General features: G+C 71.2%; 54 protein-coding genes and 3 pseudogenes (1 of these 57 cut by a window edge). 37 read left to right on the forward strand and 20 right to left on the reverse strand.

Going from position 1 to position 55,654, the window contains the following annotated elements:
- Positions 1-166 precede the first annotated feature (166 nt).
- Positions 167-844, forward strand: coding sequence for a methyltransferase domain-containing protein (locus tag AB0E07_RS34915; protein WP_362261081.1), 678 nt, complete (start codon positions 167-169; stop codon positions 842-844).
- A 307-nt stretch (positions 845-1,151) separates the two neighbouring features.
- Positions 1,152-3,869 (forward strand): SpoIIE family protein phosphatase, encoded by a 2,718-nt coding sequence (locus AB0E07_RS34920; RefSeq protein ID WP_362261083.1) that lies wholly within the window; start codon positions 1,152-1,154, stop codon positions 3,867-3,869.
- 42 nt (positions 3,870-3,911) lie between these two features.
- On the opposite strand, the gene AB0E07_RS34925 is transcribed toward AB0E07_RS34920, so the two are convergent.
- Together AB0E07_RS34925 and AB0E07_RS34930 are read right to left on the reverse strand one after the other, a co-directional pair.
- A complete protein-coding gene (locus AB0E07_RS34925; protein WP_362261085.1) occupies positions 3,912-4,733 on the reverse strand; it encodes a DUF1963 domain-containing protein in 822 nt (273 codons plus the stop codon).
- A gap of 24 nt (positions 4,734-4,757) precedes the next feature.
- On the reverse strand, positions 4,758-5,417 hold the full coding sequence (locus tag AB0E07_RS34930) for an MSMEG_1061 family FMN-dependent PPOX-type flavoprotein (protein ID WP_362261087.1): 660 nt from the start codon (positions 5,415-5,417) through the stop codon (positions 4,758-4,760).
- Positions 5,418-5,893: 476 nt separating this feature from the next.
- Between AB0E07_RS34930 and AB0E07_RS34935 the strand changes: the two genes are divergently transcribed.
- From AB0E07_RS34935 to hypE, 13 genes are all read left to right on the forward strand, one after another.
- Positions 5,894-6,976, forward strand: a complete 1,083-nt coding sequence (locus AB0E07_RS34935; protein ID WP_362261089.1) for a hydrogenase expression protein HypE — start codon at positions 5,894-5,896, stop codon at positions 6,974-6,976.
- Between the two features lie 81 nt (positions 6,977-7,057).
- Positions 7,058-8,842: a nickel-dependent hydrogenase large subunit gene (locus AB0E07_RS34940; protein ID WP_362261091.1), complete on the forward strand. Its 1,785-nt coding sequence runs from the start codon at positions 7,058-7,060 to the stop codon at positions 8,840-8,842.
- Positions 8,839-9,393: a hypothetical protein gene (locus AB0E07_RS34945; RefSeq protein WP_362261093.1), complete on the forward strand. Its 555-nt coding sequence runs from the start codon at positions 8,839-8,841 to the stop codon at positions 9,391-9,393. The genes AB0E07_RS34940 and AB0E07_RS34945 overlap by 4 nt, the downstream gene beginning before the upstream one ends.
- On the forward strand, positions 9,390-10,061 hold the full coding sequence (locus AB0E07_RS34950) for a DUF5947 family protein (protein WP_362261095.1): 672 nt from the start codon (positions 9,390-9,392) through the stop codon (positions 10,059-10,061). Before AB0E07_RS34945 ends, AB0E07_RS34950 begins: the two co-directional genes overlap by 4 nt.
- Positions 10,058-10,696: a DUF6084 family protein gene (locus tag AB0E07_RS34955; RefSeq protein ID WP_362261097.1), complete on the forward strand. Its 639-nt coding sequence runs from the start codon at positions 10,058-10,060 to the stop codon at positions 10,694-10,696. Before AB0E07_RS34950 ends, AB0E07_RS34955 begins: the two co-directional genes overlap by 4 nt.
- A complete protein-coding gene (locus tag AB0E07_RS34960) occupies positions 10,693-12,090 on the forward strand; it encodes a hypothetical protein (RefSeq protein WP_362261099.1) in 1,398 nt (465 codons plus the stop codon). Before AB0E07_RS34955 ends, AB0E07_RS34960 begins: the two co-directional genes overlap by 4 nt.
- Positions 12,087-12,593 (forward strand): hydrogenase maturation protease, encoded by a 507-nt coding sequence (locus AB0E07_RS34965; protein WP_362261101.1) that lies wholly within the window; start codon positions 12,087-12,089, stop codon positions 12,591-12,593. Before AB0E07_RS34960 ends, AB0E07_RS34965 begins: the two co-directional genes overlap by 4 nt.
- A gap of 282 nt (positions 12,594-12,875) precedes the next feature.
- A complete protein-coding gene (hypA, locus tag AB0E07_RS34970) occupies positions 12,876-13,280 on the forward strand; it encodes a hydrogenase maturation nickel metallochaperone HypA (RefSeq protein WP_362261103.1) in 405 nt (134 codons plus the stop codon).
- Positions 13,281-13,282: 2 nt separating this feature from the next.
- On the forward strand, positions 13,283-13,978 hold the full coding sequence (hypB, locus tag AB0E07_RS34975) for a hydrogenase nickel incorporation protein HypB (RefSeq protein WP_362261105.1): 696 nt from the start codon (positions 13,283-13,285) through the stop codon (positions 13,976-13,978).
- On the forward strand, positions 13,975-16,383 hold the full coding sequence (gene hypF, locus AB0E07_RS34980) for a carbamoyltransferase HypF (RefSeq protein ID WP_362261107.1): 2,409 nt from the start codon (positions 13,975-13,977) through the stop codon (positions 16,381-16,383). The genes hypB and hypF overlap by 4 nt, the downstream gene beginning before the upstream one ends.
- 10 nt (positions 16,384-16,393) lie before the next feature.
- The gene (locus AB0E07_RS34985; RefSeq protein WP_362261110.1) at positions 16,394-16,714 is read left to right on the forward strand and encodes a HypC/HybG/HupF family hydrogenase formation chaperone; all 321 of its coding nucleotides are present in this window, start codon (positions 16,394-16,396) and stop codon (positions 16,712-16,714) included.
- Entirely contained in the window at positions 16,711-17,865 is a 1,155-nt protein-coding gene (hypD, locus tag AB0E07_RS34990) for a hydrogenase formation protein HypD (protein WP_362261112.1), read from the forward strand. The genes AB0E07_RS34985 and hypD overlap by 4 nt, the downstream gene beginning before the upstream one ends.
- Positions 17,866-17,902: 37 nt before the next feature.
- Positions 17,903-18,943, forward strand: a complete 1,041-nt coding sequence (gene hypE / locus AB0E07_RS34995; protein ID WP_362261187.1) for a hydrogenase expression/formation protein HypE — start codon at positions 17,903-17,905, stop codon at positions 18,941-18,943.
- Between the two features lie 6 nt (positions 18,944-18,949).
- On the opposite strand, the gene AB0E07_RS35000 is transcribed toward hypE, so the two are convergent.
- Both AB0E07_RS35000 and AB0E07_RS35005 read right to left on the reverse strand, forming a co-directional pair.
- Positions 18,950-19,183 carry a hypothetical protein gene (locus tag AB0E07_RS35000; RefSeq protein ID WP_362261114.1) on the reverse strand — a complete coding sequence of 78 codons (234 nt, stop codon included), beginning with the start codon at positions 19,181-19,183 and terminating at the stop codon, positions 18,950-18,952.
- On the reverse strand, positions 19,167-19,418 hold the full coding sequence (locus AB0E07_RS35005; RefSeq protein WP_362261116.1) for a DUF6400 family protein: 252 nt from the start codon (positions 19,416-19,418) through the stop codon (positions 19,167-19,169). The genes AB0E07_RS35000 and AB0E07_RS35005 overlap by 17 nt, the downstream gene beginning before the upstream one ends.
- A 232-nt stretch (positions 19,419-19,650) precedes the next feature.
- On the opposite strand from AB0E07_RS35005, the gene AB0E07_RS35010 reads away from it, so the two are divergent.
- Together AB0E07_RS35010 and AB0E07_RS35015 are read left to right on the forward strand one after the other, a co-directional pair.
- Entirely contained in the window at positions 19,651-21,378 is a 1,728-nt protein-coding gene (locus tag AB0E07_RS35010) for a phospholipid carrier-dependent glycosyltransferase (RefSeq protein WP_362261118.1), read from the forward strand.
- A 134-nt stretch (positions 21,379-21,512) separates the two neighbouring features.
- Positions 21,513-21,938 (forward strand): VOC family protein, encoded by a 426-nt coding sequence (locus tag AB0E07_RS35015; protein WP_362261189.1) that lies wholly within the window; start codon positions 21,513-21,515, stop codon positions 21,936-21,938.
- 32 nt (positions 21,939-21,970) lie between these two features.
- On the opposite strand, the gene AB0E07_RS35020 is transcribed toward AB0E07_RS35015, so the two are convergent.
- The gene (locus tag AB0E07_RS35020; protein WP_362261121.1) at positions 21,971-22,729 is read right to left on the reverse strand and encodes a DeoR/GlpR family DNA-binding transcription regulator; all 759 of its coding nucleotides are present in this window, start codon (positions 22,727-22,729) and stop codon (positions 21,971-21,973) included.
- Positions 22,730-22,777: 48 nt separating this feature from the next.
- Here AB0E07_RS35020 and AB0E07_RS35025 point away from each other — a divergent pair, with 48 nt between their 5' ends.
- From AB0E07_RS35025 to AB0E07_RS35035, 3 genes are all read left to right on the forward strand, one after another.
- A complete protein-coding gene (locus tag AB0E07_RS35025) occupies positions 22,778-23,161 on the forward strand; it encodes a DUF4406 domain-containing protein (RefSeq protein ID WP_362261123.1) in 384 nt (127 codons plus the stop codon).
- Positions 23,158-23,877 carry an NUDIX domain-containing protein gene (locus AB0E07_RS35030; RefSeq protein WP_362261125.1) on the forward strand — a complete coding sequence of 240 codons (720 nt, stop codon included), beginning with the start codon at positions 23,158-23,160 and terminating at the stop codon, positions 23,875-23,877. Before AB0E07_RS35025 ends, AB0E07_RS35030 begins: the two co-directional genes overlap by 4 nt.
- Positions 23,878-23,940: 63 nt before the next feature.
- Entirely contained in the window at positions 23,941-25,191 is a 1,251-nt protein-coding gene (locus AB0E07_RS35035; protein ID WP_362261127.1) for a hypothetical protein, read from the forward strand.
- A gap of 51 nt (positions 25,192-25,242) precedes the next feature.
- Here the strand turns inward: AB0E07_RS35035 and AB0E07_RS35040 are convergent, their stop codons facing one another.
- Entirely contained in the window at positions 25,243-26,004 is a 762-nt protein-coding gene (locus tag AB0E07_RS35040) for a DeoR/GlpR family DNA-binding transcription regulator (protein ID WP_362261129.1), read from the reverse strand.
- 89 nt (positions 26,005-26,093) lie between these two features.
- Between AB0E07_RS35040 and AB0E07_RS35045 the strand changes: the two genes are divergently transcribed.
- From AB0E07_RS35045 to AB0E07_RS35060, 4 genes are all read left to right on the forward strand, one after another.
- On the forward strand, positions 26,094-27,281 hold the full coding sequence (locus tag AB0E07_RS35045; protein ID WP_362261131.1) for an MFS transporter: 1,188 nt from the start codon (positions 26,094-26,096) through the stop codon (positions 27,279-27,281).
- Between the two features lie 148 nt (positions 27,282-27,429).
- Entirely contained in the window at positions 27,430-27,807 is a 378-nt protein-coding gene (locus tag AB0E07_RS35050) for a metalloregulator ArsR/SmtB family transcription factor (protein WP_362261133.1), read from the forward strand.
- Complete coding sequence (locus AB0E07_RS35055) at positions 27,804-28,295, forward strand: SRPBCC family protein (RefSeq protein ID WP_362261135.1); 492 nt, start codon at positions 27,804-27,806, stop codon at positions 28,293-28,295. Before AB0E07_RS35050 ends, AB0E07_RS35055 begins: the two co-directional genes overlap by 4 nt.
- A 95-nt stretch (positions 28,296-28,390) precedes the next feature.
- Complete coding sequence (locus AB0E07_RS35060) at positions 28,391-29,038, forward strand: histidine phosphatase family protein (RefSeq protein ID WP_362261137.1); 648 nt, start codon at positions 28,391-28,393, stop codon at positions 29,036-29,038.
- 129 nt (positions 29,039-29,167) lie between these two features.
- On the opposite strand, the pseudogene AB0E07_RS35065 reads toward AB0E07_RS35060, so the two are convergent.
- Positions 29,168-29,580: pseudogene (locus AB0E07_RS35065) on the reverse strand (acetoacetate decarboxylase family protein); the annotation flags it as partial.
- 170 nt (positions 29,581-29,750) lie between these two features.
- Between AB0E07_RS35065 and AB0E07_RS35070 the strand changes: the two are divergent.
- Positions 29,751-32,054 carry an MMPL family transporter gene (locus AB0E07_RS35070; RefSeq protein ID WP_362261139.1) on the forward strand — a complete coding sequence of 768 codons (2,304 nt, stop codon included), beginning with the start codon at positions 29,751-29,753 and terminating at the stop codon, positions 32,052-32,054.
- A gap of 99 nt (positions 32,055-32,153) precedes the next feature.
- Here the strand turns inward: AB0E07_RS35070 and AB0E07_RS35075 are convergent, their stop codons facing one another.
- Together AB0E07_RS35075 and AB0E07_RS35080 are read right to left on the reverse strand one after the other, a co-directional pair.
- Positions 32,154-33,041 carry a bile acid:sodium symporter family protein gene (locus tag AB0E07_RS35075; protein ID WP_362261141.1) on the reverse strand — a complete coding sequence of 296 codons (888 nt, stop codon included), beginning with the start codon at positions 33,039-33,041 and terminating at the stop codon, positions 32,154-32,156.
- A gap of 297 nt (positions 33,042-33,338) precedes the next feature.
- The gene (locus AB0E07_RS35080; protein ID WP_362261143.1) at positions 33,339-33,875 is read right to left on the reverse strand and encodes a zinc-binding dehydrogenase; all 537 of its coding nucleotides are present in this window, start codon (positions 33,873-33,875) and stop codon (positions 33,339-33,341) included.
- A 242-nt stretch (positions 33,876-34,117) separates the two neighbouring features.
- Here AB0E07_RS35080 and AB0E07_RS35085 point away from each other — a divergent pair, with 242 nt between their 5' ends.
- The gene (locus AB0E07_RS35085; protein ID WP_362261145.1) at positions 34,118-35,092 is read left to right on the forward strand and encodes an alpha/beta hydrolase; all 975 of its coding nucleotides are present in this window, start codon (positions 34,118-34,120) and stop codon (positions 35,090-35,092) included.
- Between the two features lie 103 nt (positions 35,093-35,195).
- Here the strand turns inward: AB0E07_RS35085 and AB0E07_RS35090 are convergent, their stop codons facing one another.
- Positions 35,196-35,765, reverse strand: a complete 570-nt coding sequence (locus AB0E07_RS35090) for a TetR/AcrR family transcriptional regulator (protein WP_362261147.1) — start codon at positions 35,763-35,765, stop codon at positions 35,196-35,198.
- Positions 35,766-35,813: 48 nt separating this feature from the next.
- Positions 35,814-35,939, reverse strand: a pseudogene (locus AB0E07_RS35095) (type 1 glutamine amidotransferase domain-containing protein); the annotation flags it as partial.
- A gap of 60 nt (positions 35,940-35,999) precedes the next feature.
- On the opposite strand from AB0E07_RS35095, the pseudogene AB0E07_RS35100 reads away from it, so the two are divergent.
- Together AB0E07_RS35100 and AB0E07_RS35105 are read left to right on the forward strand one after the other, a co-directional pair.
- Positions 36,000-36,068 (forward strand): annotated as a pseudogene (locus AB0E07_RS35100) (aquaporin family protein); the annotation flags it as partial.
- A gap of 158 nt (positions 36,069-36,226) precedes the next feature.
- A complete protein-coding gene (locus AB0E07_RS35105) occupies positions 36,227-36,805 on the forward strand; it encodes a DUF4240 domain-containing protein (protein ID WP_362261149.1) in 579 nt (192 codons plus the stop codon).
- On the opposite strand, the gene AB0E07_RS35110 is transcribed toward AB0E07_RS35105, so the two are convergent.
- Positions 36,806-38,020 (reverse strand): metallophosphoesterase, encoded by a 1,215-nt coding sequence (locus AB0E07_RS35110; RefSeq protein WP_362261151.1) that lies wholly within the window; start codon positions 38,018-38,020, stop codon positions 36,806-36,808. It lies immediately after the preceding gene.
- A gap of 140 nt (positions 38,021-38,160) precedes the next feature.
- On the opposite strand from AB0E07_RS35110, the gene AB0E07_RS35115 reads away from it, so the two are divergent.
- Positions 38,161-39,093, forward strand: a complete 933-nt coding sequence (locus AB0E07_RS35115) for an aminoglycoside phosphotransferase family protein (RefSeq protein ID WP_362261153.1) — start codon at positions 38,161-38,163, stop codon at positions 39,091-39,093.
- Positions 39,094-39,106: 13 nt separating this feature from the next.
- Here the strand turns inward: AB0E07_RS35115 and AB0E07_RS35120 are convergent, their stop codons facing one another.
- From AB0E07_RS35120 to AB0E07_RS35130, 3 genes are all read right to left on the reverse strand, one after another.
- The gene (locus tag AB0E07_RS35120) at positions 39,107-39,286 is read right to left on the reverse strand and encodes a DUF6480 family protein (RefSeq protein ID WP_362261155.1); all 180 of its coding nucleotides are present in this window, start codon (positions 39,284-39,286) and stop codon (positions 39,107-39,109) included.
- 261 nt (positions 39,287-39,547) lie between these two features.
- A complete protein-coding gene (locus tag AB0E07_RS35125) occupies positions 39,548-40,486 on the reverse strand; it encodes an alpha/beta hydrolase (RefSeq protein WP_362261157.1) in 939 nt (312 codons plus the stop codon).
- Positions 40,487-40,562: 76 nt separating this feature from the next.
- On the reverse strand, positions 40,563-41,204 hold the full coding sequence (locus tag AB0E07_RS35130) for a TetR/AcrR family transcriptional regulator (protein ID WP_362261159.1): 642 nt from the start codon (positions 41,202-41,204) through the stop codon (positions 40,563-40,565).
- A 382-nt stretch (positions 41,205-41,586) separates the two neighbouring features.
- On the opposite strand from AB0E07_RS35130, the gene AB0E07_RS35135 reads away from it, so the two are divergent.
- The 6 genes from AB0E07_RS35135 to AB0E07_RS35160 all read left to right on the forward strand — a co-directional run bounded on the left by AB0E07_RS35135 (position 41,587) and on the right by AB0E07_RS35160 (position 50,109).
- Positions 41,587-42,903, forward strand: coding sequence for an extracellular solute-binding protein (locus AB0E07_RS35135; RefSeq protein WP_362261161.1), 1,317 nt, complete (start codon positions 41,587-41,589; stop codon positions 42,901-42,903).
- 155 nt (positions 42,904-43,058) lie between these two features.
- On the forward strand, positions 43,059-43,886 hold the full coding sequence (locus AB0E07_RS35140; protein ID WP_362261191.1) for a sugar ABC transporter permease: 828 nt from the start codon (positions 43,059-43,061) through the stop codon (positions 43,884-43,886).
- Entirely contained in the window at positions 43,883-44,782 is a 900-nt protein-coding gene (locus AB0E07_RS35145; protein ID WP_362261163.1) for a carbohydrate ABC transporter permease, read from the forward strand. The genes AB0E07_RS35140 and AB0E07_RS35145 overlap by 4 nt, the downstream gene beginning before the upstream one ends.
- The gene (locus AB0E07_RS35150; protein ID WP_362261165.1) at positions 44,779-46,863 is read left to right on the forward strand and encodes a beta-galactosidase; all 2,085 of its coding nucleotides are present in this window, start codon (positions 44,779-44,781) and stop codon (positions 46,861-46,863) included. Before AB0E07_RS35145 ends, AB0E07_RS35150 begins: the two co-directional genes overlap by 4 nt.
- On the forward strand, positions 46,860-49,022 hold the full coding sequence (locus AB0E07_RS35155) for an alpha-galactosidase (protein WP_362261167.1): 2,163 nt from the start codon (positions 46,860-46,862) through the stop codon (positions 49,020-49,022). Before AB0E07_RS35150 ends, AB0E07_RS35155 begins: the two co-directional genes overlap by 4 nt.
- A 94-nt stretch (positions 49,023-49,116) precedes the next feature.
- Complete coding sequence (locus AB0E07_RS35160; RefSeq protein ID WP_362261169.1) at positions 49,117-50,109, forward strand: LacI family DNA-binding transcriptional regulator; 993 nt, start codon at positions 49,117-49,119, stop codon at positions 50,107-50,109.
- A 161-nt stretch (positions 50,110-50,270) separates the two neighbouring features.
- Here AB0E07_RS35160 and gcvH read toward each other — a convergent pair whose 3' ends face one another.
- Entirely contained in the window at positions 50,271-50,654 is a 384-nt protein-coding gene (gene gcvH / locus AB0E07_RS35165) for a glycine cleavage system protein GcvH (RefSeq protein WP_362261171.1), read from the reverse strand.
- A gap of 174 nt (positions 50,655-50,828) precedes the next feature.
- Complete coding sequence (locus tag AB0E07_RS35170) at positions 50,829-51,281, reverse strand: Lrp/AsnC family transcriptional regulator (protein WP_362261173.1); 453 nt, start codon at positions 51,279-51,281, stop codon at positions 50,829-50,831.
- A 107-nt stretch (positions 51,282-51,388) separates the two neighbouring features.
- Between AB0E07_RS35170 and AB0E07_RS35175 the strand changes: the two genes are divergently transcribed.
- Positions 51,389-52,348 carry an SMP-30/gluconolactonase/LRE family protein gene (locus tag AB0E07_RS35175; RefSeq protein WP_362261175.1) on the forward strand — a complete coding sequence of 320 codons (960 nt, stop codon included), beginning with the start codon at positions 51,389-51,391 and terminating at the stop codon, positions 52,346-52,348.
- 38 nt (positions 52,349-52,386) lie between these two features.
- Here AB0E07_RS35175 and AB0E07_RS35180 read toward each other — a convergent pair whose 3' ends face one another.
- Both AB0E07_RS35180 and AB0E07_RS35185 read right to left on the reverse strand, forming a co-directional pair.
- Complete coding sequence (locus AB0E07_RS35180; protein WP_362261177.1) at positions 52,387-52,824, reverse strand: hypothetical protein; 438 nt, start codon at positions 52,822-52,824, stop codon at positions 52,387-52,389.
- A 260-nt stretch (positions 52,825-53,084) separates the two neighbouring features.
- On the reverse strand, positions 53,085-54,041 hold the full coding sequence (locus tag AB0E07_RS35185; protein WP_362261179.1) for a helix-turn-helix domain-containing protein: 957 nt from the start codon (positions 54,039-54,041) through the stop codon (positions 53,085-53,087).
- Positions 54,042-54,111: 70 nt separating this feature from the next.
- Here AB0E07_RS35185 and AB0E07_RS35190 point away from each other — a divergent pair, with 70 nt between their 5' ends.
- On the forward strand, positions 54,112-55,062 hold the full coding sequence (locus tag AB0E07_RS35190; protein WP_362261181.1) for an NADP-dependent oxidoreductase: 951 nt from the start codon (positions 54,112-54,114) through the stop codon (positions 55,060-55,062).
- A gap of 46 nt (positions 55,063-55,108) precedes the next feature.
- Here the strand turns inward: AB0E07_RS35190 and AB0E07_RS35195 are convergent, their stop codons facing one another.
- On the reverse strand, positions 55,109-55,654 hold the 3' portion of the coding sequence (locus AB0E07_RS35195; protein WP_362261183.1) for a DUF1345 domain-containing protein. The gene runs 90 nt beyond the window's last position; only the last 546 of its 636 coding nucleotides appear in the window; its start codon lies beyond the right edge, outside the window; the stop codon is at positions 55,109-55,111.

Below are 55,654 nucleotides of genomic sequence, written 5' to 3' on the forward strand. Positions count from 1 at the left end.
CTGACCGCCCCGCGACGGCTGACCGCCCCGCGACGGCTGACCGCCCCGCGACGGCTGGCCGCCCGGCGGCGCAGCCTGGGCGCGCCCCTGGTACGTACCGGCCTTCGTTTTGCCGGATCGGCAACGGAATTGGCCCACCCGAGCGCCCATCGGCGACGGTGGACCCGTGACCGAGAAGACTGCGGCAGGATCCGCCTCCGAAACCCCCTCACCCGTGGACGGCTACGTCGGCGATCCCGCGGTGCGCGCCGAGTGGGACAGCCGATACACCGAGCGTCAGCAGCTGTGGAGCGGCCGCCCCAACGGCGCACTGGTCGCCGAGACGGCGGGGCTCACGCCGGGGCGGGTCCTCGACGTCGGCTGCGGCGAGGGCGCGGACGCCGTCTGGCTCGCCCGGCAAGGCTGGGACGTGACCGCGCTGGAGGTCTCGGGCGTGGCGCTGGAGCGGGCGGCCGGGCACGCGCGGGACGCCGGTGTCGCCGTCCGCTGGGTTCACGCGGCGCTCACCGAGGCCGCGCTGCCGCGGGCCTCCTTCGACCTGGTCTCCGCGCAGTACCCGGCCCTCCTGCGCACCCCCGACGCCGCGGCCGAGCGGGCGCTGCTGGCGGCCGTCGCACCGGGTGGCGTGCTGCTGCTCGTCCACCACGCCGGTATGGACACCCACGGGGCGCACGACGGTGGCTTCGACCCCGCCGACTACGTCTGGCCCTCGATGGTCGCCGAGCTGCTCGACGGCGACTGGGTGACCGAGGTGGACGAACAGCGTCCACGGGTGATGCCCGAGGGCGGGGCCGGCGCGCACCACACGGACGACGTGGTGTTGCGGGCACGCCGACTGCGCTGAGGCCCCCGGATTGCCGGCGGTCCCGATTGCGCTGAGGGCCCCGGATCACCGGCGGTCCCGGCCGCCGCCGCTGTGAGGCCGATCGCCGAGGCGACCGGCTGGACTGCGATGCCCGTGCCGGGCCGTAGCGAGGAGGTCCGCGGAACCGGGGTAAAAAGGGCCTATGACGCGATTCCGCCCAAGGTCCGACTCCTCGGCCGGGTTCCGGCACGACGGGGCCGATCCGGAGCGCACGGGTGGTCGGGAAGAGGCGGGCGGCACAGGAGGGGTCCGACGCGGCTGGCGGGAGGTGCGCCCCCTCCTGAGCATGCGCAGCGTGGTCGGACAGATGTTCCTCTTCCAGGTGGCCACCGTGCTGCTGGTGGCCGCCCTGGCCGTCGTCCTGCTGGTCGCGACGGTCCACCACCAGACCGTCAGCGCGGCGACGGATCGCTCGGTCGGCGTCGCGGAGGCCATCGCCCGGTCCGCCGGAGTGCAGCAGGCGCTGAGGTCCTCGGACCCCACACGGACGCTGCAACCGCAGGCCGAAGCCGTGAAGGAGGCGGCCGACCTCGATTTCGTCGTCATCGTCGGCGCGGACGGCACCCGCTACACCCAGTCCGACCCCGGTCTGATCGGCACCAGGATCACCTACCCCGCGGACCTGGAGGCACTGCGCACCGGCGAGGCCGTCACGGGGCGCAACGAGACCGGTACGGCCAGCGCCGTTCGCACCTTCGTGCCGATCAAGGACAGTGACGGAACCGTGCTCGGCGGCGTCGCCGTCGGTGTCCGTATCACCAGCATCTCGGAAGAGGCCATGGGGCAGCTGCCCGCGCTGCTGGCCGTCACCATCGGCGCGGTACTGGTGAGCACGGTGGGCGCGGTACTGGTCGGCAGACGGCTCCTGCGCCAGACCCACGGCCTCGGCCCGGCCGAGATCACCCGGCTCTACCGGCATCACGACGCCGTGCTGCGAGCCGTCCGCGAGGGAGTCGTCATCGTCGACGCCGACCGGCGGCTCCTCCTGGTGAACGACGAGGCCGCCCGGCTGCTGGACCTGTCCCCGCACGCGCAGGGCAGCCGGGTGGACGAACTGGGGCTGACACCGCCCGTCCACGAGATGCTCTCCTCGGGACGCGAGGCGACGGACGAGGTGCATCTGGTCGGGGGACGAGTCATCGCGGTGAACCAACGGCCCCTCGAACGCCACGGGGGCGGGTCCGGCAGCGTGGCCACCCTGAGGGACTCGACCGAGCTGAGGACGCTGTCCGGCAGGGCGGGGCAGGCCCGCGAGCGCCTCAGGGTGCTCTACGAAGCGGGCATCGGCATCGGCACCACCCTCGACGTGACGCGTACGGCCCAGGAACTGGCCGAGGTGACCGTGCCGCGGTTCTGCGACTACGTCACCGTCGACCTCGCCCTGCCCGTACTGAGCGGCGACGAACCGACCGGCACCGAGCGGACACTGCGCCGGGTCGCGATCCGGGGCGTCGACGCCGCGCCGCTCAGACCGGTGGGGGACACCATCGCGTACGAGCCGCCCGAGGAGCGGAGGCCCGGCATGGGCGAGGGGCGGGGTGTGATCGACGCGGACCTCCGAGCCATCCGGGGGTACATCCCCGGATACGTCCCCGGCTTTGGAGCCAAGGCGTCCGGGCGTGCCCGGAGGGTGGTCGACCACGGGATCCACTCCCTGATCACGGTCCCGTTGTCGGCGCGGGGTGTGGTGCTGGGCGTCGCGGGCTTCTGGCGGTCGCGGAAGCCGGAGGCGTTCGACGAGGACGATCTCGCCCTGGCCGAGGAGATGGCAGCCCGTGCGGGCGTCGCCATCGACAACGCACGCCGCTACACCCGTGAGCACGCGATGGCCGTGGAACTCCAGCGCAGCCTGCTGCCGGCGACGCTGCCCGCACCCACCGCGGTGGAGGTCTCGCACCGCTACCTGCCCGCGGAGTCGGGCGACGTGGGGGGCGACTGGTTCGACGTCATCCCGCTCCCCGGCGCTCGGGTGGCGCTGGTGGTCGGCGACGTCGTCGGCCACGGCCTGCACGCCGCCGCCACGATGGGTCGGCTGCGCACCGCGGTGAACACCTTCTCCGCACTGGACCTCGGGCCGGGCGAGCTACTGGCCCACCTGGACGAACTCGTCACCCGCATCGACATGGACGAGGCCCATGGCGACGACGGCCGGGGCATCACCGGCGCCACCTGTCTGTACGCCGTCTACGACCCGGCGTCGGGACTGGCGACCGTGGCCCGGGCCGGCCACCCCGGACCCGCGCTGATCACTCCGGACGGGCGCGTCGGCTACCCGCGCATCCCGGTGTCGCCGCCACTGGGCCTGGGAGGAGCCGAGCCCTTCGAAGCGGCGGAGTTCCGGCTCGCCGAGGGAAGCGGCCTGGTCCTGTTCACGGACGGCCTGGTCGAGGACCGGAGCCGGGACATCGACACCGGCCTGCGCCTGCTGCGGGACGCCCTCGCCGACCATCCGGAACGGAACCCGGAGGACACCTGCCGTGCGGTCTTCGACGCCGTACTGCCCGCGAACGCCCGCGACGACGCCGCGCTCCTCGTCGCGCGCACCCGGCTCCTGGACCCGGAGCGGATCGCCCACTGGGACCTCGAACCCGACCCCGCCGCGGTCGCCCCGGTCCGTGCCGCCTGCGCCGAGAAGCTCCGCGCGTGGGGCCTGACGGACATCGGCTTCGCCACGGAGCTGATCCTCTCCGAACTGGCCACCAACGCCGTGCGCTACGGAGTCCCGCCGATCACCGTCCGCCTCCTCTACGACCGGACCTTGATCTGCGAGGTGTCCGACGGCAGCAGCACCTCACCGCATCTGCGCCGGGCGGCGGACACCGACGAGGGCGGACGCGGCCTGTTCCTCGTCGCCCGCTTCGCCCAGCGCTGGGGCACTCGCTACACCCCGCGCGGCAAGGTGATCTGGACCGAACAGGCCTTGCACGAGGCCCCGGACACGGGCACGGAGGAGGCCGGCGAGGACGAGATCCTGAACCAGTGGGGCGACGACGATTTCCTGTGACGACCTGTCAAGACACCTGCCTCTACGGGCAGTCATGTGCCTCTAGGGGCAGTCATGCCGATGAGCGAACGGACGCCCCGGGCACGTACGGCACTCGAAGACGTACACACCACCCAGGTCGCCCAGGACCAACCCGGGCCCCTCGGGCGACGCGGAGCGATCCTCCACAGGAGTCCAGGCTCGTCGCGACAGGGCGTCCGCTTCGGTGCTCGCGACGGTCAGCAGGTGCTCCATACGCCCCCCGCAGCCGACGCAGTCCGGCCACGCCGGTTCCTGGCACCAGCCGGGGTATCCGCCCCACTTGGTGCCGGGCGCGGTGGACAGATGGCTCTGGTAGTCCCAGCCCGTCTCCTGGTCCAAGTCCAGGAACCGGAACTCCAGTTCGTCCCACAGCTCGTCGTCCAGGTCCCAGTAGGGGTACTCCGTGACACGCTCCGGATGGACGACGCAGGGACGCGGGACGTAGTTCGCCCACGGCTCGGCCGGCGCAGGCGGCGTCTCCCGTACCGCCCGGACCTCGCCTGCGCGCCGCCACCGGACTTCGGGCAGGGCCCAGCGCGACCCACCGTGCTTGCGCGGGCACCACAGCACTTGGAGCAGATCGCAACCGTCGGGGAACGGGACGACGTCGGGAACGCCGTCGCGGTAGAGCTGGACGACCGGCACCATCGGCTCCCCGTCGTGCTCGGAACACACGGGCCAGTCCTCGTCGGCCGGCCACAACAGCGGCCCGCCGACCGAGCTTTCCCGAAACGTCGGCGCGCCGACCCGTGGATGCAGCCGGACGGTCTCCCGGCGCAGAGGTGCCACCTCGGGGAACAAGTCCTCCACGTCCACGGGGCGCGGCGGTGTACGGCGGGTCATGTCGGCCCCTACTCGTATCGGCCCCTACTCGTAGCGGTACTTGAGCGAGTCCGCCTCGACCTGCTCGATGTCGGCGATCGTCAGCCCCGGCATCCGGAGCTGGGCCAGTGTCACCTCGGCGGAGGTCGGCTGGGCGTCGGCCGGCAGCCACTCCTCCGGCTTCCACGCCGCGCTGCGCAGCAGCGACTTGGGACAGTGCGGGTACACCTCCTTGATTCCCACCACCAGCGCGCTGGCGGGCGGCTTGCCCACGGCGGTCAACTGTGACAGCAGCTCCGGCCGCGTGGAGACGCAGGCGCGGCCGTTGACCCTGAGCGTGGTGGTGCGCCCCGGGACGACGAAGAGCAGTCCGGCCCGTCCGGTGGCGACGATGTTCCGCAGGCTGTCCAGCCGCTTGTTGCCGGTCGCGTCCGGTATCGCCACCGTCCGTTCGTCCAGGACGGCGACGAACCCGGCGGGACCGCCGCGCGGGGAGACGTCACAGTTGCCCTCGGCGTCCACGCTGGCGACCAGGACCAGCGAGGAGCACTCGATCAACCGTCTGGTCTGTTCCGTCAGTTCGGTCATCTGCTTGCGCAGGGCCCCGTCCTTCGGGAGTTCGTAGACCTGGCGCAGCGCCTCCTCGTCGGGCACGGAGTCGAGGCGGAGCAGGTCGAAGGCACTGCCGGTGAGATGCGTCGTCATGCCCCGACCCTACGGCTTGGGCGGAACGCGTCGTTGGCCGTGCGATGCCTGAGATACGCCGGGGCAGTCGAGACGGATCGCTCCGATGCGGGCGCCTTGGAGAGCCGCACGCCGACCGCCCTCGCGGACAGAGTTTCGACGAACCGCGTCCACTGGGTCTGCCCCCCTATGGTGACGTTCCGTAGCTGTCCGACGTCGGCCCTGATATCGGCCGGTCCCTCTGGCTGTTCACCACCAGGTTCACCCGTTCGGCCCCGGCCCGTCACCTCGTGATGCTCGTCGACCCCGGACCGCAGTCGACGCAGGCCAGACCGTGAGTCGCGGCACCGGCCGATCCGGCTCCCTCGTCCCCGCGCGCGCTCCCCCGTCCCGCCCCCCGGACGGCCCACGTGCGAGCGCGGCCGGATCGGTCGACTGTTAATCAAGACCTAGGCATGAAATACGGCCTGTGCCCGACCCCTCCGCAGGAGGCGACCATGAGCGCAGTACAGCCGGCCCCGGCCGAGGACCAGGGCGCCGCACCCGGCAGCGAAGAGAAGCCGATCCACATCCTCTGGATCAACGCGGGTCTCAGCTGCGACGGCGACTCCGTGGCCCTCACCGCCGCCATGCAGCCCAGCATCGAGGAGATCGCCCTCGCGGGGCTGCCGGGGCTGCCCCGGATCGCGGTCCACTGGCCGCTGATCGACTTCGAGTGCGGCCCGGTGGGCGGCGCCGACACGTTCATCGAGTGGTTCTTCAAGGGGGAGCGGGGCGAGATCGACCCGTTCGTGCTGGTCGTCGAGGGATCGATCCCGAACGAGGCGATCAAGCAGGAGGGTTACTGGAGCGGCTTCGGTGACGACCCGGAGACCGGTCAGCCCATCACCACGAGCGAGTGGGTCGACCGGCTGGCGCCCAAGGCGCTCGCGGTCGTCGCGATCGGCACCTGCGCCACCTATGGCGGCATCCACGCCATGGCCGGAAACCCGACCGGCGCCATGGGCCTGCCCGACTACCTGGGCTGGGACTGGAAGTCGCAGGCCGGCATCCCCATCGTGTGCGTGCCGGGCTGCCCCATCCAGCCGGACAACTTCGCGGAGACGCTGACGTACTTGCTCTACCAGGCCGTCGGCTCCGCGCCCATGATTCCGCTGGACGACAAGCTCCGTCCGACCTGGCTGTTCGGCGCGACCGTCCACGAGGGCTGCGACCGCGCCGGCTACTACGAGCAGGGCCAGTTCGCCTCGACGTACGACTCGCCCAAGTGCCTCGTCAAGCTCGGGTGCTGGGGACCGGTCGTCAAGTGCAACGTCCCCAAGCGCGGCTGGATCAACGGCGTCGGCGGCTGTCCGAACGTGGGCGGCATCTGCATCGCGTGCACCATGCCCGGCTTCCCGGACAAGTTCATGCCGTTCATGGACGAACCTCCCGGCGGCAAGGTCTCCAGCACCGCCAGCGGCGTGTACGGCTCCGTCATCCGCCGGCTGCGGACCATCACGGCCAGGACCGTGGACAAGGAGCCGAAGTGGCGGCACACCGGCGAGCGCATCACCACCGGCTACCGCCCGCCCTGGTGACCGCGGCCCCACCGGACCCAGCCCCCCATCCATCTCACTGTTCGCGAAGTCGAAGAGCTCACGAAGGGCACCGCAACGACCATGGCATCTCCGACGAAGACGACGGGTGACGGCTCCGGACTGGTGGAGATGGCGTGGGACCCCATCACCCGGATCGTGGGCAGTCTCGGCATCCACACGAAAATCGACTTCAAGCAGAAGCGCGTCGCGGAGTGCTACAGTACGTCCTCCGTCTTCCGCGGCTACAGCGTCTTCATGCGGGGCAAGGACCCCCGCGACGCGCACTTCATCACCAGCCGCATCTGCGGCATCTGCGGCGACAACCACGCCACGTGCTCGGTGTACGCGCAGAACATGGCGTACGGCGTGAAGCCCCCGCACCTCGGCGAGTGGGTCATCAACCTCGGTGAGTCCGCGGAGTACATGTTCGACCACAACATCTTCCAGGAGAACCTGGTCGGGGTCGACTACTGCGAGAAGATGGTCCGCGAGACCAACCCCGGTGTCCTGGAACTCGCCGAGCGCACCGAGGCGCCGCACGCCGCCGAGCACGGCTACCGCACCATCGCCGACATCATGCGCTCCCTGAACCCCCTCGAAGGCGAGTTCTACCGCGAGGCGCTGCAAGTCAGCCGCTACACACGGGAGATGTTCTGCCTGATGGAGGGGCGCCACGTCCATCCCTCCACGCTCTACCCCGGAGGCGTCGGCACGGTCGCCTCCGTCCAGCTGTTCACGGACTACATGAGCCGCCTCATGCGCTACGTGGAGTTCATGAAGCGCGTCGTCCCGCTCCACGACGACCTCTTCGACTTCTTCTACGAGGCACTGCCCGGCTACGAGGAGGTCGGCCGCCGCCGCGTCCTGCTCGGCTGCTGGGGTGCCCTCAACGACCCCGAGCACTGCGACTTCACCTACGCCAACATGACCGACTGGGGACGGAAGATGTTCGTCACCCCGGGTGTCGTCGTCGACGGCAAGCTGGTGACCAACGACCTCACCGAGATCAACCTCGGCATCCGCATCCTGCTCGGCAGCTCGTACTACGAGGACTGGGAGGGGCAGGAGCAGTTCGTCACGCACGACCCGCTGGGCAACCCGGTCGACCCGCGCCACCCGTGGAACCAGCACACCATCCCGGCCCCGCAGAAGCGGAACTTCGACGACAAGTACAGCTGGGTGATGTCCCCGCGCTGGTTCGACGGCAAGGACCACCTGGCCCTGGACACCGGCGGCGGCCCCATCGCGCGCCTGTGGTCCACCGCCCTCTCCGGCCTGGTCGACATCGGCTACATCAAGGCCACCGGGCACAGCGTCGTCATCAACCTGCCCCGCACCATGACGAAGCCGGAGACCACCTTCGAGTGGAAGATCCCGAAGTGGAGCAACGCCCTGGAGCGCAACCGGGCGCGGACCTACTTCCAGGCGTACGCGGCCGCGGTCGCCCTGCACTGCGCCGAGAAGGGACTTGAGGAGGTCCGCGCCGGCCGCACCCAGACGTGGGAGAAGTTCGAGGTGCCGGAGGAGTCCATCGGAGTCGGCTTCACCGAGGCCGTGCGGGGTGTCCTCTCGCACCACATGGTGATCAGGGACGGCAAGATCGCCAACTACCACCCCTATCCGCCCACTCCGTGGAACGCCTCCACCCGGGACACCTTCGGAACTCCCGGCCCGTACGAGGACGCGGTGCAGAACACCCCGATCTTCGAGGAGAACTCTCCGGAGAACTTCAAGGGCATCGACATCATGCGCGCCGTGCGCAGCTTCGACCCCTGCCTGCCGTGCGGCGTGCACATGTACACGGGTGAGGGCCGGACCGTGAAGCAGATGCACGTGCCCACCGGCCTGAGCGGTCTGGCGGGATGAGCGCGGCCACCGCCGAGGAGGCGGGCCGGCGCATCGAGGAGGTCCTGGACCGGCTGGCGGAGAAGGGCGACGCCGACGCGTGCGCGGCGGCGGAGGACGTGGTGCGCGTCCTCATGGAGTTCTACGGCAGCGGCATCGCCCGCATCGTCGACCTCCTCGGCAGCCCGGCCGCCCGCGGGTCCACCGACCCGCTCGGCCCGCTGCTCGGCGACGAACTCGTCGCGAGCCTGCTCAGCCTGCACGGACTGCACCCCGAGTCCACGCCGACCAGGATCGGACGCGCCCTCGCCACTCTGCCGCAGCCGGTGGAGAACGCCGGTTTCGACCCGGCGACGGGCGTCCTGCGGCTGCGGGTCACCGCCTCCGGCGGCTGCGGCTGCTCCGGCACACAGGACTCCGTCCGGCAGGCGGCAGTGGACGCCCTCGCCTGTTTCGCGCCCGAGGTCACGGGCGTGGAGGTGGAGGGCGCCCCCCGCGAACCGGTACTGCTGCAGATCGGCACCCGTCCGTCCCTCGCGGGCGCGGACGGCCGTCCGGCGGACGCGCAGTGAACGGGCTCCCGGTCAACGCGGAGCCGCGGCCCCCTGCCGGGCCGCGGCTCACGGGCCTGCGCCGGTTCACCACCCCCCGCCCGCCCCGCGAGGAGCGCTGCGAACTGTGCGGCGCGCCGCTGGCCCCCGCGGAACGTCACCCGCATCTCGTCGACACCGACCAACGGGCCCTGGTCTGCGCCTGCGGGCCCTGTGCCCAGCTCATGGACCGCTCCGCCACCTCCCCGGGACGGTTCCGGTCGGTCCCCGGCCGCTTCCTGCAAGACCGCGGCCACCGGATCGACGACCGGGCGTGGGAGTCGCTGCGCATCCCGGTCTCGGTGGCCTTCTTCTTCCTCAACTCCGCACTCGAACGGCCCGTGGCCCTCTACCCGAGCCCCGCGGGAGCCACCGAGAGCGAACTCGACGAAGACGCCTGGCAGTCCGTCCTCGACGCCACCCGGCTCGCCGCCCACCTCGAACCCGACGTGGAAGCGCTGCTGCTGCGCCGCCACGAGGGCCGCACCGAGTGCTACCTCGTGCCGGTCGACCTCTGCTACGAACTCGTCGGCCGTATGCGACTGCACTGGCAGGGTTTCGACGGCGGCGCCGAGGCACGGACCGACCTCGACGCACTCTTCGCCCATGTCCGCGAACTGGCGCGGGAGTTGCCGGAGAACGCGCCATGACCGACTTCGCCTTCAGCTGCATCGGCGTGCGCTCCGACGCCTACGCGGCCGGCCCCACGCTCGTGTTCCGGCTGCGCATCACCGCCACCGAGGGCACCCGGGTCCACGCCATGGCCCTGCGCTGCCAGTTGCGCATCGAACCCGCCCGGCGCGGATACGACGACCACGAGGCCGCGGCCCTCGGTGACCTGTTCGGCGAGCGCTCCCGCTGGGGCACCAGCCTCAACCCGGTCCAGTTCGCTCAGGCCGCGGTCATGGTGCCCGGCTTCACCGGCGCGATCGAGACCGACCTCGTCGTGCCGTGCACGTACGACACCGACATCGCCGCCGCCCGCTACTTCCGTGCGCTGTCCGACGGCGATGTGCCACTGCTCCTGCTCTTCTCCGGCACCGCGTTCACCGGCCCCGGAGGCTTCCACGTCGAACCCGTGCCCTGGGACAAGGAGGTCTCCCACCGCATGCCCGTGAAGGTGTGGCGGGAGATGATCGACCAGCACTTCCCCGGCTGCGGATGGATCCGTCTCCCGGGCGAGGTTCTGGACGTCCTCCTCGCCTACCGATCCAGCCGTGCCCTGCCGTCCTGGGAGGCCACCGTCGCGTCCCTGCTCGAATCGGCGGGGGAGAGGACACCATGACCACCGTCGCCTTCACACCGGGAACCGAGGCGCGGTTCGCCGTCGCCCGGCACGTCGCCGACGCCGTCCTGTTCGAGGGGTACGTCCTCTACCCCTACCGTGCGTCCGCCGCGAAGAACCGGCTCCGCTGGCAGTTCGGGGTCCTGGTGCCGCCGTCCTGGAGCGCCGCCGCCGAGGAGCACGACCTCCAGCTCACCGAGTGCCTCATCGAGCCCAGGACGGGCGCCGAACTCGCCGTCGAGGTCCGCTTCCTGCGCGCCCAGCGGCGTACGGTCGAGGAACTCCGCGCCGACAAAACCTTCGCTCCGGCCCGCGAACTCCGCCTGGCCGACCGGGTTCTGGTGCCCTGGGACGAGGGCGTCGAGGAGCGCGTCACCCTCGTCGTCCCGGTCGGCGACCTGCGGGGCGACGGAACGGCGCTGCCCTTCACCCGGACCGCGGCCGAAGAGGTGGAAGAGGTCACCGACGCCGACGGACGCGTCCTGGGCCGGCTCGTACGGCGCCGCGAGGAGATCAGCGGCACGGTGCGGATCTCGACGTCCGAACTCGACGGCCCGTACCGTGTCGAGCGCCTCTCGGTCACCGTGGAGAACACCAGCACCTGGACCGCCGAGCCGGTCGCCGACCGTCACGCGGCTCTGCCCCACTCGCTCGTCGCCACGCACACCCTGCTGCGCATCGACGGCGGCGCGTTCCTGTCGATGACCGACCCGCCGGAGTGGGCCAGGGGCGCCGTCGCCGCCTGCCGCAACCTGCACACCTGGCCCGTCCTCGCGGGCGAACCCGGCCACGTCGACCTGATGCTGTCCTCGCCGATCATCCTCGACGACCACCCCGCCATCGCACCCGAGAGCCCCGGAGCCCTGTACGACGCCACCGAGATCGACGAGATCCTCGCCCTGCGCACGGCGGCCCTCACCGACGAGGAGAAGCGGGAGGCCCGGGGCACAGACGCCCGCGCCGCCGCGGTGATCGAGCTGGCGGACACCATGCCCCCCGAGATCCTCGAACGTCTGCACGGCGCCGTACGCAGCCTGCAGGGCGTCACCGGCCCGCCGGAGCCGACGAGGAACATCCTCGAACCGGAGACGCCCTGGTGGGACCCGGGCGGCGACACCGGCGTCGATCCGGGCAGCGACCACGTCCTCGTCGACGGACGCCCGGTCCGCGCCGGCAGCAGGGTCGTCCTGCGCCCCCGACTGCGCCGCACCGATGCCCAGGACCTCTTCCTCGACGGACACCGCGCCCTGGTGGAGGCGGTTCTCCACGATGTCGACGGCGGCGTGCACATCGCGGTGACCGTGGAGGACGACCCCGGCGCCGACATCCGCCGCGAACAGGGCCGGTTCCTCTACTTCCAGCCCGACGAGGTCGAACTCCTGGAGGCGCCGTGAGCGGCGCCGCGCCCAGGACGCTCGTCGCGGGGGTGGGCAACATCTTCCTCGGCGACGACGGTTTCGGCGTGGAGACCCTGCGGCGGCTGCCCCGCGAGGACCTGCCCGCTTCCGTCGAACTCGCCGACGTCGGCGTCCGCGGCGTCCACCTCGCCTACGAGCTCCTCGACGGCTGGGACACCCTCGTCCTGGTCGACGTCACCGCGCGCGGCGGAGAACCCGGGACGCTCTATCTCCTCGACGTCTCGACGGCCGAAGGCCGCGGGCCCGGGACGGAGCACGCTCCGCTCGACGGCCACCGGATGACACCCGACGCCGTCCTCGCCCTGCTGGACACCCTGTGCGCCGGAACCGGGGCCGTGCCGCCCCGGCGGATTCTCGTCGTCGGCTGCGAACCGGCCTGCCTCGAAGAGGGCATCGGGCTCAGCCCGCAGGTCGAAGCGGCCGTGCCGGAGGCGGTGCGCATGGTGACCGAACTGGTCGGCCGGCCAGCCGTCGTATGAACACCGAAACGGAGAAACCCATGCACCGCAACGTCCTCGGCGCCGCAGTCGCCGCCACCGCAGCCCTGGCCGTCGCGGCCGTCGTCGTGGGAGTCCTCCCCGACATCCGGCGCTATCTGCGCATCAGCAGAATGTGACGCCCGCTCCCTCGACCCGGCTCGGTGCGGGGGCGCCCGAACGGACGACAGCGTCGGCCCGCCCCGGCGTGCCGGGCGGAAACCCCGCCGCCGCCCGTCCTGTAATGGCGCCCGGGGAACAGCCCCGCGCCGAGGACGGAGAGCGATGCACGAGATGTCCCTCGCGGTCGCCGTGGTCGACCAGGTGGAGACTGCGGCGCGGACCCGCGGAGCCACCGGTGTCACCAGCATCGAGCTGGAGATCGGTGAACTGGCCGGCGTCGTCCCCGACGCGCTCGCCTTCTGCTTCGAACTCGCCTGCGCCGGAACGGTCGTCGAAGGCGCCGAGCTGATCACCCGGACCATCCCGGGCACCGCGCGCTGCGATGCGTGCGCCGAACTCTGGACGGTCGGCATGCCGCCGCGCCTGCTCTGCCCCAGCTGCGGTGCCGCGGCCGACCAACTCGTCTGTGGCCGCGAACTCCAGATCCGGCAGGTCCGCTGGACCGAACCGGCACGTTCCGGCCCGGCACGTGAGGGACATCGCCAACCGATCACCGAGGAGAGCTGACCATGTGCCGAGCCGTCGACCTGCAGCGTGCCGTCCTCGCCAAGAACGAGGCCGCGGCACAGATCCTGCGCACCGAACTGACCGCCCGGGGAACCACGGTGGTCAACCTGCTGTCCAGCCCGGGAAGCGGCAAGACCGCCCTGCTGGAGCGTGAACTGCGGCTCGCCGCGGACCGGGACATCACCGTGGCCGCGCTCACCGCCGACCTGGCGACCGAGAACGACGCCCTGCGCCTCGCCCGCTCCGGGGCGCCCGTCCAGCAGGTGCTCACCGACGGCCTGTGCCATCTGGAGGCCGACATGGTCGCCCGGCACCTGCACGACTGGCTGCCGGAATCCACCCGGCTGCTGTTCGTCGAGAACGTCGGCAACCTCGTCTGCCCCGCCGGCTACGACCTGGGTGAGACGCTCCGCGTCGTGCTCGCCTCGGTCACCGAGGGGGAGGACAAGCCGCTCAAGTACCCCACCGCCTTCGGTCTCGCACAGCTGGTCATCGTCACCAAGACGGACATGGCAGAGGCGGCCGAGTTCGACGAGCGGGCGTTCCGCGCCCATGTGGAGCAGGTCAACCCCGGTGTGGAGATCGTCCTCAGCTCGGTGCGTGACGGTCGTGGCGCCGGCGCACTCCTCGACCGGGCCCTCGCCGCGGCCGAGGGCAATCGTGTCCACACCCCGGTGATGGCACAGGCCGGCGCGTGACCACGGTCCGGCCCGGCCCTCCAACGGGCTCTCGACGCAGTCGCGTTGTCGTCCGCGGTGTCGTGCAGGGCGTGGGCTTCCGGCCCTTCGTCCACGCCCTCGCCACCGGGCTGCGCCTGTCCGGCCACGTCACCAACACGGCGGACGGCGTCATCGCGGAGGTCGAGGGAAACCCCGCCGACATCGCCGCCTTCTGCGCCCGCCTCGCCCCCGACGCTCCGCCGCTGGCCCGCGTGGAGTCCGTCGAGGCGGCCGAGGTGAGCGCGAGGGGCGACGACGGCTTCAGGATCGTGCCCTCCCGCCAGGGCGGTGCCGTCCGCACCCTCGTCCCTCCGGACACCGCGACCTGCGCCGACTGCCTCGCGGAACTCGCGGACCCGGCGGACCGGCGTCACCTGCACCCCTTCATCACGTGCACCCACTGCGGCCCGCGGTTCACGATCGTCACCGGCCTGCCGTACGACCGCGTCCACACCACCATGGCCGGCTTCCCGATGTGCGAGGACTGCGCACGCGAGTACGCCGACCCCGCCGACCGGCGCTTCCACGCCCAGCCCGTCGCCTGCCCCCGCTGCGGCCCCGTTCTGCGCCTGGTGACCTCACCGCACGGTACGGACACGGCTGCTCCCTCCGCCATCTCGGACGACCCGATCGCCGCCGCGCGAGGGATGCTGGCGGCCGGTGCCGTCCTCGCCGTGAAGGGCCTCGGCGGCTACCACCTGGCCTGCGACGCGACCCATCCCGACGCGGTCGCCGCACTGCGCCACCGCAAGGCACGCGGCGACAAACCGTTCGCGATGATGGCCGCCGACCTCGCCGACATCGAGCCCCTCGCGCACATGGGCCCGCTCGAACGCGAACTCCTCACCGGCGCCGTCCGCCCCGTCGTCCTGCTGCGCCGCCGTGACGCCGGCCCGTCCCCCCTCGCCGTTCCGGTGCCGGAGGTCGCCCCCGGCAGCCCCGACCTCGGCTTCATGCTTCCGTACACCCCGGTGCATCACCTCCTCCTCGGCCTCGGCACGAGTGACCGGGAAGGGCCCCGGCTGCTGGTGATGACCAGTGGCAACCTCTCGGGCGAGCCCATTGTCACGGACGACGCCGAGGCACTGACCAGGCTCGCCGGCCTGGCGGACGCCTGGCTCCTGCACGACCGGCCGATCCATGTGCCCTGCGACGACTCCGTCGTCCGCGTCTGCGACGGCCGGCAGCTCACCCTCCGCCGCTCCCGCGGCTACGCGCCCCTGCCGGTCACCCTGCCCGTCGACGTCGCCCCCGCCCTCGCGGTCGGCGGGGACCTGAAGAACACGTTCTGCCTCGGCACCGGACGTCAGGCCTGGCTCTCCGCGCACATCGGCGACATGGACGACCTCTCCACCCAGCAAGCCCTCACCTGCGCAGAAGGGCAGTTGGAGTCCGTCACCGGTGTCACACCGGGGCTGCTCGCCGCCGACCGCCACCCCGGCTACCGGTCCACCCGCTGGGCCCGCGACCGGGCCGCGGGACGCCCCGTCGTGCCGGTGCAGCACCACCACGCACATGTCGCCTCGGCCATGGCCGAGAACGGCCTCGACGGAACCTTCCCGGTGATCGGAGTCGCCTTCGACGGCACCGGATACGGCCTTGACGGCGCCGTGTGGGGAGGTGAGTTCCTGCTCGCCGACTACGCCGGCTTCGAGCGGTTCGCACACCTGGCCTACGTGCCCCTGCCGGGCGGCGACGCGGCGGTCCGCCGCCCGTACCGCATGGCCCTGGCGCATCTGCGCGCCGCCGGAGTCGCCGCCCATCCCGCACTGCCGTGCGCGACGGCCTGTGAACCCGGCGAACTGCGCGTACTGGAGCAGCAGTTGGCGCGCGGACTGAACTGCGTATCCACCTCCAGCATGGGGCGCCTGTTCGACGCCGTGTCCTCCCTCGCCGGGATCTGCCACCACGCGGGCTACGAGGCGCAGGCCGCGATCGAACTGGAGGCGGCGGCCCTGCACGCGCCCGAGGTCGCCGAGGACGACCGGTACACCTTCCGGCTCGACCCGCGGCCGGCCGGCACCCCACTGACCGCGGACCCGGCGCCCCTGCTGACGGCGATCGCCTCCGACGTGGTCGACGGAATCCCCGTGGCCGTGGTCGCTGCGCGGTTCCATCATGCAGTGGCGCGGCTGGTTCGCGCGGTCTGCGCGGCGGCCCGTGACGAGACCGGTGCGGAGACGGTCGCGCTGACCGGGGGAGTGTTCGCCAACACGGTGCTCTCCTCGGCCTGCGCCGCGGGACTGCGCGAGGACGGTTTCACCGTGCTCCGCCATCACCTGATCCCGCCGAACGACGGTGGGCTCGCCCTCGGTCAGCTCGTCGTGGCCGCCCGGGTCACGGACGGGGCGGCCCCCGGCACCCCACGACGACAGAGTCATTGAGGAGACGCGCATGTGCCTGGCGGTACCCGGAAAAGTGCTGGACGTCGAGGACCGGGACGGCACCCGGATGGCCACCGTCGACTTCGGCGGTGTGGTCAAGGAGGTGTGCCTGGAGTACCTGCCCGACCTGAAGCCCGGCGAGTACGCCATCGTCCACGTCGGCTTCGCCCTGCAACGGCTGGACGAGGAGTCGGCCAGGAAGACGCTGGAGCTGTTCGAGACCCTCGGCATGCTCCAGGAGGAGTTCGGCGACCCGTGGGAGTCGGCCGCCGAAGCGACGGGAAACGAGCGGCCGGCACCCGAGGGCCTGGCCGGAGAGGTGCGGCCGTGAAGTACATCGAAGAGTTCCAGGATCCCGCGCTGGCCCGGCGGCTGCTGGACGAGATCCGCGCGACGGTGACCCGCCCCTGGGCGCTGATGGAGGTGTGCGGGGGGCAGACCCACACCATCATCCGGCACGGCATCGACCAACTGCTGCCGGACGAGATCGAGTTGATTCACGGACCGGGCTGCCCCGTGTGCGTGACGCCACTGGAGGTGATCGACAAGGCACTGGAGATCGCCTCCCGTCCCGGCGTGATCTTCTGCTCCTTCGGCGACATGCTCAGGGTCCCCGGGACCGGCCGCGACCTGTTCCAGGTCCGCAGTCAGGGCGGTGACGTCAGGGTCGTCTACTCGCCGCTCGACGCGCTGCGGATCGCCCGGCAGAACCCCGACCGCGAAGTGGTGTTCTTCGGCATCGGCTTCGAGACCACCGCGCCGCCCAACGCCATGACGGTCCATCAGGCCCGCAAGCTCGGCATCCGCAACTTCAGCCTGCTCGTCTCCCACGTCCGGGTTCCCCCCGCCATCGAGGCGATCATGCGTTCCCCCGACTGCCGCGTCCAGGGCTTCCTCGCCGCCGGACACGTGTGCAGCGTGATGGGCACCGCGGAGTACCCCGAACTCGCCGAACGCCACCGGGTTCCGATCGTCGTCACCGGCTTCGAACCGCTCGACATCCTCGAAGGCGTACGACGTGCCGTTCTCCAACTGGAGCGCGGCGAGCACACCGTCGACAACGCCTATCCGCGCGCGGTCCTGCCCGAGGGCAACCCCGCCGCCCGGGCGATGCTGGACGACGTGTTCGAGGTCACCGACCGGGCCTGGCGCGGTATCGGTGTCATCCCGGACAGCGGCTGGCGGCTGGCGGAGAAGTACCGTGACCACGACGCCGAACACCGCTTCTCCGTCGAGGGCATCGACACCCGCGAACCCGCCGAGTGCCGCAGCGGCGAGGTGCTCCAGGGCCTGCTGAAACCGCACGAGTGCGAGGCGTTCGGCACGACCTGCACGCCGCGCACCCCGTTGGGCGCGACGATGGTCTCCAGCGAAGGAGCCTGCGCCGCCTACTACCTCTACCGACGACTCGACCTCGGTACCCCGTCGCGGAAGTCCCCGGCGGTCGACTCCCCGGCTCTGGAGGGCAGTTCCGTTGTCTGAGCTCACGCGCGACACCCCCGGGACACAGGCGCCGGACATGCTGGCCTGGACGTGCCCCACCCCGCTGCGCGACCGGCCGCGCGTCGTGATGGGCCATGGCGGAGGCGGCGCCCTCTCCGCCGAGCTCGTCGAGCAGATCTTCGCCCCTGCCTTCGGCGGCCCCGCGCTCTCGGTGACCACGGACGCCGCGACCGTCGAACTCGGCGGCGCCCGGCTGGCGTTCTCCACCGACTCCTTCGTCGTGCGCCCCCTGTTCTTCCCCGGGGGCAGCATCGGCGACCTCGCCGTCAACGGGACGGTCAACGACCTCGCCATGAGCGGGGCCCGCCCCGCCTACCTCTCCTGCGGGTTCATCCTGGAAGAGGGGGTGGAGACCGAGGTCGTGGGCCGCGTGGCGGAGGCCCTCGGCGCGGCGGCGCGCGCGGCCGGCGTTCAGGTCGCCACCGGAGACACCAAGGTGGTGGAGGCCGGTCACGGCGACGGCATCTACATCAACACCTCCGGGATCGGACTGATCCCGCCGAGTGTCGACCTGCGGCCCCAACGCGTCGTACCGGGTGACGTGGTGATCGTCAGTGGCCCGGTCGGCGTACACGGCGTGGCGATCATGAGCGTGCGAGAAGGGCTGGAGTTCGGCGTCGAGATCGAGAGCGACTGCGCGCCGCTCGGCGGCCTCGTCGAGGTCATGCTCGCGGCCGCGGAGGATGTGCACGTACTGCGTGACCCCACGCGCGGGGGCCTCGCGGCCTCGCTCAACGAGATCGCGGCCGCCTCCGGCACCGGCATCGTCCTTGAGGAGCGGGCCGTGCCCGTGCCCGAACCGGTGGCGAACGCCTGTGCGGTGCTCGGTCTGGACCCGATGTACGTGGCGAACGAGGGCAAGCTGGTTGCTTTTGTTCCGCGCGCACAGGCCGACGCCGTGCTCGCCGCGATGCGTGCCCATCCGCTGGGTGCGGGGGCGGCTGTCATCGGTGAGGTCGTCGAGGAGCACCCGGGCATGGTCGTCGCCCGTACCGGTCTCGGCGGTACCCGCGTGGTGGACATGCCGCTGGGGGAGCAGCTGCCACGCATCTGCTGAGCAGACTCAGCCCCGCCCGCCACGACGGCGGTCACGGGAGGTGTCCAGGGTCCATGCGTGGGTGCAGTTCGGGCACTGAAGATGGACCCTGGGCCCCTTGTTGGCGATCAGATAGCGCCAGTGCTCCGAGCAGTTGCGGCGCTGGGCGCAGGGCTCGCAGCCCCGGGAGTCGTCGCAGCCGGGGCACGCGACCCAGGCTCGACGGGCGCGGTCCGCGTGCGGATCAATGGGAAGCCGCACGGCCCGGCTCCCCTCCGGGCAGAACCCCCGCCGCCACCAGCATGGAGTGGATCCGCCGCTGATCCTCGTCCAGGCCGGAGTAGAGGAGCTCGTGCGCGGCCTGTTCCTCCCGCAGCACGGCCACCGGGTCCCAGTCGGGCCCGAGCGCTGCCACGACCTCGGCCCGTCGACGGGCTTCCTCAAGGGTGAGGTCGATGGTGAAGGGGACGAGGTCGCGATCGGGGTCCTGGCTCATGAGGATTCTCTCGGCAGTGCTCGGTGGTGCGGATCGAACGTGGTCCGCCACGTCTACCAGAGGGGGAATCGCGCGGGGAAGGACGGACGTCACCCTCCGCCCGGCTGTGACACGTTTCACCGGCCGGCGGCCCGCGCGTCACCTGACGGCCGAGGCGGGGCACCCTCCTGAGTCGCCCCCGGGGCGGCGGCCCGCCTCCGCCGGTCCCGGGGGCCACCGCTAGGGTCGGGCGATGACCAGCAGCAGCGTGTCGAACGGCACCCGCGTCGGCCAGGGCACACCTCCGGCGAGGACGCCCGGCGACTGGCGGCACCGGCTGCGCCTGTTCGGGTACGTGGGTCCGGACGCCTCGACCGACACCCGCGAGCGACTTGTCCCTCTGTATCCCCAACCCCCTTACCGCTTGGGTCAGTTCATGGGGCTGAGCGCGGACGCCGTGCGCCGTGCGGCGAAGGTGATGGACTGGCTGGGCCCGGTGCTGGTGGGCCTGCTCGCCGCGGCGACGCGCTTCTGGCACCTGGGCCGGCCCAGGGACCTCGTCTTCGACGAGACGTACTACGCCAAGGACGCCTGGTCGATGCTGCGGCTCGGCTACGAGGGGACCTGGCCGAACCGCAAGGTCGCCGACCTGCAGGTCCTCGCCGACCCGCAGGTGATCCCCCTCTCCGACACCGGGTCCTTCGTCGCGCACCCGCCGACGGGCAAGTGGGTGATCGCGCTGGGGGAGGCGATGTTCGGCCTCACCCCGTTCGGCTGGCGCTTCATGACCGCCCTGCTGGGCGCGCTGTCGTTGGTCATGCTGTGCCGAATAGGCCGCCGCCTGTTCCGGTCCACGGCCCTCGGCTGTCTCGCGGGCGCGCTCATGGCGGTGGACGGCCTGCACTTCGTGATGAGCCGCACCGCCCTCCTCGACCTCGTCGTCATGTTCTTCGTCCTCGCCGCCTTCGGCAGCCTCCTGATCGACCGCGACCACGCCAGGGCACGCCTCGCCGCAGCCCTGCCCGTCGACGCCGGCGGCCGTGCGCGTCCCGACGCCCGCGTCGGCGACCGTGCCGGGACGGGACCGCGGCCCTGGCGTCTCGCGGCCGGCCTCTTCCTCGGGCTCGCCGCCGCCACCAAATGGAACGGCCTGTACTACCTGGCCTTCTTCATGGTCCTGACCCTGCTGTGGGACGTCGGCTCCCGCCGGGTGGCGGGGGCACGGCACCCGTACCGGGCCGTCCTGCGCAAGGACCTCACCTGGTCGGCCCTGTCCGTCGCGCCGGTGGCCGCGCTGACCTACCTCGCCTCGTGGACCGGCTGGTTCCTCTCCGACCACGCCTACGGCCGGCACTGGGCGGACGGCCGAGGCGGCACCTGGTCGTGGATCCCGGCCCCCCTGCGCAGCCTGTGGCACTACGAACACGCCGTCTACGAGTTCAATGTCGGCCTGGACACCTTCCACAAGTACGAATCGAATCCGTGGAGTTGGCTGATCGTCGGCCGTCCCGTGCTGTTCGCCTACGACTCGCCCGCACCCGGCACGGGCGGCTGCCGCGGCACGGCCGACTGCTCACAGGCGATCCTCGCCCTCGGCACACCCCTGCTGTGGTGGTCGGCCTGCGCCGCCCTGGTGTACCTGCTCTACCGGTGGGCCCTGCGACGCGACTGGCGCGCCGGGGGCGTCCTGTGCGCGGTCGCCGCCGGCTACCTGCCGTGGTTCCTCTACCAGGACCGCACGATCTTCAACTTCTACGCCGTCGTCTTCGTGCCCTACCTGTGCCTGGCCCTCGCCCTGACCCTCGGCGCCCTGCTCGGCCCACCGCGACACGGGAAGCGCCGTCAGGCCGGCGCGGTGGCCTCGGGAGCCCTGGTCCTGCTCATCGCCTGGAACTTCGTCTACTTCTTCCCGATCTACACGGGCCAGACCATCCCGTACGCCGACTGGCACGCCCGGATGTGGTTCAACACCTGGGTCTGACGGTGGGTCTGACGGCCCCGGGAGACATCGCCACGTTCGGGTGTCGAGAACGCGGCACCGGCTCCGTCCCAGAGGTAGCAGTAGTCGGAACGGACCCCGCGATCGAGAAGGAGCACCCCGTGGCGATCCAGAGGATGGACAACGTGGCCGTCGTCGTCGACGACCTGGAGGCCGCCGTCGCCTTCTTCACCGCACTCGGCATGGAACTGGAGGGCGAGGCCGAGATCGAGGGGATCTGGGCGGACCGGACCTGCGGCCTGGACGGAGTCCGCAGCGCCATCGCGATGATGCGCACCCCGGACGGCCACAGCAAGCTGGAGCTGACGAAGTTCCACGCGCCCGAGGCGATCACCGTCGGGCCGCCCCACCCGGCGCCCAACACGCTGGGCCTGCACCGCGTGATGTTCGCCGTGGACGACATCGACGACACCATCGCCCGCCTGCGCCCCCACGGCGCCGAACTGCTGGGCGAGGTGGCGCAGTACGAGAGCTACTACCGCCTGTGCAACCTGCGGGGCCCGTCGGGCATCATCGTGGCTCTGGCCGAACAGATCGGCTGAATCGTCCGGCTCCGGGGGATCGGGGCGGCGGGTCAGTCGGCCGTCAGGAGTTCGACCCCCAGTGCCGTGAGCTGTTCGACGACGGAGTTGTGCGGGTCCGCGTCGGTGATCAGACCGCTGATCTCGGCCCAGGCCAGGACGCGGTAGCGCGACGCGGTGCCGATCTTCTCCGACGAGGCCAGGATGTACGTGTCCGCGGCGCGGGCGGCGAGGGCGCGTTTCATCGCGGCCTCCTCGGCGTCGCCGGTGGTCAGCCCCGCCTCGGGGTGCACGCCGGTCACGCCGAGGAGGCAGACGTCGGCGGAGACGTTCTGCGTGGCCTCGACGGCGGCGGCACCGCAGGCGACCGCCGAGTGCTTGAAGATGCGGCCGCCGATCAGGAAGAGCTCCGCCCGAGGGTGGTCGACCAGCGCGGACGCGATCGTCGGGCTGTGGGTGATCACCGTGCAGGCGAGGTCCTGCGGGAGCGCCCGGGCCACGGCGAGGGCGGTCGTCCCGCCGTCGAGGATCAGTGTGCCCCCGGGCCGGACCAGCCCGGCGGCGACCGAGGCGACCTTCCGCTTGCCGTCGGGGGCGAGGGCCTGCCGGGCGGTGTAGTCCGCCACCGCCGGGGAGACCGGCAGGGCACCGCCGTAGACGCGCTGGCAGAGTCCCTCGGCGGCCAGCTCGCGCAGGTCGCGTCGCACGCTGTCCTCGGAAATGCCCAGGTCGGCGGCGACGTCCTTGGCGACGATCTTGCCCTCGCGAGCGAGCAGACCGAGCAGGTGGTCGCGTCGTTCAGCAGCCAGCATCCGTACTCTCTCCCGTTCTTGCACGTTTCTGCATGTATCGTAGCGGCCGTGAACGACAAGCCCAAGCTCATCCTCATCGCCGGTCCCTATCGCTCCGGCACCAACGGCGACCCTGAGGCGATGGCCGCCCATCTCGCCCGCCTCGAAGCCGCCGCCTGGCCGGTCTTCGAAGCCGGCCACCTCCCCGCGATCGGGGAGTGGATCGCCCTGCCCGTCCTGCACTCGGCGGGCGCGGGCCCCACGGACCCGCTCGCCGACGAGGTGCTCTACCCGACCGCCGACCGCCTGCTCGCCCACTGCGACGCGGTGCTGCGGCTGCCCGGCGCATCCACCGGGGCCGACCGGGACGTGGCCACCGCCCGCCGCCGCGGCCTGCCCGTCTACTACGACGTCTCCGAGATCCCCCGCCGCACCCCGGAGACGGCCGCGTGACGGGCCGCCCCGGCATGGACGCGCCCGACCACCGCGGGCGCACCGGCCTCGACCGCGCCGGACGCGGCCTCGACCGAAACCCCGACGTCCGGGTCCGCGACGTCGAACTCACCTCCCAGGGCTGGCACGTCCTGCGCCGCACCACCTTCGACTACCGCCGCCGCGACGGAAGGTGGGAGACCCAGCAGCGCGAGACCTACGACCGCGGAGACGGCGCCGTGGTCCTGCCCTACGACACGGCGCGCGGCTGCGTCCTGCTCACCCGTCAGTTCCGCTATCCCGCCTACGTCAACGACCATCCCGACGGCATGCTCGTCGAAGCCGCCGCCGGACTGCTCGACGCGGACGACCCGGCGGCCGCCGTCCGCCGAGAGAGCGCCGAGGAGCTCGGCGTCACCCTCGGCCCGCTCACCCGTGTCCTGGATGCCTACATGAGCCCCGGCTCCGTCACCGAACGCCTCCACTTCTTCGCCGCGCCCTACACCCCGGCCGACCGCACCGGGAGCGGGGGCGGACTGGAGGAGGACGGGGAGGACATCGAGGTCCTCGAAGTGCCCTTCGCGGAGGCCCTGGCCATGACCCGCGACGGGCGGATCACGGACGGCAAGACGATCATGCTCCTGCAATGGGCGGCCCTCGACGGACCCTTCGCCGACCATCGGGTGAAAGCTCCTGGCACACCGGCGTGCAACCCTTCGAGATCGCCGATTGTCTAGCGATGGAAGGACCGTCCCCTGGACGTCACCGTCCGTTCACTCGCGCCCGCCAGAGGTCTCCCCATGCCGATCATCCAGGACCGCCGTCGTGTCCGCCGCACCGCCGCAGCCGCGCTCGGCGCCGGCGCACTGCTCGCGCTCGCCGCGGCTCCCGCCGCCTTCGGGGAGGAGGCCGCCCCCGAACTGGTCGTGGGAGGCGTCGGACCGATCGACGGGCTGAAGCCCGGGGGCGGCTTCGACGTGCCGGTCACGGTGGCGAACAAGGGGACTGTGGCGGCCGAGAAGGTATGGGTCTCCCACTCCGTCACCCGCGGACTGGACTACGCGGAGGTCCCCTCCAACTGCCGCGTCCAGCACGTTCGGTCCTACGACGAGATGCCCGAGCGCTGGTGGGCGGTGTGCGCGTTCGACCAGGCGATGGAGCCGGGTTCCGTCTACAGGCTCGACCAGCCCCTCCGTGTCACGGCACTGGACCGCGCGCTCTACGACGAGCTGGGCGTGCGTGCCTCCGAGGTCGACCCGGGGGCCGACGAGAACGGCGAGACACCGGTGCAGGGAACGGCGCCGGCGGTGAAGCTGGTCGAGGCGCAGCCCGGCAGCGAGGGGTCGGCGCGGATCGTCTTCGTGCCGGTCACGACGGTCAACACCGCGGACTACCAGGTGACGGGCGCCGCGTTGAAGGGGAACGTCGGTGACACCGTGACGATGAAGGCCACCTTCCTCAACGCCGGACCCGCCTGGGTGAAGCACCGGGAAGGGGACCGGTCCGTCAGCGTCAGGATCACGCTTCCCGAAGGCACCTCGGTCATCAAGCGCGGGCAGTTCTGCCGGGCCGAGGGCGAGGTGTACGTCTGCGGAATGCGGTCGCACTACGAGGGTGCCGGAGAGACGTACACGTTCCAGCTGAAGATCGACAAGCGGGTGGCGGGCGCCAAGGGCTCCGTGGCGCTGAGCAGCGAGTCCCGCCCGTTCGACCCGAACAAGGACAACGACAGGGCCGACATCACGCTCGAAGTGGCGGACGACGGAACCACCGGATCGACGGGTGGCTCGGGCGGCTCGACCGGAGGGACGTCCGGCTCCACGGGCGGTTCCACCGAAGGCTCGGACGGTTCCACGGGTGGCGGCGGCACGTCAGGCTCGTCCGGCGGGTCGTCGACGGGCGGCGGTACCGGATCGACGGCGGACGGCGGCGACCTGGCCACGACCGGCTCCTCGGCGCTGCCGCTCGCGGGCGTCGCCGCGGCGGCGACGGTCGTGGGCGCGGCGACCGTCGTGATCGTGCGCCGCGGCAAGGCGAGCCGCCTGGGCTGAGCGGCGCCCCGGCAGGGGTGTGGACGTTCCGGCAGGGGTGTGGACGTCCCGTCAGACCAACTTCACGGTGACACCGGCGCCTTCGAGGGCGGTGACCTCGTCCTCGGGCGCGGCGGTGTCGGTGACGAGGGTGTCGAGGAGCGTGGCCGATCCCACGTGCGCGAGGGCGGTGTGGCCGAGCTTGCCGCTGTCGGTGGCCGCGATGATCCGACGTGAGGAGGCGATGCCCGCCTTCTTCACCGCCGCGTCGTCGAGGTCGTAGGCGGTGATCCCCTCGGCCGCGCCGAGTCCGCAGCAGCCGACCACGGCGGTGTCGAAGCGCAGGGCCGCCAGGGCGGCGAGGGTGAGCGGGCCGGTCAGGGCTCCCTCGCCCGCGCGGGGGCGTCCGCCGGGCACCATGAGCGCGGTCGGGCCCGGTGCGTCACTCAGGACATGGATGGCCTGAAGCGACAGGGGCATCACGGTGAGGGGCCGTCCGCGCAGCAGGGCGGCGACCTCCAGGCAGGTGGTGCCACTGTCCAGGAGCACGGTCTCGCCGTCCCTGACGAGCGCGTCGACCTCGGCCGCGATACGGCGCTTGGCCTCCGTCGCCTCATGGGCGCGCAGCGCGAAAGGCGGTTCCTCGCCCCTGAGTTGCAGCGTGCGGGCGCCGCCGCGAACCCGCTCCAGGACCCCGTGGGAGGCGAGCACGTCGAGATCCCGCCGGACCGTCATCTCCGAGGCTCCGGTCAGTTCCGCGAGGTCACCCACCGTGACCCGCCCGGACTCCTTGACGGCCTGGGCGATCAGGCGATGGCGATCAGCGTTATTCATACCTGGATTGAAGCATCGTTCAAGCGAACATGGCGACTGTTCGAAACTCGCACTTCTGAACATTAATTGTGTTCGTTATGGTGTTCGGCATGGCACACCCCTCGCTCAGCGCCGCCCGCGTGGCGACGTTCGTCTACTTCGTCCTCAACGGCACCCTCCTCGGCGTGTGGGTCGTACAGATCCCCGCCATCGAGGAGCACGTCGGCATCAGCCACGCGACCCTGGGCGGCCTGCTGGTCCTGCTCGGCGGCGGCGCCTTCCTGGGCATGCAGGTGGCCGGGCGTCTGGTCGACCGCCTGGGGACCGGTGTCGTGGTCCCGGCGGCGGGCGTGCTGTGCAGCCTCACCCTGATCCTGCCCGGCCTCGCCCCGGAACCGTGGACGCTGGGCGCGGCCCTGCTGGTCTTCGGCTTCGGCAACGGCTGCCTGGACGTGAGCATGAACGCCCACGCGGTGCACGTCGAGAAGGCGTACGCCCGGCCCGTGATGTCCGCCTTCCACGCCACCTTCTCCGTCGGCGGCGTCATCGCCGCGCTGGTCGGAGCCGGGGCGGCCGGCGTCGGCATGTCCACGGCCGTCACGCTCGGCGCGGTCGCGGTCCTGGGGGTCGTGACGGCCCTGGTGGCCGCGCGCGGCCTGCTGCCGGGCGCGCCCGTCGACGACTCCGAGGCCCCGAACCCGGCCGGCAAGCGTGCCGTCCCCTCCCGGATCTGGGTCCTCGCCGGCCTCGCCCTGGTGGTCATGCTCTGCGAGGGCGCCGCCAACGACTGGAGCGCGCTGCACCTCAAGAGCGTCCTGGGCGCGCCGGAGTCCACCGCGGCGCTCGCCTACGGCTCCTTCGCCGCCGCCATGACCGTCGGCCGGTTGCTCGCCGACCGGGTGACGGCCCGGTTCGGCCCGATGGCCGTCCTGCGCTACGGATCGGCGATGGCGGCGGTCGGCATCACCGCGGTGGCCCTCCTGCCCTGGGTGTGGGCGGCCCTCGCCGGCTGGGCGCTGTTCGGCCTGGGCCTGTCGGGCTGTGTTCCGCAGCTGTTCAGCGCGGCCGGTCACGCCGATCCCGCGGCGGCGGGCGCCAACGTCTCCCGTGTCGCCGGCCTCGGCTACCTGGGCATGCTCGCGGGCCCCGCGGTGATCGGCTGGCTGACCCACCTGGTGCCCCTCAATGAGACGTTCCTGCTCATGACCCTGCTCTGCGCGGTCGCCGCCGGGGCCGCCGGAGTGCTGCGCACCACGGAGCAGGACAGCCCGCGCGAACCCGCGCACACCACCCCCTGACCGCCTGTGCAGCATCGGCCTGACCCCATGCTGCACAGGCGCCGCGGCCCGGCGTTGAGCCGAGGGCTCGTAGAGCGGGAGCGCGGCAGGGGTCGCGAGATCCGTGAGTGAACGGGCGGACGCGTAACCGATGGGTTACGCTTCCGGTGTGGACGATCTGAGCGGGGTGGCCGATGCCATCGCCGACCCGGTGCGCCGGGAGATCCTGACGCTGCTGCGCCATGCCCCGCTGACGGCGGGTGACATCGCGGGCCGCTTCGCGATCAGCCGCCCCGCGGTGAGCCGGCATCTGCGCGTGCTGCGGGAGTGCGGCCTGGTCGAGGACGAGCAGGTCGGCCGCCACCGGCGCTACTCGCTCGTCCCGGCCCGACTGGGGGACCTCGCCGACTGGCTCGCCCAGTTCGAAGCGGAGAGCGGCCTCTGGTCGCGGCGCCTGGCGGCGCTCGACACCGAGGTCCACCGCACCCGACGCGACCGCGCCCAGCACCGCACGGCCGCTCACCACCCGACGGAGGACACCGCATGAACCCCGAGCCCAGCGGACGACTCGTCCCCACCCCGACGGGTCACGACCTGATCCTCACCCGCACCTATCGCGCCGGAGTCGACGACGTCTGGGCGAGCGTCACCGAATCGGAACGCACCGCCCGCTGGTTCGGCCCATGGCGCGGCGAGGCGGCACCGGGCCGGACCATCGAGGTCCAGATGACCTTCGAGGAATCGGATGCCTGGATCCCGGTGCGCGTCGACGCCTGCGAGGCGCCGCACCGCCTCGCCGTGTCGACCCAGGACGAGGCCGGCGCGTGGTCGCTCGAACTGCTGCTGACCGAGGCCGACGGCCGCACCGAGCTGCGCCTCGTCCACCACCTCACCGCCACCGGGCAGCTCGGCGAGATCGGCCCCGGCTGGGAGTACTACCTGGACCTCCTCACCGTCGCGCGCACGGGCGGCCCCCGCCCCGGCTTCGAGGACTACTACCCGGCGCAGAAGGCGTACTTCGAGTCCCTCGTCTGAGCCGCACCGGCCGTGGGCCGACGGGTATCCCCTTGGCCCACACCCGCGGGATCGGGCAAGGTGGATCAACTTCCCGTACGAACAGGACCGTCGTCATGCCTCTCATCTGCCTCGTCCGTCACGGTCAGGCGTCCGCCGACGCCGAGGACTACGACGTCCTGTCCGAACTCGGGCGCGCCCAGGCCACAGCCGTCGGGGAGGAACTCGCCCGCCGCGGCCTGCGCGATCCGCAGCTGGTGTCGGGCACGCTCCTCCGCCAGCGCGACACCGCCCAACTGGTCGCCGAGGCGGCCGGATTCGGCCGGATGCCGGAGCAGGACCCGCGCTGGAACGAGTACGACCACCTCGCCCTCATCGACCGCTACGCACCGCCGCCGCACGGGTCCACCTCCGTACAGGACCTCATCGACCAGGCGCTGTCGGCCTGGATCGACGACACCGGTGCGAGCGAGAAGGAGTCCTGGACCGCCTTCACCGCCGGTGCCGACGCCGCGCTGGCCGAGCTGCGGAGCGCGCTCGGCAGAGGGCGCGACGCCGTCGTCGTGACCTCGGGCGGTGTCCTCGCCGCCCTGTGCGGTTCGTTGCTCTCGCTGCCCCGCGAAGGGGTCGTCGCCCTCAACCGGGTGACCGTGAACGCCTCCGTCAGCACGCTCGTGGTCGGCGCCTCGGGCACCACGTTGCTGACGTTCAACGAGCACGCCCACTTCGCCGGCGACCGGCGGTCCATGCTCACCTACCGCTGAACGAGTCCCTGCGGTGCGCTCCGTTCGGCGCAGGCCCGGTGGTGGTGACCCGGACGGCGTCCGGCGCGGCCGAGACCCGTGAGATGAGCCGCTGGAGCAGGGCCGGGTGATGGATGCGGGCAGGCCCGGCGAGCTGACGCGCTCGCCGCTGGCGTGGGCGCTCTGCTTCGGCGTCGCCGCCAGGAGCGAGAGGTCGACTCCGTCGGCGTCGTTGGCCACGCGGGCGCTGGTTCGGTCCCGTTCGATGTCGACGCCGAGGCCGGTGACCCACTTGGGGAAGCCGTAGCCGTCGTGGCCGCGCACCTGGGCGATCTCGGTGCTGACCGGCAGAGTCAGAGCACGTAGGAGTCCACGTGCTCGTTCTTGAGGTCGGAGACGAGGTCGAAGAAGCCGAGCCCGCCGTGCCGTGCGGGTTTCACGGCGATGCCGACGGCGGCCTCGGTGTAGAAGTCGATGTCGCACACGTCGTAGCGGAAGAACATCACGGAGATCAGCCCGAGCCCTTGTGCGACCTCCAGCGGCGCCAGTTCCTCGGGGAGCCGGGTCGGGGGTCCATGTGGCACCGAGCCGCAATGTAAGCGCTGTCAACAATCGAGTCGCCTTCTCGCCGAGGCGGGTGCTCCGCGATGCGACTTTGCCTCTCGTTGTTAATTTACAGCAGACTGTAAAAATGCCGTATGGTGCAAGCACTCGACCAGTTAGGAACACTTCGATGGCCTCACGCCTGTATGCCTGGGCGCGCTGGATGGTGCGCCACCGCCGCTCGGTGATAGCGACCTGGGTCCTCCTCCTCGCCGTCGTCGGCGGCCTCGGCGCGACCCTGCACGGCAAGACCTCCACCGAGTTCACCGTCCCGGGCGTGGAGTCCCAGCAGGCTCAGGACCTGCTGCAGGAGAGGTTCCCGCCCGCCGCCGGCGGCGTCGTCCGCGTGGTGATCGCGGCCCCCGAGGGCAGGACCGTCACGGGCCCCACGCAGCGCGAGGCGATCGACGACGTGCTGGACGACGCGGCGAAGGTGGAGGGCGTCGTCGCCGTGTCCCGTCCCTCGTCGGCGGGCGGCGCTGTCTCGGCGGACCGCGCCATCGCCTACTCCGACGTCCGGTTCTCCGTGGAGGCCTCCGAAGTGACGGAGGAGGCGAAGGAGGAACTGGCCGCGGCGGTGGAGCCCCTGCGCGACAGCGGGATGCGGGTCGAGCTGGGCGGCTCGGCCATGCTCCCGCAGACCGAAGCGGGCGGCCCGGCCGAGGTGGTCGGTGTCGTCATCGCCTTCCTGATCCTCGCCGTCGCCCTCGGTTCCGTGGTGGCGGCCGGTCTGCCGCTGCTGACCGCGCTTCTCGGCGTCGCCGTCGGTGTGCTCGGCACGATGTTCGTCTCCGGCTTCGTGGAGATGACGGGAACGGCGACCACGCTCGCGCTGATGATCGGCCTGGCGGTCGGCATCGACTACGCCCTCTTCGTCATCTCACGCCACCGCGAGCAGCTCGCCGATCCGGAGACCGACTGGGAGGAGTCGATCGCACGGGCCACGGCCACGGCCGGCAGCGCTGTCGTCTTCGCCGGTGCCACGGTCGTGATCGCCCTCGCCGCACTGGCCATCACCGGCATTCCGTTCCTCACGATCATGGGGCTCGCGGGTGCGGTGACCGTGCTCGTCGCCGTCCTGGTCGCCATCAGCCTCCTGCCGGCCGTACTCGGTGTGTTCGGCGAGCGCATGCGCCCCCGCAAGGCCCGGAGCAAGGTCCGGAGCAAGGACCGGAGCAGGGCGGCGGGGCAGGCCCAGCGCAACGCCGAGAGCGAGGCCGAGAGCGATGCCGAGCGAGCGGACCGTGCCGCCGGCACCTGGGGTCTTGCCTGGGCCCGTGCCGTCACCCGCGCACCCGTGCTCGTCCTGCTCGCCGGAGTGCTCGGTCTGCTGGCCCTCGCGCTGCCCGCCCGTGACCTCCGCCTCGGCCTGCCCAGTTACGCCTCCCAGCCCGAGACCAGTACCCAGCACCAGAGCTACGAACTGCTCACGGAGGGCTTCGGTCCCGGCTTCAACGCCACCCTCATCACCGTCGTGGACACCGAACGCATCCCACGGGACGAACGGCAGACCACCGTGGCCGAACTGCGCGGCGAGCTGGCCGCCGACCCGAACGTGGCCGCCGTGTCACCACCGGTCTCCAGCCCCTCCGGCGGCCTCGTGGTCATGTCCGTCGTGCCGAGGTCGAGCCCCGACGCCCAGGCCACCACCGACCTGGTCCACCGCATGCGCGACCACGCGCCGACGGTCTCCGACGCCGGCGGCTCCCTCTACGTGACCGGGCAGACCGCCATGGCCATCGACGTGGCCGCCAAGCTCGGCAGCGCGCTGCCCCTGTTCATCGGCGTGATCGTCGTCCTGGCGCTGTTCCTGCTGGCCATCGCCTTCCGGTCGGTGCTGGTGCCGCTCAAGGCCGCCCTGGGCTTCCTGCTCTCGGTCGGCGCGAGTCTGGGCGCCTCGGTCTGGGTCTTCCAGCAGGGCCACCTCAACGACGTGCTCGACGTCGCCGCGACCGGACCGGTCACCAGCTTCCTCCCGGTCCTGCTGACCGGTGTCCTCTTCGGACTCGCCATGGACTACGAGGTGTTCCTCGTCAGCCGGATGCGCGAGCACTACGAGCACAGCAAGGACCCGGCCGCGGCCATCGCCGAAGGCGTCTCGCGCAGCGCACGGGTCGTGGTGGCGGCCGCGCTGATCATGGTCGCGGTGTTCGGCGGGTTCGTCTTCAACCACGACCCGATCGTCAAGTCCATCGGGTTCGCTCTGGCCTTCGGCGTCTTCATCGACGCGTTCGTCGTCCGCATGATGCTCGTGCCCGCCGCCATGGCGCTGCTCGGGCGGCACGCCTGGAGCATGCCCAGGTGGCTGGACCGTGTCCTGCCGGACGTGGACATCGAGGGCGCACGCCTCCCGGCCGCGACCGCGGTACCCATGGACTCGGGAGCCGACCTGAAGACGGACACCTCCGACGACAGGACGGCCGTACGGGCCTGACGCTCGCCGTGAGGGGAACCGCCCGGGCCGCGAGGAGCGGACCCGGGCGGTTCCCGGTATCCGGTGACGTACGCGACGGGCCGGTCAGGCCGCCGCCGGTCAGGCCGTCCGGGCGGGCCGGCGGGAGGTTCGGGTACCCCGAGTCATCAACCATCCGGCGAGTGCCGCGATGGGGTACATGAGCACGCCGTAGACAGCGGCCGGCACCGCGAGGCTGACGCTGCCGAGCACGCTGATCGCCAAGGTCATGGCGACGGCGCTGTTGTGCACGCCTATCTCCATGGAGCAGGCGATCGACTGGGGCTTGTCGAGCCTCGCCAGACGGGGCACGAAGTACCCGGTCGTCAGGCTCAGTACGCAGAAGACCACCGCCACGGGGCCCACGTCCGTCAGGTAGTCGACGATGTTGTCCCGTTCCGACACCAGCGCGCCGACGATGACCGCGAGCAGGACGGCGACCGACAACTGCCGTACCGGACCGTCCATGCGCAGCGCGAAGGCCTCCGAACGCCGCCGTACGGCCATGCCGATCGCCACCGGGACGAGCACGAGGGCGAAGACCTGGAGCACCTTGCCGAACTGGAGCCCCATACCGCTCTCACCGATGTCCGGCTCGAAGTGGCCCAGCGCGAGGTTGGTGATGACGGGCAGCGTCACGATGGCCAGGACCGCGTTGACCGCGGTGAGCGTGACGTTCAACGCCACGTCGCCGCCGAAGAGATGACTGAAGAGGTTCGCCGTCGTCCCGCCCGGCGACGCGGCCAGGAGCATCATGCCGACGGCCAGCACCGGGGACAGGTCGAAGGCGAGGACGAGGCCCAGGCATACGGCGGGCAGGAGCAGGAGTTGGCAGAGCATCGCCACGACGACGGCCCTGGGATGGCGGCGCACCCGGCGGAAGTCGTCGACGGTCAGGGACAGGCCCAGCCCGAACATGATGATGGCGAGTGCCAGCGGGAGGAACACCGTGGCGAGGGGAGAGTCCATGCGCGGCTTCGTCTCCAAGGGCGAGGATGACGCGGAGGGAGGTGCGGGGCGACTCGCGCGTGACGGACGGATGTCGGCCGCATGACGGCTCTGCTTGAGCCGCTGCTGCATCGCGCACAGTAGGTGCCGCCGTGAGCACTGTCAACATTCCTGGCTGTGCAGGATCTCCGCGGTCGGGGCGCCGTGGTGCCGGCCCGGGAGGGGGCGGGCGTCCCCGGGCAGCGCGAAAGCCCCGCCGGCGCCGCTCGGTGCGGTGGCGGGGCTCTGGGCTGTGGAGTTGGCCCCTCGGGCCGTAACTCAGTCGTTCACCAGCAGGATCTTGCCGGTGTGGCCGCCCGCCTCCATGAGGCGGTGCCCTTCGGCGGCCTCCGCCATGGGAAGCGTCCGGTCGACGACCAACTGCACGGTGCCGTCCTCGATCAGCGGCCAGACCTTCTCCTGGACCTCCGCCACGATGGCCGCCTTGTCCGCCTTGGACCGGGTGCGCAGCGTGGTGCCGTGCACGGAGAGCCGCTTGAACAGTTGCCCGGCGGGGACCGCGACCTTCTGGGTGTATCCGCCGCCGGTCAGCAGGGCGCAGACCTCGTCACCGACCTGCCGGCCGGTGACTCCCTCGCCCAAGGCGCTGACGCGGCCAGAGACTTCGAGGCCCGGGTAGGGGGACCAGCCGGGCCGGAGCGGGTAGAGGCCCCGGCGCTGCATGACGTCCGCCCGGTTGAGGGCGCCGGCCACGACGTCGACGACCACTTCGCCCGCGGCCGGGATCGGGTCCTCCGCATCGGTCCACCGCAGAACCTCGGGACCGCCGTGTTCCGTGATCGATACGGCCTTCATGGCACTTCCGTTCTCGGGGCCGAGCCGCCGGCCCCGGTTCGAGTTCACATGTGTGCGATGTTTACATCATCACGTGCAAAAGTATGCGGTGTCAACATGCGCATATCGCCTCACATTGCAAATACCGGAAACTTCCCGAAGGATGGGACGGGGCTCGTGCCGCGCGGGGGTCGGGGGACGCAGCGGTGGCGGCCGACACGGCCCACGAGACCAGCACGCACCCACTCGATGATGGAGCGGACATGACTGAGCTTCCCCCTCCGATCACCCCGTACCTCGAACCCGCCGCGAAGGAACTGTGCGAGGCGACGGACCCGCACCCCCGCATCTACGAGGTCCCGCCGGAGAAGGGCAGGGAGATCCTGCTCAGCCTCCAGGTCGACCCCGGCGTGCCGCGGCCGGAGGTCGACGAGGAGTGGGTGGACGTCGACGCGGGGGAGTGGGGCACGGTCCGCACCCGCATCATCCGACCGAAGGGGGCGACGGGGGCCCTGCCGGTGCTCTTCTACATCCACGGCGCGGGATGGGTCTTCGGCGACGACAAGACCCACGACCGACTGTTCCGCGAACTCGCCGTGGGCGCGGGGGCCGCGGGTGTCTTCCCGGTCTACGACCGGGCCCCGGAGGCGAAGTACCCGACCCAGGTCGAGCAGAACTACGCGGTGGGCCAGTGGGTCCTGGAGCAGGGCGCCGAGCACGGCCTGGACACCTCGCGCATCGCCGTCACCGGTGAGTCCGTCGGCGGCTGCATGTCGGCGGTGTTCGCGCTCATGAACAAGGAGCGCGGCGGCATCGACCTCAAGGCCCAGTGCCTGCTCTACCCCGTCGCCGACGCCGACTTCGACACGCCGTCCTACCTGCAGTTCGCCGAGGGCTACTACCTCACGCGGGACGGCATGAAGTGGTTCTGGGACGCGTACACCACGGACCCGGCGCAGCGCGCCGAGCACTACGCCTCCCCCTTGCGGGCCACCCTCGACCAGCTCAAGGGTCTGCCCGTGACCATGGTCATCACCGATGAGGCGGATGTCCTGCGCGACGAGGGCGAGCAGTACGCCAACAAGCTGCGCGAGGCGGGCGTCGACGTGACGTCGGTCCGGGTCGCGGGCATGGTCCATGACTTCCTGCTCCTGGACAGCCTGCGCGACACCCATGCCGCCAACGTGGCACGCAAGCTCGCCGTCGACTTCCTCAGGACAGCACTACAGGGCGGGTAGTCGCCCAGCGGGAAGCGGGCCGTCGCACGGCGGCCCGCCTCCTCGGCGCGCCGGGCGGTGACCGCGTGAGGTGCCGCAGGCGGAGTCGTCGATAGGCTGTCCGTCAGCCTTGCGGCAGGGAAGCGGCGGCCGCCCGGACGAAGGCCATCGCGGTGTCGAGGTCTCCCGGCTCCGACTGGTGCGTCAGTTCGCCGATCACGCTGGCCACCGTGGCCGCCAGGATCCGGGGTGCGAAGTCGTCGGGCTCCCAGCCCCGTTCCTCCGCCAGGAGGCGCGCGCCGTCCTGGATGACCTCGGTCAGTCGCCCCCCGCACAGGCCCTTCAACTGCGGGTTGGCATGGAGCATCCGGTTGTTCAACTCGTCGAACGTGCCCTGATGCGCGGCCTGTTGGCGCAGCCACTGCTCCAGGGTGTCGATGATCCCCTGACCCTGCGGCCGTTGGTGCAGCGCATCGGCCAACTGGTCGACGAACTCGTTGAAGTGCGCCATGGCCAGTTCGAGCTTGGAGGGGAAGTACAGCGTGACCGTGCGCGGCGAGACCTCGGCCGCCTCGGCGATGTCGGCGATGCTCGTGTGGTCGAAGCCCCGCTCCGCGAACAGCTCGTAGGCGGCGGTCAGAATGGCCTGCCTGCGCCGCGCCTTGCTCCGCTCCCTGAGGCTGTCACCAGTCATGACAGCAACTTTACCAGTGGCGGTTAATTTGCAGTCGGATGTAAACTTCTATCGGTGCGTGCCGATGCCGGCGACGAGACGCTCGGCCGGCGGCTCGGAGGACGGCGGGTTCTGACCCGTGTACACGTTGTGGTCGACCACGATGTACGGCCGCAACGTGAACAGCGCCTTGGAGCCTCCCGGACACCCCTGACCGTCGGGGCCGCCGCCGAACCTGGGCACCGCCCTGCTCGGCTGGGCGAGGTGGTGGCCACCGCCGGTCTGGTCCTGCTGATCTTCGGCCTGGCCCGCACCGACCGTCTCGACCACCCCCCGGGCCGACCAAGCAGGCCGACCCGGCCGAGCCCGGCCGCAAGGGCGGCTGCTGCGGCTCGTGACATGCCCGCAGCGGAAACGTCGGACAACGCGCCGCAGGATCGGCCCGGAGCGATTGTCGGAGGGGCGTGACAGAGTGCGCGGTCATGGACAACGACACCTTCTGGGACGTCATCGAAACCGCGCGAGCCGGGGCCGCCGCATCGGGTGAGCCATTCGACGAGGTTCTCGTGACGCAGCTCGCCGGGAGGCAACGGCAGGAGATCCTGGAGTACGCGGCACGCTTCGACGAGGTCCACGACGCCCTGTACCGCTGGGACGTGTGGGCGGCCGCCTACCTCATCGGGGGCGGATGCTCCGACGACAGCTTCATGGACTTCCGAGCCGGAGTGATCGCTTGGGGCCGGCAGTGGTACGAGCGCGTGGCCGCCGACCCCGACAGCCTCGCGACGCACCCTGAAGTCGTGGAGGAGGCGAGCGCCCCGGACCGTTCCGAGACGCTCTTCTACGAAGACGTCAACTACGCGGCCGCCGGGGCGTTCGAACGGATCACGGGTGATGCCGATGCCTTCTACGAGGCGTGGCGCGAGTTCCGCGGGGCCGGCACCGAGAACCGCGAAGAGGTCGACATGGGCGAGGACTTCGATTTCGAGGACGACGGCGAGATGAACCGTCGCCTTCCCCGGCTGGCCGCACTGTTCATCGGCGCCGGCGCCGGCACCTGACTACGGGGACGTGTGCGGCGCGCGGAGTACGAGCAGGGTGATCTCGCTCGGGGCGAAGACACGGAACGGTGGGCCCCAGAACCCGGTGCCGCGGCTGGTGTAGAGGAGGGTGCGCTCGCCGTGCCGGGTGAGACCGGCCAGGGCGGGCTGGTCGAGGCGGACCAGGTAGTGGAAGGGCCAGATCTGGCCGCCGTGGGTGTGGCCGGAGAGCTGGAGGTCGATGCCGCCCGCGGCCGCCCGGCCGACGAACTTGGGCTGGTGGGCCAGGAGCAGGACGGGCAGCTCGGGGTCGACGCCTTCGAGGGCCCCGTCGAGGTGGGCGCGATGGCCCGGCAGACCGGAGGACTCGGCGGTCACGTCGTCGACGCCGGCGACCACGAGGGTGTCGCCGCCGCGTTCGAGCAGGACATGGCGGTTGCGGAGCGGCTCCCAGCCCAGTTCGTCCATCAGGTCGACCCAGCCCTGGGCCTCGCTGTAGTACTCGTGGTTGCCGGTGACGTAGACGCGGGCGTGTGCGGCCCGCACGGTTCCCAGGGGAGTGGCCTGGGCGCGGCGGCGTTCAGCCGTGCCGTCCGCGATGTCGCCGGTGTGGCAGACGAGGTCGGCCTCCAGGGAGTTCACCGTCTCGCACACCCGTTCCGACCAGCGGGCGCGGTCGAGGGGGCCGTAGTGCGTGTCGGTGATGAGCGCGACGCGCAGGCCGTCCAGCCCGGCGCCGAGCCGGGGGAGCTGTACGTCGAGACGGCGGACGCGAGGTACACGCCGGGCTTCGGCGTAGCCCCAGCCGAGGAGGGCGGCGGCGGTGACGAGCACGGCCCAGGTGACGAGGCGGGCACGATCCTGGCCGTCACCGACGCCGGCCATGGTCAGGGCGAGCCGCAGGGGGATGCCGAGCAACAGGGACCAGGTGAACAGCACCCAGCTGGAGCCGAGCAGGCTGTCACCGAGGATCGCGGCCCCGTCCTGCTGGCGCCGTCCGTGGCCGCGCGCCATCGCGAGCGGCATGACGACGAGCCCCAGGACGAACAGGGCGGTGCCGGCGACGGTGACGAGCGGCGGCCAGTGCTGGCCGGTGTACAGCAGCATCCAGCAGGGCACGGCCCACAGCAGGACAGGAGCGATCAACGGCAGGTAACGCATCACGCGGTGCAGCCAACTCTGCCGTGGCGCTGGCGCTTCACTGTCGGCGGGTCGGGTGTTGCTGGTGTCGGTCACGCTTGCCCTCTCTGCCCAGGCTGCCGTCCCGCGCACTGTATCCGGTGGCCCGAGGGCGAGCCGGGCCGGTGTGCGGCGCGGGGCCCGGTACGACGTTCCGGGCGGACTCCGGTCGCCTCCGGTCCGCGTAGGGTGCCGGGATGATTGCGATTCCGGAGGAGTTCGCCCGCGGCACCGTCGATCGCGAGGGAGCAGCCGGGGCGGCGTGGCTCGCCGAGCTGCCCGGGATCGTGGAGGAACTGCTGGGGCGCTGGGAGTGCGTGCCGGACGGCGCGGTCATGCACGGGGGCGTCGGTGTCATCGTGCCGGTGCGGCGGTGGGACGAGGGGAGCGCCGTGCTGAAGGTGTCCTACCCCCATCCGGGCAACGTCCATGAACCGGACGCGTTCCTGGCGTGGGGAGGGCGCGGTGCCATCGCCCTGTACGAGCGCGACGACGCTCGTTTCGCGATGCTGCTGGAGCGGGTTCAGCCGTTCACCCTGGCGGAGATCGCGGACGGCGACGAGGTGGTGACCGTCGCCGGCCGGCTCAACCGGCGATTGGCCGTCCCCGGGCCACTCGGTCTGCCCCGGCTGTGTGAGCGGGCCGACGGCTGGGTGGAGCAGCTGGTGAAGGACGCCGGGGAGGTTCCGCACGCATTGCCGCGTCATGTCGTCGATGCTGCCGTCGCGACCGCCCGGGACCTGGGCAGCGCTCAGCCGGACCTTCTCGTTCACGGTGACCTGCATGCCCGGAACATCCTGCGTGCCGACCGCGAGCCGTGGCTGGCCGTCGATCCCAAGGGATGCGCGGGAGATCCGGCCTACGACGGGGGCACCTTGCTGAAATCCCGTGCCCTTTCGCTCCTTGAGGCGGATGATCTGCGCAAGGCCGCCCACCGCGTCCTCGACGTCTTTGCCGCTGCCGCGGAACTCGACCGCGAACGCGTCCGGAGGTGGGCCCAGTTCCATGCCGTTCAGGCTGCTTTCTGGGGTCGCCGTCACGGGTTTCGTGTCGCCCGAAGTGGACCGCGTCTGGACCGGATCACCGCATTCGCCGACCACCTGGCGGAATTGCTCACCGAACAGTCGTAGGGGCGGCGGCAGGTCACAGGGAGAAGACCCGCATCAGGAAGAAGGCGGCGATCAGCAGGGAGCCGATCACGATCAGGGAAAGCCACCACAGCGGGTGGTCCCAGACCCCGCCGTCGGGCCGTTCCTGATGGGCTTCGGCAATCGACCCCTCGACAGCGGGCGTCTCACCGGGAGGAGGTAGTTGCTCACTCATGGTCACGCCTCCGGAAACATCGTCAGCGGGGCGAATACCTCGCCCCTTGAACGGGAGCGAATCCTTGCCGGGCAAACACCCTGTCGAAAGCTATGTGGGTTTCCGGTGCCGGGGTTCCTTCGGATGCCGCTCACTGAAATTCTCGTCCAAGGGGCACCTCGCCGAAAGTTCGGCCCTCAGGATGGGGCGCCCCTCGGTTGCCGGTGCGAATACCTCAGGTGTCCGCATGGCGACGAGGGGCGCCGACGCGACTCCGTGGCGTCAGGGCTTGGCCGAGTAGACGACACCGGGCAGGTTCTGGGCCGCGGAGCCCCAGACCTGGTCGTACAGGGCCGGGTCACCGGCGAGCGTGTGGAGCAGCCACGCCGTCGTGACGCCCTGCGTCAGCCGCTGCTGGGCGGCGCGCGTGATTCCGCCGCTGTCGCAGCCGAATCCGGAGCTGTCCTCGAAGCCGCAGTGGAACCCACCCGTGATGACCCGGAGCTGCGTGGCGGCGGGCTTGGCGTCGTACATCTTCCGCTGGTGGTCGGCCACCGGGGCGATGGTGTCGGCGCTGCCGCCGACGTACTGGGCGGGGACGGTGACTGCCCTGGACGCGCTGACGGCGGAAGGGTTGGTCTCGGCCGCGGCCAGCGTGGAGACGCTCTTGACCGCGGGGTTGAGGCTCGCCGCGACCAGGGCCGCCCCGCCGCCCATGGAGTGGCCGGAGACACCGAGCCTGGACGTATCGACCGCGCCCGCGAAGCGTGACCCGGTGCTGGTGTTCTGGATGCTGAGCCAGGTGAGCGCGGCGTTGAGGTCCGCCGCGAAGGCCGAGTGGCTGGGGAAGAGACCTCCCTGGGACTTCGGGGTGACCGTGATGAAGCCCCACGAGGCGTAGTGCCTGAGCAGGCTCTCGTACTGATTGGTGCTCTGGAGGAAGCCGTGGCCGAAGGCGAGGCCGGGGTGGGCGCCGACGGCGACGGGCTGGTTCGCGCCGGACGCCGTGCCCGGATACCAGACCCGTGCGCTGTAGGAACGGCCCGACGCCGACACGGTCAGGTCGGTGTAGGCCACGGGGAACGCGCCGGGGGCGGCCGGATCGATCGCCGCCGCGGACGTGGTTCGTTCGGCCCGGGCGTGCGCGGTGAGGCTCGGGCCCGCCGCGAGGGCGAGCAGCGTGAACAGGGTCGTGGCGATTCTGAGTGAGTTGCGGAGCACGCGATCACCTTTTCTGTGGGGAGGAACGGTGACTCCTGATGGATTACGTGTGCTTGAGCAAATACTTCCGGCGGTGTCAGGCGAGGAAATCGGCGAGCAGCGGGCTGACGAGCCGCTCGATGTGGTGGCGGCGTACTTCCGGCTTGACGTTCACCAGAGGCAGGGGCCCGCTCAGTGCGGGTGAGTGCGTGAGCAGGGCCAGGTGGGGGAGCAGTACGAGGAGCAGGGAGAGCAGCGCGTCGAGATCGGCTTCCTTGCGCAGTCGGCCCGCTTCGAGCGCCGTTTCCAGCAGGGGGCGCAGGGCGCCGGCGTAGAGATCGTTCACGGGGGTTCGGACGGCGGTGCGCACCGCCGGGTCCATTTCCATGTTGGTCGCCGCGGTGATGCCTCGCTCCAGTGGATTCTCCGCGAAGTAGGTGATCCACGCCTCGATCGAATCCGTGAGGTGAGTGGCGAAGTCCGCCGAGCCGTCGTAGGTGTCCAGCCATGGCCTCATGTGCAGGTACACCCGTGCCGACGTCTGCTCGGCCACGTAGGTGAAGAGGTCCAGCTTTCCCGCGAAGTACTGGAACAGGGAGCCTTTCGCCACGCCGGCTTCCCGGGCGATCACATTGAGGCTGCCCGTTGAATATCCGTGCGTGCCGAACTCGTCCATCGCGGCGATGAGTACGCGTTCTCTGCGTGCCGGGGACAAGCCGTGCCAGGTTGCCGTGGGCATGAATGCTCCCCTCGATGACCGGGTGGTCATGTCGTCGCCTGGACATAGTGGGTTGCCCCTGACGGCCTGTCAATGGAGCGCGCGGCAGTCCGGTGTACGGTCCATGCGTAATCGATTGCGCGATCTTCTTCGACTGTCTGCTCGCGTCCATGCGACAGCTATATGCGCAGGTCAGACCGCATCTAGTGACTATATGTAACATCACGAAATGATCTCGAAACAGGATCTGGATGGGTTGATGACGCTGAAGTCATTGACTTGCGTCCCTCCATGCTGTTCTCGTTTGCGCCACCGCTTCGTCGGAGCGGACCTCGGGACAAGGAGCACCCTCATGGCGATGCGTGGTCGTACTTCACACGTCAGACGCTTCACGATCGGCGCGGTGACGCTGGCACTCACCGCGGTGACCGCATGCGGCGGCGGCGACGGCGACGACGGGACCAACGGCTCGGCGGCCGCCTCGTCCTGCGAACCCGCCGCGGGCAAGGTCACGTTGGACTACTGGTCCTGGGTCCCCGGCATGGAGGAGGCCGTCGACCTGTGGAACAGCGAGAACCCCGACATCCAGGTCAAGGTGAAGACCACGCCCTCGGGCAACGCGGGCACGTACCAGAACCTCTCCAACGCCCTGAAGGCCGGCAAGGCCCCCGACCTCGGCCAGATCGAGTACGACTCCCTCGCCAGCTTCCGGCTCAAGGAAGGACTGCGGGACATCTCCTCCTGCCCCGGCGTGAGCGAGGCGGGCTCCCGGTTCGTCGACTGGACCTGGTCCCAGGTGGAGTTCGGCGCCGACGGCGAGGACGGCGTCTGGGCCGTCCCCCAGGACACCGGCCCCATGGCCCTGTTCTACCGCAAGGACGTCTACGACAAGCTCGGTCTCAAGGCGCCGACGACCTGGGACGAGTACGCCGAGCAGGCCCGCACCATCAAGAAGGCGGGGAAGTACATCACGCACTTCTCCCAGACCGACCCCAACTGGTTCACCGGCCTGCTCTGGCAGAACAAGGCGACCATGTTCGAGCGGGACGGCGACACCTGGGCCGTCACCGTCGACCGGCCCGAGAGCCGCGAGGTCGCCGACTACTGGCAGAAGCTCATCGACGACAAGCTCGTCGCCACCGACCTCCAGGGCTTCTCTCCCGCCCTGTACAAGGCGTGGAACAGCGGCGAGGTGGTCACCTGGATCAGCGCCGCCTGGGGGTACAGCACCATCCGGGACAACGCCAAGTCGACGGACGGCAAGTGGGCGGTCGCCCCCATGCCGCAGTGGAACGCCGGTGACCAGCAGGCCGGCAACTGGGGCGGATCCACCACCGCGGTCCTGGGCAAGACCGAACACCCCGCGGAGGCCGCGAAGTTCGCCCTCTGGCTCAACACCGACCCCGAGGCCCTGGAGATCCTCAACCGGGAGGGCGGCCTCTACCCGGCGGCCACGGCCGGACTCGACCTGCCCGCACTGAAGAAGCCGGTCGACTTCTACGGCGGGCAGCAGATCTTCGACGTCTTCGCCGAGGCCTCCGCCAACGTCGACACCGGGTTCACCTGGGGGCCGACCATGACGGACACCTACCGCTTCCTCAGCGACGGCACGTCCGGCGTCATCGCGGGCGAGACGACTCTCGGCGAGGTCCTCAAGGACACCGGCACGCAGAGCGCCGACTCCCTGCGCAAGCAGTCCCTCGAAGTGACCGGCGGCTGACGCTCCCCCTCCTGCCTCTCCCTGCTGCCGCCGATGCGCGGCGGCAGGGGACAGCACCGCAAAGGCTGCCCGTGACCCCCAACACCCCACCGGCCCCGGCCCACCGCCGCGGACGCCGGGCCCTCACCCCGTACGCCTTCCTCACCCCCTTCCTCATACCGTTCGTCCTCTTCACGCTCGTCCCCGTCGGCTACGCGTTCTGGCAGAGCCTGCACAAGACCGAGCGGACGGGCGGCACCTTCGGCCGGACCCAGTCGGTGTTCGCCGGGTTCGACCAGTACGCCCAGGTCGTCAAGGAGCCCTACTTCACCGAGAGCGTCCTGCGCGTCACCGGCTTCGCGCTCGTCCAGATCCCCGTCATGCTGCTGCTGGCCCTGACGCTCGCCCTGCTGCTCGACTCCGCGGTCGCCCGCGCCAAGCGGTTCTTCCGGCTGGTGTACTTCGTGCCCTACGGCATTCCCGGCGTGGTCGCCGCCCTCATGTGGGCCTTCCTCTACGACCCGCGGCTGTCACCCGTGGTGGACCTGTTCGACTCCGTCGGCGCCCACGTCGACCTGCTCGGCCCCGACGCCATCCTGTGGTCCATCGGCAATGTCGTGACGTGGACGTACACCGGCTACAACATGCTCATCATCTACGCCGCCCTCCAGGCCATCCCGGCCGACATCGGCGAGGCGGCCCGCGTCGACGGCGCGAACGGCCTCACCACGGCCCTGCGCATCAAGATCCCGATCATCCGGCCCGCGCTCGTCCTCACCGGCGTCTTCTCCATCATCGGAACCTTCCAGCTCTTCACCGAGCCGCAGGTCTTCCGCGCCATCTCGACCAGCGTCACCAGCACCTACACCCCCAACCTCGCCGCCTACTCGCTCGCCTCGGGCGACAGTTACAGCGAGGCCGCCGCGCTGTCGGTCATCCTCGCCGTGGTCACCTTCGCCCTGTCGTTCGCGTTCCTGCGCTTCACCTCCAGGAGGCAGGGATGAGCCTGCTCACCCGTACCGAGGGCGCCCACGCGGTGCCGAACCGACCCCGTCGCGGACCACGGACGACCGCCCCCGCCGTCGCGGCGAGCGTGTTCATGATCCTCGTCGCCTGCTACATGCTGCTCCCGGTGTACTGGCTGCTGGTCTCCTCGACCAAGAGCCAGGGCGACCTGGTCACCACCCCGGGCTTCCGTCTCGCCGACTGGCACCTCGGCGACAACCTCTCCGCCCTCTTCAGCCAGCAGGACGGCGTCTTCGGCCGCTGGCTGGTCAACAGCCTCCTCTACGCCGGCGCCGGAGCGGCGGTGGCGACACTCCTGGCCGCCGCCGCCGGCTACGCCCTGGCCAAGTACACCTTCCGCGGTCGGGAGGCGGTGTTCTCGATCATCCTGGGCGGAGTCCTCGTGCCCGCCACCGCACTCGCGCTGCCGCTGTTCCTGCTCTTCGCCGAGATCGACGCCACCAACACGTTCTGGTCGGTGTTCCTGCCCAGCATCGTCAGCCCGTTCGGCGTCTACCTCTCCCGCATCTTCGCCGCCGCGTCCGTCCCCGACGAGGTGATGGAGGCCGCCCGCATGGACGGCGCCGGGGAGTTCCGCATCTTCCGCACCATCGCCCTGCGGCTGATGTCGCCGGCCATGGTCACCGTGTTCCTGTTCCAGTTCGTCGTCATCTGGAACAACTTCCTGCTCCCGCTGGTCATGCTCCAGGACGACCGCCTCTACCCGGTCACTCTCGGCCTGTTCACCTGGCAGTCCCAGACCAGCCGACTGCCCGAACTCCAGACCCTCACCATCGTGGGCGCCCTCGTCTCGGTCGTGCCCATCGTCCTGACCTTCCTCCTGCTCCAGCGCTACTGGCGCGCCGGACTCGCCGCCGGAGCCGTGAAATCGTGAACCACCCCCTCCTCGACGTGACCCGCAGGCTGGGCGGCATCGCCTACGGAGGCGACTACAACCCCGAGCAGTGGCCCCGCGAGACCTGGCACGAGGACGTGCGCCTGATGCGGGAGGCGGGTGTCAACCTCGTCACCGTCGGAGTGTTCTCCTGGTCCCGTATCCAGCCGCGGCCCGACACGTTCGACTGGACCCTCCTGGACGAGGTCCTGGACCTGCTGCACGAGCACGGCATCGCCGTGGACCTCGCCACTCCCACGGCCGCCCCACCCCCCTGGTTCACCCGGCGGCACCCCGACGCGCGGCCGGTCACCGCCTCCGGCACCCGGCTCGCCCACGGCAGCCGACAGGTCTTCTGCCCCAGCAGCCCCGACTACGCCCGCGCCGCCGACACCGTCGTGGAGGCGCTCGCGGCCCGGTACGGCGACCACCCGGCGGTCGTCATGTGGCACGTCCACAACGAGTGGGGCAACCACAACGCCCTGTGCTACTGCGACACCAGCGCCGCCGCCTTCCGAACCTGGCTGCGGCAGCGCTTCGGATCGCTCGACGCGCTCAACGCGGCCTGGGGAACGGACTTCTGGAGCCAGCGCTACGGCGACTGGGACGAGATCGACCCGCCGCGCGAGACGACCGCCTTCCGCAACCCCGGCCAGGAACTCGACTACCGCCGGTTCTCCTCCGACGCCCTGCTCACCCGGCACCGCGCCGAGAGCGCGATCCTGCGCCGCATCGCCCCCGAACTGCCTCTCACCACCAATGTGATGGGCACCCTGGAGAAGAAGATCGACGGATTCGCCTTCGCGTCCGCGGGCGACTTCGTGTCGGTCGACCACTACCTCCCGGCCGCCGACGAGGACGGCCACATCGACCTCGCGCTCAACGCCGACCTGGCCCGCGGCATGGCCGCGGGCCGCCCCTGGCTGCTGATGGAACACTCCACCTCCGCGGTCAACTGGCAGGGCGTCAACGTCGCCAAGCGGCCCGGCGAGACCCGCCGCACCAGCCTCACCCACCTCGCGCGCGGCGCCGACGGGCTGATGTTCTTCCAGTGGAGGCAGTCCCGGGCCGGAGCGGAGAAGTGGCACTCCGCGATGCTCCCGCACGGCGGGACCGACAGCCGGATCTGGAAGGAGGTCAAGGCCCTCGGCGCCGAACTCGCCTCCCTGGGCGCGGTCACCGGCACCCGGGTCCGGGCCGACGTGGCGATCCTCTTCGACTGGCACACCTGGTGGGCCCTGGAGTTGCAGGCCCGCCCCACGGACCGGCTGACCTACCTGGACCTGGTCCGCGACTGGTACGAGGCGCTGTGGACCCAGAACATCACCTGTGACCTCGTCCCACCCGGCTCACCCGGCCTCTCCCGCTACCGCGCCGTCCTCGCCCCCGGCCTGTACCTGCTCACCGACAACGATGCCGCGCACCTGACCCGCTACGTCGAACAGGGCGGCCACCTCGCCGTCGGCTGTCTCGGCGGAGTCGCCGACGAGCACGACCGGATCCGTCACGGAGCACACCCGGGCGCCCTGCGCGAGGTGCTCGGCCTGGTCGTGGACGAGTACCTGCCGCTGCGGGACGGTGAGGACGCGCTCACCGAGGACGGGGCGCGGGTGCGCCACCTGGCGGAACGGGTCGAGCCCCGGGGCTGCGCCACCGTGCTCCGCTACGCCGCCTCCCCCGAGGGCGGCCCGGCCCGGGGCGGCCCCGCCGTGACCCGGCACACCTTCGGCGGCGGAACGGCCTGGTACACGGCAGGCCGCCTGCCCGTACCGGCCCTGCGCGACCTGGTGCGTACCGTGTGCCGGGAAGCCGGAGCGGAGCCGGTCCTCGCCGCACCTCCCGGTCTCGAGGCCGTACGCCGCACCGACGAGGACCACAGCTATCTCTTCCTGATCAACCACACGGAGGAACCGATGACCGTGTCCGTGGCAGGGGTCGCACTGGCCGGGACGGAGATCGCCTCCGGTCAGGCCCTCGTACCACCCGGAGGAGTCGCGGTCGTTCGCGAGGACCGCGCCCCGTCGACCCCGGACGAGCCCGCCCCCGCGGCGGGAGACCACCTGCAAGGAGCAACCGCGTGACGACTTCACCGACCCCCGCCGACCCGGGGCAGCCGATCGAGATCGACGAAGCCACCGGCACCGTACTGATCCGCCTGCGCCGGAGCGTCTACGTCCTCGGGGTCGACCGGGCGGCGGCAGTCGTGCGGCACATCCACTGGGGCGCGCCCCTTCCCCTCGCGGACGCGGTCGCCCTGCCGGCCTGGACGGAGCACGACAACAGCTTCGCCGGGCGGTACGACGGCACCGAGGAGTTCCCGGTGGAGGGCGGGGCGCGCTTCGGCGTCCCGGCGCTGGAGGTGCGGTTCGCCGACGGCTCCCACCTCCTCGAAGCCGAGGTCCAGGACCTCGCCCTGGCGGCGGACGGCCACCTGGTGATCAGCCTGCGGGACCGCGTCCGGCCGCTGTCGTGGCGGCTGCACTACCGCGTCCGCGCCGACACCGACGTGCTGGAACGGTGGACGGAGGTCACCCACACCGGCACCGGGGACGACGGGGACATCCGGCTGCTGCGCTGCTCCTCGGCGCACTGGCCCATGCCGATGCGACCCTTGTGGCGGCTGGGCTCCGTGCACGGAGGCTGGTCGGCGGAGGGCCGCCTGGAACGCGCGGTCCTGCCGGTGGGCGAGACCGTCCTCGGCAGCCGCCGTGGCCACACCGGTCACCACGCCAACCCCTGGGTGGCCCTCGACCCCGGCGACACGGGCGAGGAACACGGCGAGGTGAAGGTCGTCGCCCTGGCCGCCAGCGGCAGTTGGCGCATCACCGCCCAGCGCACCGCCGCCGGCCGGACCGGGGTCGTCGTCGGCGAGGGACACGAAGGCACCGAGCTGAGCCTCGCCCCGGGCCGGACCCACACCACCGCGGTCAGCCTCGGCCTGCACACCGGGCACGGCTTCGGCGCGGCGAGCCGGGCCTTCCACAGCCACCTGCGCGCGCACGTCCTCCCGCACCCCGGGGAACTGCGGCCGGTGCTCTACAACTCCTGGGAAGCCACGTCGTTCCAGGTCAGCGAGGACAACCAGCTCGCCCTCGCACGACGGGCGGCCGCACTGGGCGCGGAACTGTTCGTCCTGGACGACGGCTGGTTCCGCGGCCGCCACGACGACCGCTCCGGGCTCGGTGACTGGACGCCCCACGAGCAGCGGTTCCCCCGGGGACTCCGCCCGCTCAGCGACGAGGTCCACCGCCTCGGGATGGCTTTCGGCCTGTGGGTGGAACCGGAGATGACCAACCCCGACAGCGACCTGTACCGCAAGCACCCCGACTGGGTCCTGCACGCCCCCGACCGCACCCCGACCGAGCTGCGCAACCAGCTCGTCCTGGACTTCTCCCGGTCCGATGTCGTCGCATGGGCGCTGGAGTGGCTGCGCCGCACCGTGACCGAGGCCGATGTCGACTTCCTCAAGTGGGACTTCAACCGGTCGTTCACCGAGGCGGTCGCGCACGGAGCGGGGCAGGACGCACGGCGCGTCCACATCGAGCACGCCCGCGGCCTGTACCGCGTACTCGACCAACTGCGCTCGGACTTCCCCGAGCTGCGGATCGAGGGGTGCGCGGGCGGCGGCGGACGGGTGGACCCCGGCATCCTGGCCCGCAGCGACCAGGTCTGGACCTCCGACAACACCGACGCGGTGGACCGTCTCACCATCCAGCACGGATTCAGCCAGCTCTACCCCGCCTGCGTGATGTCCGCCTGGGTGACGGACAGCCCCAACCCCCTCACCGGGCGGGAGGTTCCGCTGCCCTTCCGCTTCCACAGCGCGATGGCCGGTGTGCTCGGCCTCGGCGGCGACCTCACCCGCTGGACGGAGGCCGAGCTGGCGCAGGCGGCGGAACTGGTCGCGGTCTACAAGGACATCCGGCCCGTCGTGCAGCACGGACGCCAGTACCGCCTGCTCGCACCGGACGAGGGGCGCACGACGGCCGTCCAGTACGTCAGCGAGCAGGGTGACCGCACGGTCGTGCTGCTCCTGCGCCCCGGCACGTCCTTCGTGCACGGACACGAACCGGCGCCCTTGCGGCTGCGCGGACTGGAGCAGGACGCCGTGTACCGCGACGAGGACACCGGACAGGAGTGGTCCGCCCGGACGCTGACCGCCTTCGGTCTGCCGGCGCCCCGGCTCCCGGCGGGTGACTGCGCCAGCGCGCTGGTGAGGCTGCGGCGCGTGGAGTCCTGACGACGTCCGCGCCGGTGCCGTCCCACCGGCGCGGGCACGGTCAGGGAGCGGGAACGGGCCTGAAGTAGGGTGGCCCACGAAGGGAGCGTGTGCAGTGCAACAGCGGGTCACCATGGCCGATGTCGCCCGCGCGGCCGGTGTCTCCTCCGCGACGGTCTCCTACGTACTGTCGGGCAAGCGCCCCGTGGCGCCCGAGACCCGGGCCGCGGTGGAAGCCGCCATCGAGGAACTCTCCTTCACCGTCAACGCCACCGCGCGGAGCCTGCGCACGGGACGGTCCAGTCTCGTGGCGCTGATCGTGCCGGACATCGCCAACCCCTTCTTCGCTCAGCTCGCCGGGGCTCTCCAGGAGGAGCTGCGCGGTCTCGGACTGCATGTCGTCGTGTGCAGCACCCGCGCGCGCCGGGACGAGGAGAAGGCACTGCTGGCCGAGGCGGTGGACCAGCGTTTCGCGGGCGTCGTGATCACGCCCTTCCGTCTCAGGCCCCAGGACTTCCAGCCCGCCATCGACTCCGGGATGCCCCTGGTCGTCAGCGCCGACGTCTCCTTCGGCCCGGTCGACCTGGTGACCCCGGACGCCCGTGCCGCGACCCGCCGCGCCCTGGAACAGGTGACCGCCGCGCGGCGGCGCCGCATCGCCATGATCGCCGGCCCCCGGGACGCCACCGGGGGAGACCCCCGACTGGAGCACATCCGGTCCCTCGCCCCCCAGTTCGGCCTGTCGCTGCCGCACGAGCTGGTGGTCAGGGGCGAGCACACCCGGGAGGCGGGAGCGGAGGGGTTCGGCACGCTCATGAACCGCCGCTACCGTCCCGACGCGGTCTTCTGCGGCAATGACGTCATGGCCGTCGGCGCCCTGGACAAGGCGCACGACCTGGGCATCCACATTCCCGACGACGTCGCCCTGATCGGCCACGACGACGCCTCGTTCGCCTCACTGGTGCGCCCCCGGCTGACCACCATCCGCTATCCGGCCGCCGAGGTCGGCCGCACCGCCGCCCAGCTGCTCACCGAGCGGCTGGGCGGCCGCGACGTCCCCAAGACGGTCCACGTCAAGGCCGAGTTCGTGGCCCGCGCGTCCGTCTGAGCGGTCCGGCGGGACCGCAATGTCGCTGCCGGCCGGGCGCCCCCGCGAGCGGAGCCTCTTCGTCTCGGCCGCGTCGGCGGCCCTCCCGGACTGGCCGGCCCGGACGCCCGAGGCCCACTGACACGCGGGGGCGGCCGCGGTGGCTGCCCCCGCGATGCGCATCATTCGTCGATCGCCGCCCGGTAGCCTGCGGCGTCCAGGAGGTTGCCGAGTCCGTTCTTGTCGGAGGGGCGCAGCTTGAAGATCCACGCCTCGTAGGGCTCTTCGTTGATCAGCTCGGGGCTGTCCGAGAGCTCCTGGTTGACCGCGATGACCTCACCGCCGACCGGGGAGTAGATGTCCGACGCGGCCTTGACGGACTCGACCGTGCCCGCCGCGTCGCCGGCGTCGAACACCTTGCCGGCCTCGGCGAGTTCCACGAACACGATGTCGCCCAGGTTCTTCTGGGCGTGGTCGCTGATACCCACGGTCACGGTGCCGTCGGCCTCCAGGCGGGCCCATTCGTGCGATTCCGCGAACCGCAGGTCTGCCGGGATGTTGGTCATGCCTTGCCCTCAATCTCTGGTGGCTCCGGTGCACGGGCCGTTCACCTCGTGCGGTTGAAGTCCACCGTCATGATCGACAGCGGACGGGACGCCATGCCACGAAAGTCCCGCATTCATCCGAACGGGCGCGGGGGCGGCCGACGGGCCGACCGAGTCGCTTCCGGGGGAGCGGAGTTACTCCCGCTCCGCGGTGAGCGGCGACAGCGGGCGTTCGAAGAAGGTCTCCAGGACCACGGTGGCCCGGGTCCCGCTGACGCCGTCGATGGCGTAGATCCGGCGCAGCACGTCCTGCAGTTGCTCGGTCGTCGTGGTCCTGACCTTCACCAGCAGCGAGGCGCTGCCCGCGATGACGTGCGCCTCCATGATCTCGGGGAGTGCGGCGAAGTCCCGCGCGGAGTCACCCATCCATGACGTCGAGTCCACCATCACGTAGGCCAGGACGCCGCGGTCGACGGCGGTCGGGTCGACGTCGACGGTGGTGCGGCGGATGACGCCGCGTTCGCGCAGTTTCCTGACTCGCTCGTGGGCGGCGCCGGCGGACAGGCCGACGGCCTGTCCGAGTGCGGCGTAATGCTGGGTGGCATCCTGCTGGAGCTGTTCCAGCAACGCCCGGTCAATGTGATCCACAACTCTCCGTTCGGAATCAACTGGTCTGAGCAGTATGGCATCTTGCAGTATGCCGTTGAGGCCGATTCTGATTCGGTGAGCGGCAGGTTTCGTGAGGAGTGAGCCCCATGAGCGGCGAGCAGCTTGGGCTGTACGAGATGCTGGACGACCGGTTCCGCACGGGGAAGTGCATGAACGGCGACGACGCGCTGGAGGTCCTGTTCACCGGATGCCGCTGGGCCGAGGGCCCCGTGTACGTGCCCGCGTGGCGCCAGGTGGTCTGGAGCGACATCCCCAACGACCGGATGCTGCGTTGGGACGAGGAGACCGGCGCCGTCGGCGTCTTCCGTCGCTCCGCCGGCCACACCAACGGCAACACCCTGGACCGGGAGGGCCGGTTGATCACCTGCGAGCAGGGCAACCGACGGGTCACCCGGACCGAGCACGACGGAACCCTCACCGTGCTGGCCGACCGCTGGCAGGGCAAGCGGCTCAACAGCCCGAACGACGCGACCGTGAAGTCCGACGGATCGATCTGGTTCTCCGATCCGGACTTCGGTATCACCAGCGACTACGAGGGGTACCGCGCCGAGAGCGAGATCGGAGCCAACAACGTCTACCGGATCGACCCCGCGACCGGGGAGGTGCGCCTGGTCGCCGACTGCTTCGGGGCACCCAACGGCCTGGTCTTCTCCGCCGACGAGCGGCGGCTCTTCGTCTCCGACACCCGCGCGGGCCTCATCCGCGTCTTCGACGTGCGCGAGGACGGCACCCTGTCCGACGGGGAGGTCTTCGCGGAGGCGGCGCGCCGCGTCAAGGCCCGCTTCGACAACCTCCGCTTCGACGACGGCGGCCGCCTCTGGGTCGCCGCCATGGACGACGGCGTGCACTGCTACGACCCCGACGGCACCCTCATCGGCCGGCTCAACGTTCCCGAGGCGGTCGCCAACATCTCCTGGGGCGGCGCCAAACGCAACCGCCTCTTCCTCGCCGCGGAGACCAGCCTGTACTCGGTGGTCATGGGCAACACCGGCACGCATCCCACCGGACCGGGACACCGGCCCTGGCTGGACGCCACGCCCCGATGACGCCCCGCCCGCCGAGCGCTGCCCGGCGCCGCGAGCGGTCAGTCGGCTGCGAGCAGGTCGGAGAGGCTCACCGCGGGTCGGTCGAACAGGCCCGTCAGCGTGCGCCGTTGGCGCTCGGACAAGGGCACGACGAAGACCACCGCGTCGGCGTTCGTCCGCTCGCAGACCTGAGTCACCTCGCGGACCTTGCCGTAACTCAGCAGCGTCCGCGAGGAGTAGGGCAGGCCCATCTTCCGGACCCCGCCGTCCGAGACGCCCCGCCGCTGCACCAGGTGCGCGACGACTCGCGCGCCGCGCGCCACCAGTTCCCCGGCCGCCGATGCCATCAGCGCCTCGAAGTCCTTCCGCTTCGCGGAGAAGAGGCCGACCAGGACCACATCGGTGTCCGCGACGGCCGGCCGGTGTCCCAGGTGCCGGGCCGGTTCCGACGCCGCACGGCGCTCCGGGCACCGGTCGCGCCGGCGGGACTGCTGCATGCCGCACAGACTAGGGCGTGTTTTGAAAGTCCCGCCTGCCCTGCGGCGTCTGGCACGCACTCCCCCAGAGGGGGGACCCCCAGCCGCGTTGCCGAAACGCCCGAATAGCTCCGCTATGAGGGCGCTCCGGCGCCTTGCGATCGCACGCTCCCCCAGTCTCGGCTGCGCTCGACCGGGAGGTACCCCCACGACGCCGCAGGGCCCGCCCTTCGGGCGGACGACGGGACTTTCAAAACACGCCCTAGAGGACCCCCTTCCGCTCAGTGCGCCGGTGCGGTGGCACCGCGGAACGTGCGGCGGTAGGCCATCGGCGTCACACCGATGGCCGCGTGCAGGTGCTCGCGCAGGGAGGTCCCGGTGGCGAAGCCGACCTGGCCCGCGATGTCGTCGACGGCCAGATCGGTGGTCTCCAGGAGGAACTGCGCCCGCGTCACACGCTGCTGGATCACCCAGCGCCCCGGGCTCATGCCGACCTCCTCGTTGAAGCGGCGCGCGAAGGTGCGCAGGCTCATCCGGGCGTGCTCGGCGAGCTGGGCCAGCGACAGCGGCTCGTGCAGGTTCTCCAGCGCCCACTGACGGGTGGCCGAGGTGCCGCTCGTGGACGGCGGTGGCACGGGGTGCTCGATGTACTGGGCCTGGCCGCCGTCCCGCCAGGGAGGTACGACGCACACCCGGGCCACGTGGTTGGCGACCGCGGCGCCGTGATCACGGCGTACCAGGTGCAGGCAGACGTCCACACCGGAGGCGGCGCCCGCCGAGGTCAGGACGTCGCCGTCGTCCACGAACAGCACATCCGGGTCCAGCGCGACCGTCGGGTACCAGGACCGGAAGACGGCGGCGACGGACCAGTGCGTGGTCGCGGGCCGGCCTTCGAGCAGTCCGGCCGCCGCCAGCACGAACGCACCCGTGCAGATGGACACGATCCGGGTGCCGGGCCGGATCGCCGAGAGGGCCGAGACCGTTCCCGGCGGCAGCTCGCGGGAGATCCGGGAGAGGTCGAAGGGCGGCAGCACCACCGTGTCCGCCGTCGCGAGGGCCTCGGGACCGTGTTCCACCGTCACCGAGAAGTCGGCGTTGGTGGCGACGGGCCCGCCGTCGACGGAGCAGGTCAGGACCTCGTACCGGTCCTGGAGGGCGCCGAAGACCCGGCTCGGGATGCCCAGCTCGAAGGGGTAGGCGCCGTCCAGGGCCAGGACGACGACGCGGTGGACAGTCATGGCACGATCCCGTCGGAAGTTGGCATTCATGCCATGGTAGACCGTCGCGACACCGACGAGGCTGGAGCGCATGACGAACTCCACCACGATGCGCGCCATCAGCCAGGACACCTACGGCACCCCCGACGTCCTCACCCTGATCGAACTTCCCCGACCCGTCCCCGCTCCCGGCCAGATCCTCGTCGCCGTCCGGGCCGCGGGCCTCAACCCCACCGACTGGAAGCACCGCACCGCCGGCCTCTTCCTCGGCAGGCTGCCCCTCGTCCTCGGATGGGACGTGTCCGGCGTCGTCGAGGCCGTCGGCTTCGGCGTCACCCTCTTCAAGCCCGGCGACGAGGTCTTCGGGATGCTGCCCTACCCGCAGGGAGTCGGCTCCCACGCCGAGTACGTGACGGGCCCGGCCCGCGCCTTCACCGCCAAGCCCGCCGGCCTCGACCACACCCAGGCCGCCGCCCTGCCGCTCGCCGCGCTCACCTCCTACCAGGCGATCGTCGACACCGCCGAGGTCCGCGCCGGACAGCGGGTCCTGATCCACGCGGCCGCGGGCGGTGTCGGACACCTCGCCGTCCAGATCGCCAAGGCCCGCGGCGCCCACGTCATCGGCACCGCCAGCGCGCCCAAGCACGACTTCGTCCGCTCACTCGGCGCGGACGAGGTCATCGACTACCGCACCACCGACTTCCGCGACGCCGTCCAGGACATCGACATGGTGCTCGACCCGCTCGCCGGGGACACCCGCACCCGTTCCCTCGACGTCCTGCGCCCCGGCGGCACCCTCGTGTCGCTCCTGCCCGGTGCCGACCCCGAGGAGGCCGGGAAGGCCGCGGCACGCGGGATCCGCGTGGAGAACCTCCTCGTCGAGGCGGACCACGCCGGAATGCGAGCCGTCGCCGACCTCGCCGCCGCCGGCTCCCTGCGCGCCCACATCGAGGCCGTCTTCCCCCTCGCCGAGGCGGCGAAGGCCCATGCGCTGGGCGAGACGGGCCGCACGAGCGGCAAGATCGTGCTCACCGTTTCCTGAGCCGGACGGGCGACGCCCGACGCCCGATGCCCGATGACCGCCGGCCTCAGCCCGTGACGATGCCGGTGACCAGGTTGATGGTGGTGGCGAGGATGCTGACACCGAAGACGTACGACAGCAGACAGTGCCGCACCACCACGGAACGGAACGCCGACGTCGCGATGTTGGTGTCGGAGACCTGGTAGGTCATACCGAGGTTGTAGCTGAAGTACAGGAAGTCGCTGTACCGCGGTGGTTCCTTGGAGTTGAAGTCGATCCCGCCCTCGTCGGGCGAGTAGTACATGAACGCGTACCGCGTCGCGTACATGAGGTGCAGGGCCGACCACGCCATGAACACACCGCACAGCGCCGCGCCGGCCGCGGCGTGACTGTTGCTCCCCTTGCCGGCGAGGAGCAGCGCCACGATGCCCACCAGACCGCACAGCGCGGTGCTGACCACGGCGAGTTCCTCGGTGGCCGGCCGGAACTCCTCGCGGCGGGCGTTGCGACGGGTGGCCGCCGCGTCCATCGGCCACAGCGCGAGCCAGCCCACGGTGACGAACACCGTCTCGCTCGCGGCGATGGCGGCCAGTACGCCCAGCGGCGTGGTGGA

The organism is Streptomyces sp. NPDC048002 (genome assembly GCF_040653275.1).
Lineage (GTDB): Bacteria > Actinomycetota > Actinomycetes > Streptomycetales > Streptomycetaceae > Streptomyces.

Excerpts from the sequence above, each read along its gene's own strand:
- AB0E07_RS34920 (WP_362261083.1), top strand. The coding sequence starts at position 1,152 with ATGCGCAGCGTGGTCGGACAGATGTTCCTCTTCCAGGTGGCCACCGTG.
- AB0E07_RS34925 (WP_362261085.1), bottom strand. The coding sequence starts at position 4,733 with ATGACCCGCCGTACACCGCCGCGCCCCGTGGACGTGGAGGACTTGTTC.
- AB0E07_RS34930 (WP_362261087.1), bottom strand. The coding sequence starts at position 5,417 with ATGACGACGCATCTCACCGGCAGTGCCTTCGACCTGCTCCGCCTCGAC.
- AB0E07_RS34935 (WP_362261089.1), top strand. The coding sequence starts at position 5,894 with ATGAGCGCAGTACAGCCGGCCCCGGCCGAGGACCAGGGCGCCGCACCC.
- AB0E07_RS34940 (WP_362261091.1), top strand. The coding sequence starts at position 7,058 with ATGGCATCTCCGACGAAGACGACGGGTGACGGCTCCGGACTGGTGGAG.
- AB0E07_RS34945 (WP_362261093.1), top strand. The coding sequence starts at position 8,839 with ATGAGCGCGGCCACCGCCGAGGAGGCGGGCCGGCGCATCGAGGAGGTC.
- AB0E07_RS34955 (WP_362261097.1), top strand. The coding sequence starts at position 10,058 with ATGACCGACTTCGCCTTCAGCTGCATCGGCGTGCGCTCCGACGCCTAC.
- AB0E07_RS34960 (WP_362261099.1), top strand. The coding sequence starts at position 10,693 with ATGACCACCGTCGCCTTCACACCGGGAACCGAGGCGCGGTTCGCCGTC.
- hypA (WP_362261103.1), top strand. The coding sequence starts at position 12,876 with ATGCACGAGATGTCCCTCGCGGTCGCCGTGGTCGACCAGGTGGAGACT.
- hypB (WP_362261105.1), top strand. The coding sequence starts at position 13,283 with ATGTGCCGAGCCGTCGACCTGCAGCGTGCCGTCCTCGCCAAGAACGAG.
- AB0E07_RS34985 (WP_362261110.1), top strand. The coding sequence starts at position 16,394 with ATGTGCCTGGCGGTACCCGGAAAAGTGCTGGACGTCGAGGACCGGGAC.
- hypE (WP_362261187.1), top strand. The coding sequence starts at position 17,903 with ATGCTGGCCTGGACGTGCCCCACCCCGCTGCGCGACCGGCCGCGCGTC.
- AB0E07_RS35005 (WP_362261116.1), bottom strand. The coding sequence starts at position 19,418 with ATGAGCCAGGACCCCGATCGCGACCTCGTCCCCTTCACCATCGACCTC.
- AB0E07_RS35010 (WP_362261118.1), top strand. The coding sequence starts at position 19,651 with ATGACCAGCAGCAGCGTGTCGAACGGCACCCGCGTCGGCCAGGGCACA.
- AB0E07_RS35015 (WP_362261189.1), top strand. The coding sequence starts at position 21,513 with ATGGACAACGTGGCCGTCGTCGTCGACGACCTGGAGGCCGCCGTCGCC.
- AB0E07_RS35020 (WP_362261121.1), bottom strand. The coding sequence starts at position 22,729 with ATGCTGGCTGCTGAACGACGCGACCACCTGCTCGGTCTGCTCGCTCGC.
- AB0E07_RS35035 (WP_362261127.1), top strand. The coding sequence starts at position 23,941 with ATGCCGATCATCCAGGACCGCCGTCGTGTCCGCCGCACCGCCGCAGCC.
- AB0E07_RS35040 (WP_362261129.1), bottom strand. The coding sequence starts at position 26,004 with ATGAATAACGCTGATCGCCATCGCCTGATCGCCCAGGCCGTCAAGGAG.
- AB0E07_RS35045 (WP_362261131.1), top strand. The coding sequence starts at position 26,094 with ATGGCACACCCCTCGCTCAGCGCCGCCCGCGTGGCGACGTTCGTCTAC.
- AB0E07_RS35055 (WP_362261135.1), top strand. The coding sequence starts at position 27,804 with ATGAACCCCGAGCCCAGCGGACGACTCGTCCCCACCCCGACGGGTCAC.
- AB0E07_RS35060 (WP_362261137.1), top strand. The coding sequence starts at position 28,391 with ATGCCTCTCATCTGCCTCGTCCGTCACGGTCAGGCGTCCGCCGACGCC.
- AB0E07_RS35070 (WP_362261139.1), top strand. The coding sequence starts at position 29,751 with ATGGCCTCACGCCTGTATGCCTGGGCGCGCTGGATGGTGCGCCACCGC.
- AB0E07_RS35075 (WP_362261141.1), bottom strand. The coding sequence starts at position 33,041 with ATGGACTCTCCCCTCGCCACGGTGTTCCTCCCGCTGGCACTCGCCATC.
- AB0E07_RS35080 (WP_362261143.1), bottom strand. The coding sequence starts at position 33,875 with ATGAAGGCCGTATCGATCACGGAACACGGCGGTCCCGAGGTTCTGCGG.
- AB0E07_RS35085 (WP_362261145.1), top strand. The coding sequence starts at position 34,118 with ATGACTGAGCTTCCCCCTCCGATCACCCCGTACCTCGAACCCGCCGCG.
- AB0E07_RS35090 (WP_362261147.1), bottom strand. The coding sequence starts at position 35,765 with ATGACTGGTGACAGCCTCAGGGAGCGGAGCAAGGCGCGGCGCAGGCAG.
- AB0E07_RS35105 (WP_362261149.1), top strand. The coding sequence starts at position 36,227 with ATGGACAACGACACCTTCTGGGACGTCATCGAAACCGCGCGAGCCGGG.
- AB0E07_RS35115 (WP_362261153.1), top strand. The coding sequence starts at position 38,161 with ATGATTGCGATTCCGGAGGAGTTCGCCCGCGGCACCGTCGATCGCGAG.
- AB0E07_RS35120 (WP_362261155.1), bottom strand. The coding sequence starts at position 39,286 with ATGAGTGAGCAACTACCTCCTCCCGGTGAGACGCCCGCTGTCGAGGGG.
- AB0E07_RS35130 (WP_362261159.1), bottom strand. The coding sequence starts at position 41,204 with ATGCCCACGGCAACCTGGCACGGCTTGTCCCCGGCACGCAGAGAACGC.
- AB0E07_RS35145 (WP_362261163.1), top strand. The coding sequence starts at position 43,883 with ATGAGCCTGCTCACCCGTACCGAGGGCGCCCACGCGGTGCCGAACCGA.
- gcvH (WP_362261171.1), bottom strand. The coding sequence starts at position 50,654 with ATGACCAACATCCCGGCAGACCTGCGGTTCGCGGAATCGCACGAATGG.
- AB0E07_RS35175 (WP_362261175.1), top strand. The coding sequence starts at position 51,389 with ATGAGCGGCGAGCAGCTTGGGCTGTACGAGATGCTGGACGACCGGTTC.
- AB0E07_RS35180 (WP_362261177.1), bottom strand. The coding sequence starts at position 52,824 with ATGCAGCAGTCCCGCCGGCGCGACCGGTGCCCGGAGCGCCGTGCGGCG.
- AB0E07_RS35185 (WP_362261179.1), bottom strand. The coding sequence starts at position 54,041 with ATGACTGTCCACCGCGTCGTCGTCCTGGCCCTGGACGGCGCCTACCCC.
- AB0E07_RS35190 (WP_362261181.1), top strand. The coding sequence starts at position 54,112 with ATGACGAACTCCACCACGATGCGCGCCATCAGCCAGGACACCTACGGC.